We start from the raw sequence: 57,671 nt of genomic DNA, 5'->3' as shown, positions 1-57,671 counted from the left end.
CCGTCGGCCATCGCGCCGCCGAGCGCGCTGACCGCAGCCGTGAACGCCGCCGACCAGGCGGCCGCGGCAGGTCTGGACGCCCTGGCCAAGGGCCCGGGCGAGACGTACGAGCGTCAGTCCGTCACCCCCTGGCTCGCCGGCCTCTACTCCGTCGCCTACGAGCGCAGCTACAAGGGCCTGCCGGTGGTCGGCGGCGACGCCGTCGTCATAGCCGACGGCGAGGGCAAGGTGCGCGGGTCGCAGTCCGCCTCCTCCGGCCCGATCGGCGTGCCGACCACTCCCCTGATCAGCGCCGACAAGGCGGAGAAGACCTCCCGCACCAAGCTGGTCACCGTCAACGGCGTGGAGACGCGCCGCCTGGTGGTCCGCGTCCAGGACGGCGCCGGGCGACTCGCCTGGGAGACCGTGCTCACCGGCCGCACCGAGTCGGCGCCGAGCCGTCTGCACGTCTTCGTCGACGCCCGCAGCGGCGAGGTCATCGACAGCTACGACGACGTCCGGGCCGGCACGATCAACAGCAAGTGGAACGGCCCGCCGCCGGTCACCATCACGACCACCGGCTCCGGCAGCTCGTACTCGCTGCGCGACCCGAGCCGGCCGGGCCTGAGCTGTGCCGACAACGCCACCGGCCAGGTGTTCTCCAAGTCCTCCGACTCCTGGGGCAACGGCAGCCCCACCAGCAAGGAGACCGGCTGCGGCGACGTGATGTTCGCGGCGCAGAAGGAATGGGACATGCTCCGGGACTGGCTGGGGCGCAACGGCCACAACGGGAACGGCGGCAGCTGGCCGGTCAAGGTCGGCCTGAACGACGTCAACGCCTACTGGGACGGCTCCTCGGTCTCGATCGGCCACAACAACGCCAACGAGTGGATCTCCTCGATCGACGTCGTCGGCCACGAGTTCGGCCACGGCATCGACCAGTTCACCCCGGGCGGCGCCAACAACGAGAACGGCCTGGGCGAGGGCACCGGCGACATCTTCGGCGCACTGACCGAGGCGTACGTCAACCAGCCCGCCCCGTACGACAACCCGGACTACACCGTCGGCGAGATGATCAACCTGGTCGGTCGCGGTCCGATCCGCAACATGGCCAACCCCTCGCTGGTCAACGGCGACCCGAACTGCTACTCCTCCTCGATCCCGAGCACCGAGGTCCACGCGGCCGCCGGCCCGCTGAACCACTGGTTCTACCTGCTCGCCGAGGGCTCCAACCCGGGTGGCGGCAAGCCCACCAGCCCGACCTGCAACAGCTCCACGATCACCGGCATCGGCATCAAGGACGCGGGCCGGATCTTCTACGGCGGCATGCTGCTCAAGACCAGCGGCATGACCTACAAGAAGTACCGGACCACCACCCTGACCGCCGCCAAGAACCTCGACTCCACCTGCAACCTGTTCAACCGCACCAAGGCGGCCTGGGACGCGGTCAGCCTCCCGGCGCAGCCCGCCGACCCGACCTGCAACGTGACCGGCCCCGAGTTCTCCCTCGCGGTGAGCCCGACCGCCGGCTCCGTCCAGCCCGGCGCGTCCACCTCGGCGACGGTCAACACCGCGGTGGTCTCGGGCAGCGCCCAGACCGTCGCCCTGACCGCCTCCGGCGCGCCGAGCGGTGCCACCGCGACGGTCAGCCCGTCCTCGGTGCAGAGCGGCTCGTCCGCCACGCTGAACATCACGACCTCCAACACCACGGCCCCCGGCACCTACGTGATCACGGTCACGGGCACCGCGGCGACCACCCACACCGCGCAGTACACGCTGACGGTCGGGAACGGCAACCCCAACCCCAGCGCGCCTGACATCAGCGTCGCCAACGTCCAGGCGCACCTGAGCCAGTTCAACACCATCGCCTCGCAGAACGGCGGCAACCGCCGCACCGGCACCGCCGGGTACAGCCAGTCGCTGGCCTACGTGAAGGCCAAGCTCCAGGCGGCCGGCTACACCGTCAGCGAGCAGACCTGCTCCACCTGCACCTACACCGCCAACAACCTGATCGCCGACTGGCCGGGCGGCCCGGCCGACCAGGTCACCATGTTCGGCGCGCACCTGGACGGCGTCGCCGCCGGCCCGGGCATCAACGACAACGGCTCCGGCTCCGCCGTGCTGCTGGAGACCGCGCTGGTCCTGGCGCAGCAGAACCCGACCATGAACCGGCACGTCCGGTTCGCCTGGTGGACGGGTGAGGAGCAGGGCCTCCAGGGCTCGAAGCACTACGTCAACCAGCTGAGCTCCACCCAGCGCAGCGCGATCAAGGGCTACTACAACTTCGACATGGTCGGCTCGCCCAACGCCGGCTACTTCATCAACAACGTCAACTCCGCCACCTCGGCACCGATGAAGGCGTACTGGGACTCGCTGAACCTCCAGCCGGAGGAGAACGTCGAGGGCCAGGGCCGGTCGGACGACGCCTCGTTCCAGTCGGCGGGCATCCCGACCTCCGGCTACGCGGCCGGCGCCAGCGCCACCAAGACCTCGGCCCAGGCGGCCAAGTGGGGCGGCACCGCGAACCGCGCGTACGACTCCTGCTACCACTCGGCGTGCGACACCACCAGCAACATCAACGCCACCGTGCTGGACCGCAGCGCCGACGGCGTCGCGTACACCCTGTGGAAGACCTCGGTCGGCACCGGCCCCATCCCGACCAACGACTTCTCCATCGGGGTGAACCCGGGCTCCGGCACGGTCAAGCCGGGTGAGTCGACCAACGCGTCGGTCTCCACCCAGACCACCTCCGGCTCGGCCCAGACGGTGAACCTCACCGTCGCCGGCGCCCCGACCGGTGTGACGACCTCGGTCAGCCCCTCCTCGGTGCAGTCCGGCGGCTCGGCCACGCTGAACATCTCGGTCGGCTCCTCCGTCCCGGCCGGGACCTACAACCTGACCGTGACGGGTACCGGCTCGGTCAGCCACTCCACCTCCTACTCGCTGGTGGTCGGCACCGACCCGGGGCCGGGCAACGGCACCTGGGCGGCCGGCACCACCTACCAGGCGGGTGACACCGTGACCTTCAACGGTCTCAGCTACCGGTGCCTCCAGGGCCACACGGCCCAGGTGGGCTGGGAGCCTCCGATCGTCCCGGCCCTCTGGCAGCGGATCTGAGCGGACCGGATCCGTTTCCGGGACGGGACACAGGCGGTGCCGCGGTTCGTCGAGGGGGACGAACCGCGGCACCGCCGCTTTGTGCGCCCCGGCTCCGCGCCGGCCCTCCCGGCGCCCCGTCACCGCTCCGGGGACCTCCCGCTCCGCGAAGCACTCCGGGAAGCGCTCCGGGGACCTCCCCGTCGGGGTGACGCCCGGTGACCGGAGCGTCACCGCACACCGGCGGGCTGACGTAGAGTCGGCGCGGACCCCACGCCGGTCCCCGACCGAGGAGGCACCCGTGACCACCACCGCGCACCCCGGCCCCGACCGCCCCGCAGGCTCCGACGAAGCACCCACCGGGGGCAGCGGGGGCAGCGGGGGTACCGCTCCCGCGCCCGTTCCCGAGCTCCCCGCCGAGGCGGTCGAGGAGTGGCGCACCGAGGAGGCGGAGCTGGTCGACCTGCTGTCCCGCGCCCACCGGCACCTCGGCGGCGTCGCCGCGTTCCGGATCGGGCCCCGGCCCACCGTGCTGGTCACCGACCCGGAGGCCGTCCAGCACGTGCTCGGCCGCCACCCCGCGCGCTACGTCAAGCGCTCCCACCGCGCCCGGGTCCTCACCGGCGAGGGCGTCCTCTCCGCCACCGGTGACGCCTGGCGGAACCAACGCCGAGCGCTCCAGGCCCAGTTCACCGGGACCGGGATGCGCCGCCACGAGCAGCGGATCGCCGCCGCCGCCCACCGGGCCGCCGACCGCTGGGCGGCGTACGCCCGCACCGGCGAGACCCTCGACGTCGGCGACGAGATGCGGCACTTCGCCCTCGACACCATCTGGCGGGCCCTCACCGGCCACCCGCTCGACCCGGCCACCGCCCACGAACTCGACCGCATCGCCGCCGTGGTGGCCGCCCTCCCCCAGCTGCCCTCCGACGGCGACCGGGCCCACGAGGCCGTCGCCGCCGACCTCGCCCGGATCGACGCGGTCGCGCACGCCGCCATCGACACGGCCCGCCACCGGGAGGACGGTCCCGACGGACCCGGCGTGCTGCGCGTCCTGCTCGACGCCGCCGAGCACGACCCCGCGTACACCGACCGGCTGATCCGCGACGAGCTCGTCACGCTGCTGGTCGCCGGCCACGAGACCACCGCCACCACGCTCACCTGGCTCTACCTGCTCCTCGACCGGAACCCCGAGGCGCGCACGTGGGCCCTCGCCGCCGGTCCCGAGGGCTCCCCCGAACGGCGCGAGGCCGTCCAGGCCCTGGTCGCCGAGACGCTCCGGCTCTACCCGTCGGCCTGGATCCTCCCCCGGCACGCCCTCACCGACGACACCCTGGCCGGCCACCGCGTCGAGGCCGGCACCGACCTGCTGGTCTGCCCGTACCTCACGCACCGCGACCCGGCGCTCTGGCCCGACCCCGGCCACTTCGACCCGACCCGGTTCACCGCCGGAGGCGCCCGCCCCGCACACCTGGCCGCCTACTTCCCGTTCGGCCTCGGCGCCCGCGCCTGCCTGGGCACCCAGTTCGCCCTGCGCGAGTCCACCGCGGTGCTCGAACTCCTGCTCCCCGCGCACCGGGTGGAGTTCCTGAGCACCCCCGCCGGGGCCACCTACAGCATCACCGTCCGCCCCGACGGCCCGACCCCGGCAGTCCTCACGGGGCCGTGACCGCCGGGGTACCGGACGGCTCCTAGGCGAGCGGGCCGTAGTAGCCGCCGAGGAGTTGGAAGTAGGCCGGGTCCAGGGCGTTCAGGAACGGCGGTGCCGACCTGATGTCGCTCTTCGTCCGGCCGATGTGGACGATCCGTTCGGCCGGGTCGATCTTCGTCACGGTGCCGGCGGGCAGCAGCACCTGGTGGCCGAAGAGCCACCCGGTGTCGACCACCAGGTAGGCGGCGTCGACCTCGACGGTGTGCCGGTCCACCTTGCCCACGTAGCCGTCGAGGGCGTGGACCGCGAAGCCGGTGAGGTCGAGGGCGGCTTCGTGCCCGGATCCGCCGAGGTAGCGCCACAGACCGTTGCTGTCGCTCATCTGAACTCCTTTTCCTTCCAGCGGTGTTCGGGTCCCTGCGCGGCCGGTCGCGCGGGGGTCAGCGGCGCCGGCCGACCTGGGCCGCGGTGGTGAAGGAGATGAGAGCCGCGGCGACACCGACCTGGAGCAGGTGGCGGATCCAGTCGACGCCACCGGTGTGCCGCACGCCCAGCGCGCCGGCGAGGGCGTTGCCGACGAGGGCGCCGACCAGTCCCAGCAGGATCGTGAGCCAGAGCGGCACGGGCTGCCGGCCCGGCAGGACGAGCTTGGCGAGCAGGCCGACGACCAGCCCGACGACGAGTGCCCAGATCAGGGTCATGAGTAGGCCTCCTGTTCGGCTCCGTACGCCCCGGCCGTCCGGCGGGGGCGTCCACCGTCTGCCCCCGTCCGGCGGTTCCACTCCTCCCGGATCGGCGCGCGGCGCGGACGCGCCGGTGACCCGGCCGGTGCTGCGGCCGGGCCACGACGTCAGGGGGTCGTCGGGTCAGGGAAAGGACACCACCGTCGACGGAACGGTGGAGGTGCCCGAGGTGGCGCCGCCGGTGCCGTTGATCACGTGCTCGAACTGGCCGTTGCCGCCGAGCGAGACCACCGACAGCCCGTGGAACCGCACGCCCGGCCGGACCGGTGCCTCGAATCCGTGGTCCATCCGGATCGTCGGGTCCACGTTGAAGTAGCAGTAGCTGCCGAGGCCCCACCCCTCGTGGACGGCGACGTCGTCGCCCACCTTGTACGCGGCGAAGCCCTTGGTGGCGCCGTTCTGCACGGCCGCCTGGTTCGGGGCGTCGTAGGCGATCTCGTTCTGGTAGAAGATCGTCCGACCGCGCTCGCCGGTCCACTCGACGTCGTACTTCTTGAAGTGCTCGACGAAGAGGCCGGTGGCGAGCACGTCGTCGCCGCGGACCAGCAGGCCGTAGTCGGAGGGGTTGACGGTCCACCCCACGCCCGCGCCGTGGTCGGCGCGCCAGATCCAGGTGTGGTCGATGACGACGTCGTCGCTGTTGACGACGATCCCGGTGGTCGCCGATCCGGGACCCGCCCCGCCGACCCGGACGAAGACGTCCTGGAGGGTGGTCGGGTCCGCCGCGTGGTCGGCGGCGGCGTTGTCCGGGCCGATCTGCACCAGCGTCGCCGAGTTGACGGGTCCGGCGTCGACCAGCAGGCCGGCCAGCCGGACGCCGTCCACGTCGGCGACCCGGATCGCGGTCACCCCGTGGTCGGGCACCACGGTGGCCAGGCCGAGGCCGAGCACCACCGTGCCGGGCCTGGTCACCTCGATCGGCCGGTCGACGTGGTAGACGCCGGGGGTGAAGAGCAGGTCCAGGCCCTGCGCGAGCGCGGTGTTGATGGTGGCGGCGGTGGCCCCGGGCTTGACCAGGTAGAACTGCGTGAGCGGTCGCGAGGTGCCCTGCGGGACGCCGTCCCAGGAGACGCCGCGGGCGTCGGTGCGCCTGGCCGGGACGAAGACCCGGTACTCGTTGCCGTCGAGGTAGAGGAAGGGCTTCTCGCGCGAGACCGGGGTGGTGTCGAGCGTGGTGTAGGGCGGGTTGGGGAAGCCCTGCGCGGGCGCGCCCTGGACGCCGGAGAACACCTGGTTCCACACCCCGTTGGAGAAGCCGCCGATCGCGCTGTCCCGGGTGTACCACTGCTGTTGCGAGTAGTTGCCGATACCGCCGTCGATCCGGCTGTCGGCGATGTAGCCGCCGCTGGCCCATCCGTAGCCGTTCGGGGCGAGGTTGAGACCGCCGCGGACGTGCATCCGGCGGAACGGCGCGGCCTGGGCGACGGCCCAGCGGTCGGTGCCGTTGACCGGGTTGAGCGCCAGGTTCTCGGCGGAGCGCCAGAAGTTCTGGGTCGCGTTGCCGTTGAACCAGCCGGCGTCCACGGTGACGTCGCCGTTGATCGTGGTGTCGTCGGGCTTCAGGCCGAGGCCGGACACCGAGGTGTAGAAGCCCAGTTGGACGTTGAGGTCGCGGTAGCTGCCCGGCTTGAAGAGCAGCGCGTACCGCTCGGGCCCGAACTGGTTGGCCTCCTGCCGACGGAAGATCTCGTCGGCCTTGGCCTGGATGCCCGGTGTGGCGGGGTCGAAGACCAGCACGTTGGGTCCGAGGTCGCCGCCGCCCTGCACCGGCGGCACGCCCGGCCCGTCGGTGGCCGCGATCCGGAACTCCCAGAGCGAGTAGCCGTAACCGGTGCCCCGGGCGAGCCCGTTGACCCGGACGAAGCGCCCGCTCCCGGAGACCGTGAGGGTCTCGGTGCCGCCGGTGCCGTGCTCGGTGGAGTGCAGCGTCCGCCAGGTGGTGCCGTCGTCCGAGGTCTCGATCCGGTAGGAGCGCCCGTACGCCGCCTCCCAGACGAGTTCGACGCGGCACAGCTGCCGGACGGAGCCGAGGTCGACCTGGAGCCACTGCGGGTCCGCGAACGCCGAGGACCAGCGGGTGCCGGGGTCGCCGTCCACCGCGTTGGCCGCGGACAGGCCGCCGTTCTCGACGGAGGAGGCGGTGGCGGGCCGCCCCTTCGCCGCGTCGGCGGCGCCGCAGTCGGCGGCCCGGTCGGCTGCCCGGTCGGCTGCGGCCTGCGCGGACGCCGGCCGGGCGGACCCGGTGTGGGCCGGCTCGGCGAGCGCGGCCGGCCCGGGCAGGGCGAGGGCGCCGGCCGCGAGCAGGGCCAGGCCGATCCGGGCGGCCGGGGCCGGGGCGGGACGTGGACGTGGACGTGGACGTGCCGAGGTGAGCCTCATGGGCTGCTCCTCCGGGTGGGGGTCGGTGGGTGAGGGGGCGCACGCCCGTGCCCGGCCCGGCACAGTGGGGCACCGGGCGATGGGGGAACGGTGGGGCGGCTCGGCGGATCCGCGTGCCGGCCGGCTCGGGTGGGGCGGCCGGGCAGCGCGGACCGCCGCAACGGGCGGTCACCGGGGTACGTACCGGCCACGTGTCGGGCCACACGTCGGGGTGCGGACCGCCGCACGTGCGGCGGTCCGTGGCGGGGCACGCGTCGTGGCACGTACCGGGGTGTCACCGACCCGTTGTCCGGGCCCGGGGAGCACCTCCTGACCGGGAGTCTCAGGGCTCCCGATCCGGAGTGTCAACCCTTCGCACCGACTTTACTCACACCGTGAACTAGCTTGTACCGCAACGAATTCCACTGAACTCCGAGGTCAGGACCGCACCTCCGACGGCGGCTGGGCCGAGCTCCCGGCCCGGCCCGGGAACTCGCCCCCGGACTCCAGGAAGTCGGAGAGCGGCAGGGTCGCCGCGCCGACCGTGACCGCCTCCGGGCCGAGCGTCCCGAGCACGATCGAGGTCTGTTCGCGGGGGAAGCGCAGCGCGTACTCGGTGGCCGCCGCGCGGATCGCGGGCAACAGCCGGGGGCCGAGCAGCAGGCCCGCCCAGCCGCCGATCACGATCCGCTCGGGGTTGAACAGGTTCACCAGGTCCGCGATGGCCGCGCCCAGGTACTCCGCCGCCTCGGCGAGCATCGCACCGGCCGCCGGCTCGTCCGCCTCGGCCGCCGCCAGCAGGGCCGCGAGCCCGGCCTTCTCCCCGGCGCCGGGCGGCGCCGCGCCCCACCGCTCGACCAGCGCCTCGGCCCCGACGTACGCCTCCAGGCAGCCGCGTGCGCCGCAACGGCACCGGCGTCCGCCGACGTGGACCTTGGTGTGGCCCCACTCTCCCGCGCTGCTGGTGGCTCCCCGGAAGCGGGCGCCGTCGGCGATCACGCAGGCCCCGACGCCCGAGCCGAACAGGGCGATCACCGCGTGCCGGAGGCCGCGCCCGGCCCCGAACCACATCTCGGCCTGGCCGAGCGTCTTGGCGCCGTTGTCGACGAAGAGCGGCAGGTCGGTGCCGGCCCGCAGCAGCCGCCCGAGCGGGACGGCGTCCCAGCCCACGGTCTGCCCGTGCACGACGATCCCGAGGCCGTCCGAGGCCGGCTCCCCCTGCTCGACGATGCCGGGGACGCCGATGCCCACACCGAGCACGCCGGCCGGGTCGGTGCCGGTGCGTTCCAGGACCTCGGCCAGGCCGGCGAGGATCAGCTCGACCACGTGGTCGACGTCGTGGCCGCGGCCGGCGAGCGGCCGGTCGCTGGCGGCCAGCTCGGTCCGGGCCAGGTCGAACAGGGCGACCCGGACCTGGGTCTCCCCGACGTCCACGCCGACCAGGTGGGCGCGGCCCGCGGCCACCCGGAGCAGGATCCGGGGACGCCCGCCGTCCGACTCGACCGAGCCGCACTCCTCGATCAGCCCGTCGGCGAGCAGCTCGCCGGTGACGTTGCTGATCGAACCGGCGCTGAGCCCGGTGATCACCCCCAGCTCCTGGCGGCTGAGCGGCCCGTCGAAGTACAGCCGCCGCAGCAGCGTCGACCGGCTGCCCCTGCGCAGGTCACGCACCGTCTTCTTGCCTCGTGCGGTCATGGGGTCTCCCTCCTGATCCGAATCTATCGCTGTCCGAACCCTTGACGGAAGCTTTTCTCACACGTTAAATCACGGCCTGAAGTAAGCCGTGGAGCACGGAACTTCACCACCCGAGACAAGACCCCCCGCACCGCGCCGCACAGCGGCACCCGCCGTCGACCCGTACCGCCCACACCCGAGAGGGGCAATCCGCCATGCCCATCAGCCGCGCCGCCGCGACGGCCGCCCTGGCCGCCACCCTGGTCCTCACCGCCACCGCCTGCGGCGGAGGGTCCGCGTCCGGCGGCGGGGGCGACGGCAGCCCCGGCACGCTCACCTACTGGGCCTCCAACCAGGGCACCAGCCTGGAGAACGACCGCCAGGTCCTGGAGCCGGAGCTGAGAAGGTTCGAGCAGCAGACCGGCATCAAGGTGAAGCTGGAGGTCATCCCCTGGTCCGACCTGCTCAACCGGATCCTCGCCGCGGCCACCTCCGGCCAGGGCCCCGACGTCCTCAACATCGGCAACACCTGGTCCGCCTCGCTCCAGGCCACCGGCGCCCTGCGCCCGTTCGACGGGGCCGCCTTCGACCGGATCGGCGGCAAGGACCGCTTCCTGCCCGCCGCCCTCGGCTCGGCCGGCGCGGCCGGGAAGGACCCGGCCGCCGTACCGCTCTACTCGATGGCCTACGGCCTCTACTACAACAAGAAGCTGTTCGCCGAGGCCGGCATCGAGCGGCCCCCGGCCACCTGGGACGAACTGGTCGCCGACGGGCGGAAGCTCACCACCGGAGGCCACTACGGCCTCGCCCTCGAAGGCGGCAACGTCTCCGAGAACGTCCACCACGCCTTCACCCTCGCCAAGCAGCACGGCACCGACTTCTTCTCCCCCACCGGCGAACCCGCCTTCGACAGCGCGGGCGCCGTCGCCGCCGTCAAGCAGTACGTCGACCTGCTCGGCACCGAGAAGATCGTCGCGCCCGGCAACGCCGAGTACGCCAACAACCAGTCCGTCACCGACTTCGCCACCGGCAAGGCCGCCATGCTGATGTGGCAGGCCGCCGGCGCCAACCTCGCCTCGCACGGCATGAACCCCGAGGACTACGGCGTCGCCCCCGTCCCCGCGCCGGCCGGCGCCACCGGCGACCGCGCGACCACCTCGATGGTCGCCGGGATCAACCTCGCCGTCTTCAAGAACACCCGGAACACCGACGGGGCCCTCTCGTTCGTGAAGTTCATGACCGGCGCCGAGGAGCAGACCCGGCTCAACAAGGCCTACGGCTCGATCCCCCCGGTCAAGGACGCCCAGGCCGACCCCGCCTTCGCCACCCCCGAACTCAAGGCCCTCACCGCCGTCCTCTCCGGCAGCGCGCTGCCGCTCCCGCAGGTCGCCGACGAGAGCCAGTTCGAGACCCTGGTGGGCACCGCCGTCAAGAACCTGCTCGCCGCGGCCGCCGCCGGCAGGCCCGCCACCGACGGCTCCGTGAAGGCCGAACTCACCAAGGCCCAGCAGCAGATGCCGGCCAAGTGACGTGACCCGGACCCCCGCCGCCCGCACCCCTGCCGCCCCTGTCCCGGCCGCCCCCGCACCGGCCGCAGCCCGCCCGGGTGCCCCCGCCCCGCGCACCCCCACCCGGCTCGGCCGCCTCCGCCCGCCCCGCACCGCACTCCCCTATCTGCTGCTGCTCCCCGCCCTCGTCCTCGAACTCGTCGTCCACCTGCTCCCGATGGTCGTCGGCGCCACCATGAGCCTCAAGCGGCTCACCCAGTTCTTCATCCGCGACTGGTCCGCCGCCCCCTGGGCCGGGCTCGCCAACTACCGTACGGCGGTGGACTTCCACGCGCCCGTCGGCCGCGCCCTGCTGCACTCGTTCTGGGTCACCTGCGCGTTCACCGTCCTCACCGTCGGCCTCTCCTGGCTGATCGGCACGGCGGCGGCCGTCCTGACCCAGGGCTCCTTCCGCGGCCGGGGCCTGCTGCGCGCCGTGTTCCTGCTCCCGTACGCACTGCCGGTCTACGCCGCCGTCATCACCTGGTCGTTCATGTTCCAGCGGGACACCGGCCTGATCAACCACGTCCTCCACGACCAGCTCCACCTCGTCGACGACAAGCCGTTCTGGCTGATCGGCGACAACAGCTTCACCGCGCTGGTCACCGTGTCGGTCTGGCGCAGCTGGCCGTTCGCCTTCCTCACTCTCACCGCGGGGCTGCAGAACATCCCCCGCGAGCTCTACGAGGCCGCCGCGCTGGACGGCGCCGGGATCTGGCAGCAGATCCGCCGGATCACCCTGCCCTCGCTGCGCCCGGTCAACCTGGTACTGGTGCTGGTCCTGTTCCTCTGGACCTTCAACGACTTCAACACGCCGTACGTGCTCTTCGGCCGCTCGGCCCCGGAGGCCGCCGACCTCGTGTCCGTCCACATCTACCAGTCGTCCTTCGTCACCTGGAACTTCGGCGCGGGCTCGGCGATGTCCGTCCTGCTGCTGCTGTTCCTGCTGCTGGTGACCTCCGGCTACCTCCTGCTCACCTCGCGCCGGAAGGACGCAGCATGATCAACCCGCCCGCCTCCTTCCGCCGGACCCGGTGGATCGTCCTCGGCGCGCTCGCCGTCTTCGCCCTCGTCCCCGTCCTGGTGATGCTGAGCAGCTCGCTCAAACCGCTCCGGGACGTCCAGGGGCCGTTCCGCTGGATCCCGAGCACCGTCACCTTCCGCCCCTACCTCGACATCTGGCGGACCGTCCCGCTCGGCCGGTACCTGGTCAACTCGCTGATCGTGGCCGGCGGGGCGACGGTCTGCTCGGTCCTGGTCGCGATCCTCGCGGCGTACGCGGTCAGCCGCTACCGCTTCCGGGGACGGCGGATGTTCACCGTGACCGTGCTCTCCACCCAGATGTTCCCCGGCATCCTGTTCCTGCTGCCGCTCTTCCTGATCTTCGTCAACGTCGGCAACGCGACCGGCATCCCGCTGTACGGCAGCCGCGGCGGCCTGATCCTCACCTACCTGACCTTCTCGCTGCCGTTCTCGATCTGGATGCTGGTCGGCTACTTCGACTCGATCCCCCGCGACCTCGACGAGGCGGCGCTGGTCGACGGCTGCGGACCGCTCCAGGCCCTGGTCCGGATCATCGTCCCGGCCGCGGTGCCGGGCATCGTCGCCGTCGCGGTGTACGCCTTCATGACGGCCTGGGGAGAGGTGCTCTTCGCCTCCGTGCTCACCGACGACGCGACCCGCACCCTCGCCGTCGGCCTCCAGGGCTACGCCACCCTCAACGACGTCTACTGGAACCAGGTGATGGCGGCCTCGCTGGTGGTGAGCGTGCCCGTGGTGGCCGGCTTCCTGCTGCTCCAGCGCTACCTGGTCGCCGGCCTCACCGCCGGAGCCGTCAAGTGACACCCTCCCCCGTCCCGCAGACCCCCGAAGGGCACCCCGTGACCGACCTCAGTGCGCTGAGTTCCCTCCCCGACGACTTCCTCTGGGGCGCGGCCACCGCCGCCTACCAGATCGAGGGCGCCACGGACGCCGACGGCCGCGCCCCCTCCATCTGGGACACCTACTCCCACACCCCCGGCAGGGTCGCGGGCGGCGACACCGGCGACACCGCGTGCGACCACTACCGGCGGTGGCCCGAGGACGTCGCGGTGATGCGGCGACTCGGCCTCGACGCCTACCGGTTCTCGATCGCCTGGCCCCGCGTGGTGCCGCAGGCCGACGACCGCGTCAACCCGGCCGGCCTCGACTTCTACGACCGCCTGGTCGACGCCCTGCTCGCCGCCGGCATCAGGCCCTTCCCGACCCTCTACCACTGGGACCTCCCGCAGGCCCAGCAGGACCGCGGCGGCTGGCCCGTCCGCGAGACGGCCGAACGCTTCGCCGAGTACACCGCCGTCGTCGCCGCCCGCCTCGGCGACCGGGTCACCGACTGGGCGACCCTCAACGAGCCGCTCTGCTCCGCCTGGATCGGCCACCTCGACGGCGCCATGGCCCCCGGACTGACCGACCTCACGGCCGCCGTCCGCGCCTCCTACCACCTGCACCTCGGCCACGGACTGGCCGTCCAGGTGCTGCGCGAGACCGTCCGCGACGCCCGGATCGGCATCGTCAACAACCTGAGCCCGATCGAGCCCGCCACCGGCTCCGAGGCCGACCACGCCGCCGCCGTCCGCGCCGACGGCCACGTCAACCGCTGGTGGCTGGACCCCGTCCTCGGCCGCGGCTACCCCAAGGACATGCGCGAGGTCTACGGCGTCGACCTCCCCGAGCGCGACGGCGACGCGGAACTGGTCGCCGCCCCGCTCGACTGGCTCGGCCTCAACTACTACTTCCGCCAGATCGTCGCCGACGACCCCACCGGCCCCGCCCCGTACGTCCGCCAGCTCCCCGGCCCCAACCCCGAACGGACCGCCATGCCCTGGGAGGTGCACGCCCCCGGCCTGGAACAGCTGCTGCTCCGCCTCACCCACGAGTACGGCGCGGAGCGGATCTACGTCACCGAGAACGGCGCCGCCTACCCCGACGTCGTCGCCCCCGACGGCAGCGTCCACGACCCCGAGCGCACCGCCTACCTCGAACGGCACCTCGCCGCCTGTGCCCGCGCCACCGCCCAGGGCGCCCCGCTGGCCGGGTACTTCGCCTGGTCGCTGCTGGACAACTTCGAGTGGGCGTACGGCTACGACAAGCGCTTCGGGCTCGTCCACGTCGACTACCCGAGCCAGCGCCGCACCGTCAAGAGCAGCGGTCTGCGCTACGCCGACCTGATCGCCGCCCACCGACGGCGCTGACGCCGGCCGGGTGCGTTACGGGCGTGCGGGCGTGCGGGCCCGCACGCCGCGGCACCGGCCGGCGGCGGGCTCCCCGGCGACCGAAAACCGGTGGTCCGGGCGGACGGGCCGGGGCTACGCTCCGGGGCACCCGGACGCCCCGCGCCGGACCGCCCCTCCGCGCCGGACCGCCCCTCAGAACTCGGACCGCCCAGATGACCGACGCCCTGCTCTCCGGACTCCTCGCCGGCTACGGCATCGCCATGCCCGTCGGCGCGATCTCCGTCATGATCGTCACCCTCGCCTCGCGCGTCTCGCTCGGCCGGGGCATGGCCGCCGCCCTGGGCGTGGCCACCGCCGACGGCCTCTACGCACTGGCGGCGATGCTCGGCGGGGCGGCCGTCGCCCGGCTCGTCACCCCGGCCGCCGGGTACCTGGAGCTCCTCGCCGCCGGGGTGCTCGCCGTACTCGCCGTGCGCGGTCTGCGCGGCGCGCTCCGCGCGTACCGGCACGAGCGGGGCGGCGGGCCCGAGGACCCGTCGGCCGGGCCCCCGTCCGCCTCGTCGAGTCCACCGGGCTCACCGTGGCGCACCTACACGGCCCTGGTCGGCCTGACCCTGCTCAATCCGCTGACCGTGGTCTACTTCGGCGCCCTGGTCGTCGGCGGGCGGACCGGCCCCGGCTCCCTCGGACCCGGCCTGGTGTTCGTCCTCGCCGCGTTCGCCGCCTCCGCGAGCTGGCAGGCACTGCTCGCGTCCGGCGGCGTCCTCCTGCGCCGCGTCCTCACCGGCTCACGCGGCCGGCTCGTCACCGGCCTGGCGGGCAACGCCGTCGTCCTCGGCCTCGCCGTCCGGCTCGTCTGGTCCCGCTAGGCCGGCTCGATCGGATCCCGTCGGAACGGCACACGGGGTCGGGCGCCCGGCCGGGCCTGCCGGCGGACCGTCCTCGTACGGGGTCGTACCCCGGCGGCGGACGGATCGGCCGGGGCGAAGCTGCCGGTGGTTCTGCCTCTCCCCTCCGGTCCGGCTGCCATAGCCTGGCGCCCGGCGCACGGACGCATCCGACGCTCCGTCAGATGTGCGCCGGAGCAAGCCTGTCAGCCCTCGCCCGGAAGGACCCGAAGCCCTCCCATGACCAGCACCCTCCTACGAGCCGCCGCCCTGGCGGCCACCGCCGCGATAGGGTTCGGCACCCTCGCCACGGGCGCCGCCCAGGCCGCGCCGACGGCCCCGGCCGCCCCACCCGCCGTGGCCGCCGCGCTCTCACCGCCCACCCGCATCCCGATGAACAGCGTGCTCAACCGCAACCAGGGCTGGTACTCGCCGAACGGCCGCATCATGCTGGCCATGCAGGGCGACGGCAACGTGGTCCTCTACCGCGACACCACCCCCATCTGGGTGGCCCGCGGCGCCATGCCCAACGGCAACATCCTCGCCATGCAGGGCGACGGCAACCTCGTGGTCTACGCGGCCGACAACACCCCGCTCTGGTGGAGCGGGACCGGTGGCAACCCCGGGGCCGAGCTGACGGTCTACAACGAGGGCGCCATCGCGGTCGAGCGCAACGGCAGGGTCCTCTGGACCTCCGCGCCGCCCGCCCCCGACCCCTTCCCCTGTCCGCCGTGGGGCCCGCCCTACCCCGGCCAGTACATCCCGCCGTGGTGCCCGGTCTGGCCCTTCCCCAGCTAGGCCCCGCCACGACCGGCCGGCGACCGGCCGGAGCCGCCGTCCCGGCGGCCTCTCCCTCCGCTACAGCCCCCGGGCGGTGACCACCGACACCGCCTGCGTGCTCGCCGCGCTCGCGCTCGCCGTCGTCACCCTCGGCCGGGGCGACTACCCGCTCGGCCCCGTCGAGGTGATCCGCGCCCTCACCGGCGGGGGCGACCCGGCGGCGGACTTCGTCGTCAACGAGCTGCGGCTGCCGCGCGCGGTCACGGCCCTGCTCGCCGGCGCCGCGCTCGCGCTCTCCGGCCCCGTCCTCCAGGTCCGGCAGTCCCGACATCCTCGGCCTCACCCAGGGGCCGCGACCGGCGCACTACCGGCCGTCGCGGTCGGCGCCGGTCGGCGCCGACCGCCCGGACGGCCGCCTCCCGCCACGCCGGGGGGCGGTCCACGCCTCGGCGGGGCTCCCGTCAGACCTGGGCGAGGTTCTTCTCGAACGCGGCCAGGTAGTTGGGCAGGTGGTGGTCCTTGATCCCGTCCGTCTCGGGGGCGAACAGGTCGGCGCGCACGCCCTTGGCACGGTCCTTCAGCCCGGCGACGAGCGGCATGCGCTCGTGGAGCCTCCCGTCGGCGTCGAAGTGGCGCAGCGCCTCGACGTGCGTGAAGACCGGCTCCGGCGGGAGCTGCGGGACGATGTCGTTGTTGTTGACGAAGCGGTAACAGCGGTTCCTGAAGGCCGTGTTGTGGGCGCCCGCGAGCAGCCGCTCGCAGGTGCGGGGCTGGCCGAAGGTGTAGACGCCGTCGGGCAGCAGCTGCGGCGCCTCGAAGTACCAGCGGGCGCCGGCCAGCATGGCGAGCGCGCCACCGAGGCTGTGGCCGGTGAACCAGACCGTCTGATCGTCCGTGCGCAGGTCGCGGACGGTGTCGCGGATCTGCGGGTAGACGGACTGCAAGGCCTGGTGGAAGCCGTAGTGCACGAAGCCCTTGTTCGCCGGGCCGGGGACGGGCGGGGTGCTGACGTCGCTGAGCCAGTCACGGATCTTCAGCACCTCGGTGCCCCGGAATCCGGCGACGATCATGCGGTCGCCGGCCATGACGTAGGCCTGGGTGTCCTCGATCGGGAACGGCATCCGGTGCGTCGACTCGAAGTGCCGTACCTCGTCGAAGCCCCAGGACCGGGCCGTCTCCTCGATGCCGGCCCGGTCCAGCGAGGCCAGTCCGGCGGCCTGCGCCATCCAGTAGGCGTGCGGGAGGGAGTAGCCGGTCGTCGAGTGGTCCAGGGCGGGGATGGCCATCGGTGTCCTCCGGGGAGCGGGCCTCAGTGGGTCTCAGCGGGTCGCCCAGCAACCTAGCGCCGCACACGGACGAACACGAACCGTCCGGGTCCGGAACCACCCGTACGGCCGCGCCCTCGTCAACCGGCCGTCCCTCCTGGCCAGGCGCCCCGGGCGGCCAGGCCGAGGACCAGCGCGGCGATGTTCCAGGCGTCGTCCTCGCCGCTGTGGTGGCGTCCTTCGAGCGGCAGCCCGGCGATCTCCAGGGCCTGGGCCATCCCGGGGCGCTTGCGCAGCCCGTGTGCCTCGGTGAACACCGCCTTGGCGTTGGTGTGCCGGTGCCCGAAGGGGTACGCGGTGCCGGTGGCCTTGCACTGCCGGGTGAACTGTTTCCGGTCGTAGTCGCCCCAGCTCGCCCACGGCAGGGCCCCGGCCCGGTGGTCGGCGGCGAGCAGTCGGCAGGCCGAGGCGAAGTCGAGGCCGGTGTCGACCTCGGCCTGGGTCAGCCCGGTGAGTTCCGTGCAGAACTCGCTGACGGCGGACCGTGCGGGCTTCACCAGGATGCGGTGCCGCCCGACCCGTTCCCCCGTCCCGAGGTCGACCACGGTCAGCCCGATCTCGATGATCTCGTTCACCGCCCCGGGCGGCGGCTGTCCCTCCCAGCAGGTCGCTTCGACGTCCACGACGTTCAGCAGTCCCCCGACACTCTTCATGCCCCGAGGGTAGGGAGACGACGGCCACCCGTCACCCGGATTTCCTGCCGCCGCGCCCCCGGCCGGGGTGGCACACCGGGGGCGCGGCCGCCCGGGGTGGTCAGTGGCGGTGGTGGTTGTCGGGTTGGGCGGGGTCGCCGGGGTGTTCGAGGCCGGGGACGAGGGTGAGGCGGGTGGCACGGGCGTGGTCGAGCCAGCGGACGAAGGCCGCGCGACGGACGGCCGCGAGGACGGTGGCGGCGGGATCGGGGCGGTCGGGGCGGTCGGGCCGGCCGGGCTGGTCGGGCCGGGCGGGCCGGTCGGTGGGCGGGTCGGGCGGCGTGGTCCGGCGGGCGGCGGTCCAGCCTCCGGCGGTGACCCACGTGTCCGGGGCCGCCGTACGGAGGGCCTCCGCCAGGGCGAGCGGCAGGGTGGCGGGGTCGGCCCCGCACGTGCCGCCGTCGGGGAAGGCGAGGTGCCAGACGGTGGGGGTTGCCGCCGGTCGGGTCATGGCGAAGTAGTGGGCGACCTCCTCCGCGGTCGGGGCGACGGCGGCGGTGACGGCCTCGTGGACGGCCCGCACCGCCGCGCTGCCCTCGTAGGCGGCGGCGGTGACGGAGCCGAGTTCGACGGCCGCCTGCTGGTCCAGGCGGTCATGGGCGGCCTCGGGGAGGACGGACAGGCCGCGTTCGGCGGCGACCGCCTCGCAGAGCGCCTCCGTCAGCAGCACCTGCGCGACCCAGCGGGCCAGTTGACGGTCCTCCCCGCTGCCGGGCCGCGGCAGGGCGGAGGCGCGCGGGCCGGTGCGGAGCGCCGCGAGGCGGCGGTCGAGGCCGGTGCGCGGGAGGGGCCGGCCGTCGAGGAGTCCGAGCACCGGGGCGTCGGCGGGCGCGGGCGGGATCGCGGTCACGGCCCGACCACCACCGCGACGGTCGGGGCGTACTGGCAGCGGCCGAACCACATCACCTTGGCGAGCGCCCAGTAGGCGCCGGGGTCGGCGTCCTCGGGCGCGGTGAGGGTGAACTCCTCGACCGCCGAGGCCCCGGCCGCGAGGGTGAAGCCGCGGACCGGCGCGCCGACCGCCTCCCAGGTGCCCCAGGGCGAGACGAGCTGGAGTTCGCCGCGGATCTCGCCCCGGGTGCGGTTGACGAGGCGGACGCCGAGGGCGGCGCCGACGCCGGGGGTCAGCCGGACCGACGCGGTGGCCGCCTCGACGGTCAGGCCGGTGTCACGCCCCTCCACGGACCGGGTGCCCTGGGCAGCGGTCCAGTCCTCGGGGGTGTCGCCGGGCACCGGAAGGATCTCCGGCAGGTCGCCGACGGCGACGGTGACCACGTCCTCGACGTCCTGGCCGTCGTGCGTGAGCCGGACGGCGGCGAAGTACAGGCCGGGGGCGGTACCGGCGGGCGGGGTGAGGGTGACGGGGAAGCGGAGGTGTCCGCCGGCCTCCAGGCGGTAGGGGCGGGCGCCGAGGCTCGCCGCCCACCCGTCGGGCGCGAGGATCCGCGCCGCGCCCTCGACGGCGGCGTCCCGCAGGTGGGAGGAGAGGGCCACCGAGAGCGTGACCGGCTCGCCCGCCGTCCGCAGCAGGCCGGGCGAGGCGCCGACCGAGAGCGGGAGGTAACCGAGCGGCGCCGGGCCCCGGTTGTGCAGCCAGTAGCGGGCGTGCACGGGCTGGGCCGCCTCGGCGACCGGGCCGAGGACCGGGCCACCGGCCGGCTCCGCCACCGCGGGGCGGGCCAGCACGGTGGCGATCCGGGATCCCGCGAGGTCCGGATCGACCGGGCCGGTCGGCCGCTCCAGCAGGTCGGCGGCGTGCAGGTCGGTCAGCCCGAGGGCGCCGCCGAGGGTGACGGCCGCGCCGAGGCCGGTGGACTCGACCAGCCGGACGGCGAGTCGGCCGTCCCAGGGGGCGGTCGAGCCGTGCGCGATCGGGTTGCCGGCCGGCTTGAGCGCGCCGAGCAGGGTCCGGCGGGCCGGCTCGACCCGCAGCCAGGAGAGGGTGCCGGGCAGCGGGCCGTCCTGGGCGGGGGCGAGCCGGGCGTACAGCGGATGAGTGAACTCCTGCCCCTGGGCGGGGAGTTCCTGTGCCCGCCAGTCACCCGGTCCGCCGGTCAGCGCGTAGTGGAACTCGTGGGTCCAGTGCTGGAGCTGGAAGGAGGCGCCGTCGGGCAGGGTGCGCCGGGGCGGGTCGATCCAGACGCCCGAGGGCCACCCGGTGCAGGAGCGCATCAGCGAGAGGTGCAGCGCACCGGTGGCATCGACGGCGAAGCCGGGCAGACCGAAGCTCAGCAACGCCGCGGTGTGGTCCACGAGTTGTTCGGTGTCGGGGAGAGGCCCCGGGCAGGAGGCGGCGATCCGGGCGTCGGCGAGGTCGGCGGCGAGCGGGGCCGGGTCGGTGACGACCAGGGCCGGCAGGGCCCTCAGGTCACGCAGGTCCGCGCCGGGCTGCCAGACCTCGGCGAGCGGGGTGCGGGCGGGCACCCAGACGGCGCCGCGCTCCTTCAGGACGGCCGCGTACTCCGCACCCGCCCGGTCGAACAACTCCCGGGTGGCGTCGTTGGTTTCCGGTCCGCCGAGGAGGATCCGGAAGTCCGGCAGGTTGGAGTCCACGTCGAGCCAGCCGTACCGGGCCCAGTCGGCTCCGGAGGTGGTGGCGGTGACTCCGACCCGGGCGAGCGCGACCACCAGCTCCCGCGCGTCGGCGGCCGACGCGAGATCGGGGACGATCACCTCCGCGACGCCGAGCGCGCGTTCGCCCAGCACCGCGCCGGAGACCGGGTCGGCGAGCGTCACCCGGGCCGTGGCGCCGAGACCGAACCAGGTGTTGGCCGGGTTGTCCAGGGTCCAGGGCGCCTCGGCGGAGTCGACGTCGGGCAGGGCGAAGCCGCGTCCGACGACCGCGCCGGCGACCTCGCTGACCGGCAGGGCGCCGGGCAGGTCGACGGGGAAGCGGAGCCGCAACAGCCGGTCGGCGCCCGTGTAGTCGACGACCCTGGTCCGGCAGTCCACCCGGTCGAGGCCGCGCCACAGCGTGACGGTCTGCTCGTACCGGAGGCCCCGGGTCCCGGCACCGGCACCGGCACCGTCATGGGGCGCGGTATCGGTGACGGTGCCGCGGACGACCAGTCGCTCGCCGAGCGGTCCGGTCTCGCGACGGACCTCGGCCGGCCGATCGCCGGAACCGGCCACCGGCCCCCTGGGGACGAGGTGCCAGGGGCCCTCGCCGAAGTCGGGGTGCTGCGGGTACTCCTCGTAGACCCGCAGCTCGTTGCCGATCCGGCCGTCCTGGATCAACTCCCTTCCGTGCAGGAGGTCCTGGACGGAGGAGAGGCCGCCGCCGCGCGCCGGGTCGGCGGTCACCCGGTAGCGGCCGTTGGCGATGGTGAGGCCCTCGGCGACGGACCAGGCCGGGTCGCCGCCGCCGGCCGCCGAAGGGACCAGCCGCCAGGTGCGCCAACCGAGCGCCGGCACGTCCTCGGCCAGGAAGCGCAGGGTGCCGCGGTCGACGGCTCCGGGCACCTCGGCCCCGGTGTCGTCCAGCACGCGGACGCCCGGGCGGCCCTCCCCGTCGACGGTTCCCGGGGGCAGCCGGACGGCCACCAGGTCGGTCCGGTCGAAGGAGAGCGTGTTGGTGACCACCACGGCGTCGCCCTCCCCCGTCGTGGCGATCCGGGCCGCCAGCGCGTCGAGCGCCCGGTCGCGGACGTCCGCCGCCAGGTCGTACGCCTCCCGCCAGCCGCCGAGCAGGTCCAGGTAGACCTGGTCGGACTCGGAGCCGGTGATCGCGTCGTGGTGCGCGCCGTAGGCGAGTTGGCGCCAGACCTTGTCCAGCGCGGCCGACGGGTACCGCCCGAGCCCCTGCACGACGGCGAGGGTGGCGAGCTTCTCGGCGTCGACGGCGGCCACCTCGGCCGCCCGCTGGGCCTGCTTGGTGTCGATGTAGGAGACGTCCTTGCCGGTGTAGACCGGGTTCATGTCGCGGGTCTGCGGGCTGGGCCGGCGACCGGTCTCCGCCAGCTCGGCGCGGACGGCGTCCAGGAAGTCACGCGGGGTCCCGCAGACGAAGCGCGGCCACAGGTACCTGCCCGCCCAGGAGCGGTGGATCTCGGTGACCCACTTGTTGGGCGGGGTGTAGTCGGTGCCGACCGGCAGCAGCAGGTTCCTGGTCGCGCCCACCGGCTTGAGCTTCCGGTACAGCTCGTAGACGGCCTGCTCGGCGGTGGCGAGGTCGGCGGAGGAGTCCATCCACCAGCCGGCCGAGTAGTGGTGCGGCATGTAGTGGGTGAGCACGCCGTCGCCCGAGGGGGCGATCCACTCGAACTCGCTGGGGAACTGCATGACCCGCGCGTCGTCCTTGGCCTCGCGGAAGTTCTTCTGGATCGGGCCCCACTGGTGGAACGGACCGCGCGCCCAGGCGCTCCCGGTGAGCCCGGCGGCGGCGAGGTGGCCGGGGAACTGCGGGTCGTGGCCGAACACGTCGAGCTGCCAGGCCGTCCGAGGGTCGCCGCCGAGGATGTCGCGCTGGTAGCCGATGCCGTGGACGATGTTGCGGATCGTCGTCTCGGCGCCGGTGAGGTTGGTGTTCGGCTCGTTGTAGGTGCCGCCGACGAGTTCGACCTGGCCGCGGTCGAACAGCAGGCGCAGGCTCGCGCGGCGCTCCGGGTGCTGGTCGAAGTACGGCTTCAGGTAGTCGACTTCGGCGAGCACGAACGTGTAGACCGGGTCGCGCAGCGCGAGGTCCAGGTGGGCGTCGACGAGGGCGAAGCCGTTGCGCTCCCAGAGCGGCCGGGTGGTGGCGTCGGCGGAGAGGAGCTCCCAGGGCGAGGTGTAGGCGGCCTGGGTGTTCCACCACACCGGGTCGTAGTGGAAGTGCGGGACCATGAACATGGTCCAGCCGGGCTCGGCGACCTCGACGACGCCCTCGGCGCGGGCGCCACCGGTCCCGGCGCCGGCGTCGGTCCCGGCGGCGCCGGGGGTCGCGCCGAAGGCCGTGACCTCGACGGCGAGTCGGGCGCCGACCGCGGCACCGGTGATCTCCAGGGGGACTTCGACCAGCCCCGTGCCGGACGCCTCGCCGCGCACGCCCGGGCCGGTGACGGCGATCCGGGCGGGCGGGCCGTCGAGGGTGACCCGCAGCAGCTGCCGCGGGGCCTCCTCGGGTCCGACGAACAGGTCCGTGCTCTCGACGGCGGTGATGGTGACCGGCACGGGGGCGGGTCCTTTCCTCGGTGGGGCGGAGATCCGGGCGTGTCCGACGCCCTACGCGCCCCAGGCCTCGAACTCGTAGATGCGGGCGGCGGGATCGGTGCCCTGGGTCGGCCTGGTGACCACCAGCCGGACGTACCGCGCGGTGGTGCTCACCGGGTGGGTGGTGGTGCCCGCGGTGTTGCCGGTGACGGTGGTGACGGTGGTCCACGGGTCGGTGTCGGCCGAGCGGGCCTGGACCGTGAAGTCGCGGGTGTTGAAGCTCGCGCTCTCGCCGCCGGCCTGGGCGTGCCTGACCACGAACTTCGACAGCGCCTTGGCCGAACCGAGGTCCACCTCAAGCCACTTGCTGCTCCCGGTGGTGCACCACTTGTCGCCGTTGCCGCCGTTGACGGTGCCGTTGACGGCCTTGGCCGGGCCCTCGCCGGTGTTGCACTGGCCGGAGGCGGCGACCGGGCGGTTGAGCGCGAGGTTGCCGCCGGCCGGTGGGGTGCCGGTCCACGGGACGGTGGTGGTGGCGGCGGTGGAGCGGCCGTACTCGGTGGAGACGGCCTCGACCTCGATCACGGTGTTCGCCTCGGTGCCGGCCCGGTCCAGCCGGTTGACGTAGTAGGCGTCGGAGGGGGTGGCGCCGAGGTAGCCGCGGGTGCCGTCGGCGTTGCGCCGGTACAGCTCGTAGTGGTGCACGGCGCCGCTCGTCGAGGGTGTCCAGGAGAGCCGGAGGGACTGGCTGGCGCCGGCCACCACGTCGCTCGCGCCGAGCACGGTCAGCCCGCCGGGTGCGCCGGGTGCGTCCACCGCGCCGTCGTACAAGGCGAGTTGGCCGATCCTCACGTCGTAGGAGGGGTTCGAGCCGGCCGCCTGGAGGCCGATCTGGGCGATGGTGCGGCCCGCGTAGGCGGAGAGGTCGAGGTTCTTGCGCTCCCATCCGGTACCGGAGTTGCTCCCGAGGTCGAGGGTGGTGAAGGTCGTCGGCGCGTCGGTGAAGGAGATCGCGGCCTTGAGGCCGGTGGCTCCGGCGGCCGGGGTCCTGACCACGACCGAGAGCTTGCTGTCGGCGGCGACCGGGAGCCTGGTCTGGTAGAGCCGGACGGTGTTGACGGCGTTCAGGTTGCCGGTCAGCCGCAGCGAGGAGCCGCCCTCGTAGGCGTCGGTGAAGTCGACCGACGGGGTGAGCCTGGCGCCGGTCGAGGAGACCAGCCACTGGTAGGTGGGCGGGACGTCCTGGAGCGAGAGGTTGTTCCAGCCGCCGGTGGCGACCCGGGTGCCGGCCGCGTTGTGGAAGTCGCCCTCGCCGGAGGAGAAGTTGGTGACGAAGGGCTTCGCGGTGATCGGGGTGGACTCGGCGACGTAGCTCGCGAGGCCCTTCCAGCCGGACGAGGTCGAGGTGTTGGAGGGGTCGTTGTTGGCGCCGACCCAGTAGCGGGCGTCCTTGGCGAGGAAGTCGGCGCGGTCGGCGGCGGACTTCCAGGTCCACTCGGGCCGGTAGAGGCCGAGCGAGGTGGTGTGCGGGCCGTTGGCCGGGAAGAGGCTGTTCCAGTCCACACCCGTGTTGTAGCCGTTGGCCTCGGTGTCGATGCCGGAGTAGAGCTCGTACTCGCTGCGGCCGAGGCCGCGGGCCAGGGTCCGGGAGGAACCGAGCCCTCCGGACGACCAGTTGAAGTTGAGGAACATCGAGTCGGAGGTGCGCCGGGCGCCCTCCTGGAGGAAGGCGTCGTTGGCGGAGGTCAGCGCGTTCTGCCAGTTGACGGGCCCCGACTCGGTCATGGCGTCGTACCACATGAAGTCGGTGGCGGTCTGCGCCCTGGTGTACTGCATGAGGTTGCGGATCTCACCGGCGAGGGCCGAATCGCCGCCGCCGGTCTCCTGGTTGATGAACCATCCGTCGAATCCGTAGTACTGGGCGGCCTGGGCCAGCTTGTCGGCGACGGGGTAGCGGGAGCCGGACTTCTGGACGAAGTCGCGGACCCACTGGAGCTGTCCGCCGTACGCGGCGGGCGGGAAGAAGACGGTGCCGTAGACCTTGACGCCGTTGCGGTGGGCGGCGTCGATGACGGTCGGGTTGGGTGCCAGGATCAGACCTTCGCCGGCCGAACCGCCCCAGAAGACCAGCTTGTCGACGTATTGCCAGTAGCCGAACGCGTAGTAGTGGGGGTCGGCGGACCCCTGGGAGGGGTTGTTGGAGGTGGGGCCGAAGGAGACCAGGGAGGCGATCTTCCCCTCGCCGGCCCGGGCGTTGGGGTTGGCCCTGAGCGCCGGGTCACCGGTGCGCGGCTGGAGGGGGACCCGGGAGCGGTTGAACCGGGCGTCCGGATCGGTGGCCGGGTCCCAGTTCAGCAGGGTGTTCGGGTACCAGGAGGAGGCGTAGGGCTGGGTGCCGGCGGCGGCGTTCGCCGCGGCGGGGGCCGCCGGGGAGGGGGCGGCGGGGGTCGGGGCAGCCTGGGACGCGGTGGGTGCGGTGCCCAGGACGGCGGCCCCGAGAGCGGCGCTCAGCAGCAGGGATGTCCGTCGTGACATGCGGTGGCTCCGATCGCGCGGAGGAGGGTGGGGCGGACCGCCCGGAAGGGGGCGGGCCCGGGGGTGCATGCGTGCGTGGTGATGCCAGTGGTTCCTGTGGCCGGAGGACGCGCGGCCCTGGGGCGGCGTGAAGGACGCGCGGTTCCAGGTGCGTACGGACCGGCGGAGTGACCGTGGGCGGTTCGGCGGACGCCCGCCCACGGTGGCGCGCCGAGCGGGGGTCGCTCGGCGCAGCGAGGCTAAACCGGTTCAGAGCCGCTGTCAACGGTGCCCGCGAAGGCCACCCCGGAGGGTGAACCTGCCCCCCGCGCCGGGCCGGTCGCGGCCGACGAACCCGCCCCGGGCGGCGAGGTGGACTCGCGGACGGTCAGCCGGGGGGTCGGCATCTGCAGGTCCCGGCCGGGCCCGGCGTCGTCGATCACCGCGAGCAGGCTGCGCGCGACCTGCTCGCCGAGCGCGAAGGTGTCCCGGCTGAGCGCGGTCAGCGGCGGGTGCACGATCCGGGCGAGCACCGAGTCGTCGAACGAGACGATCGACAGCTCGCCGGGCACCGCGACGCCCATCTCGCCGGCCACCCCGAGGCCGGCCACCGCCATGACGTCGCTGTCGTAGACGATCGCGGTGGGGCGTCTGGGCCGGGAGAGCAGGGCGCGGGTGGCGGCGGCCCCCTCGGCGTCGCTGAAGTCGGTCGGCACCGAGAGCGCCTCCTCCAGGCCGAGCCGCCGGGAGGCGTCGCGCAGTGCGCGGATCCGCCGCTGGGTGTGCTGGAAGTGCGGCAGCCCGGCCAGGTGGGCGATCCGCCGGTGTCCGAGGGCGGCCAGGTAGTCGACGATGGAGAGCATCGCCTCGCGGTCGTCGGCCCAGATCCGCAGGGGGCCGGCGCCCTTGCCGGGGCCGCCCAGCACGACGGCGGGCAGGCCGAGTTCCTCCAGGACCGCGAGCCGCGGGTCGCGCAGCTGGAGGTCGACCACGATGAAGCCGTCGACGCGGTGCTCGGAGGTCCAGCGCCGGTAGACCTCGATCTCGGCCGCGGTGTCCTCGACCACCATCAGGTGGAGGGCGACGGAGCGGGCGGAGAGCACGGCCTGGAGGCCGGAGAGCAGCTGGCTGAAGAACGGCTCGACGCCGATGGTCCGGGCCGGGCGGGCGATCACCAGCCCCACCGCGTCGGACCTGGCCCCGCCGAGGGCGCGGGCGGCGCTGTGCGGCCGCCAGTTCATCTCCTCGGCGACCCGGAGGATCCGGGCCCTGGTCGCCTCGCTCACCCCGGGGCGCCCGTTGAGCGCGAAGGACACCGCGCCCTTGGAGACACCGGCTTGGCGCGCGATGTCGGCGATCGTCGGTCTGCCCACGGGTTCCGACTCCTCTCTTGACATCCAAGTTTAGGCGGGAGCATAGTCCCTGGCATAGCTAGACCGGTTTAGTAAGACAGGTTCCACAATCCGGCGCAATCCCCGAACCACCCCCAGCACGATCCCCGAAGACGCATCCCCCACCCATTCCCCAGGACCGGGAGACCCTCATGCGAAGAATCTGGGCGGCAGTGACGACGGCGGCGGTGGCCGCCACCGTGCTCACCGGCTGCGGACTGAGCTCCGACGACAGGAGCGACGACACGGCGGCGAAGGTCGCCGCCGCCACCGGCGAGGTCAAGGGCAAGGTCTCGCTCCAGACCTGGGCATTGAAGCCGAAGTTCACCGCCTACGTGCAGGGCGTGATCGACGGCTTCCGGCAGAAGTACCCGGGGGTCGAGGTCGAGTGGCTGGACCAGCCGGGCGACGGTTACTCCGCCAAGGTGCTCAGCCAGGCCGCCGCCGGGACCCTTCCCGACGTGGTCAACCTCCCGCCGGACTTCGCCCTCCCGCTGGCCCGGCAGAGCCTGCTGCTCGACGTGGCCAAGGCCGATCCGAAACTCGCCGAGGAGTACGTGGCCGGCGGTGTCGACGCCTACCGGTTCGCCGGCCAGGACGGCACCTTCGGCTACCCGTGGTACCTCAACACCGATGTGAACTACTGGAATTCGGAACTGCTGAGCAGGAACGGGCTGGACCCGAAGAACCTCCCCGGCACCCTCGACGAACTGATCGCCCAGGCCCGGACCATGAAGGAGAAGTCCGGCGGCTCGACCTACCTGATGAGCCGCAAGCCGGGCCTCGGCGACCTCGTCAACGCGGGCGTCAAGGTGATGGCCGACGACGGCAGGTCGTTCACCTTCAACACCCCCGAGGCCGCCGCGCTACTGGACAAGTACCGCGCCGCGTACAAGGACGGGCTGCTGCCGAACGACGTCCTCACCAACACCTACGCCGGCAACTCCAAGCTCTTCAACGCCGGCACGGCGGCCTGGACCACCGGCGGCGGCAACTTCATCAGCAGCCTCGCCACCGACAACCCGACCCTCGCGCCGAAGATGCTCTCCTCCCCTGCGATGGGCACCCCGCCGCTCTACGTGCAGGGCCTGTCCATCCCGAAGAGCACCAAGAACCCGGCCGCCGCGGTGGCCCTGGCCCGCTGGGTCACCAGTGCGGAGAACCAGGCCAGGTTCGCCCAGCTGACCAGCATCTTCCCGTCCACCAAGGCCTCGGCCGGCGACCCGTTCTTCAGCAGGAGCGACGGCACCAACGCGGGCGACGCCAAGGTCGTCGCGTTCACCTCCCTCGCCAAGGCGAAGATCCTCCAGCCCGTCCAGGTCGACGACGCGATGAGCACCGTCATCAACCAGCAGATCGCCCTGGCGATCAGCGGGGACACGAGCTCCAAGCAGGCCCTGGACACCGCCGTGGAGCGGTGCAACCAGCTGCTCAAGGGCTGATCCCGCACCGGACCGACCAGTACCGGCGGCGCGGCGGCACCCCCGGGCCGCCGCCCGCCGGGAATGACCCGCACCGCTCGCCCCAGGAAGGCATCGGCATGACCCACCGGCGTTGGTTCACCCCCTGGCTGCTCGCCGGGCCCGCGATCATCTGGCTGGCCGTCTTCAACCTCTGGCCGGCGATCAACACGGTGATCCTCTCGTTCACCAATGCCAAGCCCCTGGGCGGCGGGCATTTCACCGGCCTCGACAACTACGAACGCGCGTTCAGCGACGACCAGTTGGCGGACGCCCTGCTCAACAGCACCGTCTACCTGCTGATCTGCCTGCCGCTGCTGACCGTGCTGCCCCTGCTGCTCGCCCTGCTGGTCCAGCGCAAGCTCCCCGGCATCACCGTCTTCCGCACCGCCTTCTACACCCCGGTCGTCGCCTCCGCCGTCGTGGTGGCCCTGATCTGGGGCTGGGTGCTGGACGACCGCGGCCTCGTCAACGGCGTGCTGCGGCAGACCGGGCTGGCCGACTCCCCGGTCCCCTTCCTCACCGACCGCTGGCTGCTGCTCTTCAGCGCGATCGCCCTGACCACCTGGAAGGGCCTCGGCTACTACATGGTGATCTACCTGTCCGCCCTGGCCAACGTCGGCCGCGAGCTGCACGAGGCCGCCGCCGTCGACGGCGCGGGCAGCGTCCGCCGGTTCTGGCACGTCACCCTGCCGGGCGTGCGGCCCACCATGATGCTGGTCTCGGTGCTCATCTCGGTCTCCGCGCTGCGCGTCTTCTCCGAGCTGTACGTGCTCTCCAACGGCACCGGCGGCCCCGGCGGCCGGGACATGTCGGTGGTCATGCTGATCCAGATGTACAGCCGCGGCTTCACCGGCCACCTCGGCTACGCGTCAGCGCTCAGCCTGCTGCTCTTCGTCATCACCCTCGGCCCGATGCTGCTCCTGACGCGCCTGAACCGGAAGGCGGCCTGAACCGTGACCCACACCGCCGCCCCCGTCCCGCCGCCCCGGCCCGCCGCCCCCGCTTCCGCCGCCGCCCCCGCCACCGCCGCCCCGCCCGGCGGGCGACCCGGACCGCGCACCGGCCGCGCGCCGCGGCCCCGCAGCCTCCACAACCCCGGCCCGGTCCGGACGGCCGGGCGCTACCTGCTCCTGCTGGCCGTCCTCCTGCTCGTCATCGGCCCCTTCCTCTGGCAGCTCTCGACCTCCCTCAAGGGCCCCGACGAGGACGTCTACACCTCGACGCCGAGCTTCTTCCCCGAGGACCTCACCTTCGCCAACTACGGCAAGGTCGCCGACACCATCCCGGTCTGGACCTACGCCGCCAACTCGCTGGTCGTCGCCGCGATCGCGATCTTCGGCAACGTGGTCGGCTGCACCCTGGCCGGCTACGCGCTGGCCAAACTGCGCTTCCGCGGCGCCGGACTGCTCTTCGGCCTCCTCCTGGCCACGCTGATCCTGCCCGGCGAGGCGACCATCGTCTCCCAGTACGTCACCGTGCGGGGGCTGGGCCTGGCCGACTCGCTGACCGGCGTGGCGCTGCCCGGCGCGATCGCGATGCTGAACGTGCTGCTGATGCGCACGGCGTTCGCCGCCGTACCGCCCGAACTGGACCAGGCCGCGCTGGTGGACGGCGCCAACGTCCGGCAGCGCCTGTGGCACGTCGGCCTGCCGAACGTCCGCGGCATGCTCAGCGTGATCGTGATCTTCACCTTCATCGGCGCCTGGGACGACTTCCTCTGGCCTCTGATCGTGCTCAACGACCCGCAGAAGTACACCCTGACCGTCGGCCTCCAGTACCTGAACGGCACGTTCAGCGCCAATCCCCGGCTGATCGCCGCCGGCACCATGATCGCGTTCCTGCCGATCGTCGTGGTGTTCGCCGTCTGCCAGCGGTTCTTCTTCAAGGGCGTGGAGGAGGGAGCCGTCAAGGGATAGCCCGCCGCCCGCCCGACCCGTCGCCGATCCGTCGCCGCCCCGACCACCCGTCGCCGCCCCGACCGCCCCGCGACGGCCGCACCCACCGAGGAAGCGCACCGAGCATGACCGCCGCCCAGCCCCCCTCCCCGGCCACCGCCCCCCACCCGCGCCCCGCCGCCTCCCGGCCGCGCGCCGCACCCCCGCGCTTCGGCGTCAACTACACCCCCACCGCCGGCTGGTTCCACCACTGGCTCGACTTCGACCTCGACGCCGTCCGCGCCGACCTCGACTCGATCGCCGCGCTCGGCCTCGACCACGTCCGGGTCTTCCCGCTCTGGCCGCTCTTCCAGCCCAACCGCACGCTGATCCGCCCGCGCGCCGTCGAGCAGCTCGTCGACCTGGCCGACGCGGCCGGTGAACGCGGACTCGACGTCGCGGTGGACGGCCTCCAGGGTCACCTCTCCAGCTTCGACTTCCAGCCCTCGTGGACCCAGACCTGGCACCGGCGGAACATCTTCACCGACCCGGACGTCCTCGACGGCCAGGCCGAGTACCTGCGCACCCTGGCCGCCGCCCTCGCCGACCGGCCCCACTTCCTCGGCATGACCGTCGGCAACGAGGTCAACCAGTTCTCCGGCGAGCCGCACCCCGACCCGGACCGGGCCACCCCCGGGCAGGTCGAGGCCTGGCTGCACCGGATGGTCGGCGCCTGCGAGCAGGGCGCGCCCGGCCGGCTCCACCTGCACGCCTCCTACGACGCCGCCTGGTACCTGGACGAGCACCCGTTCACGCCCTGGCACTCCGCCCGGATCGGCGCCGCCACCGCCGTGCACTCCTGGGTGTTCAACGGCACCGCGCAGCGCTACGGCGCCCGCTCCACCGCCGCCGACCAGCACGCGGCCTACCTGGTCGAGCTGTCGAAGGCCTGGGCGCCGGACCCGCACCGGCCGGTCTGGCTCCAGGAGGTCGGCGCCCCCGCCCCGCACATCGCCGCCGAGGACGCCGCCCGGTTCACCGGCGCCACCGTCGAGGCCGTCCTGGACTGCCCCGACCTGTGGGGCGTCACCTGGTGGTGCTCGCACGACGTGGACCGCGCGCTGGCCGACTTCCCCGAGCTGGAGTACAGCCTGGGAATCCTCACCACCGACCGGCGGGTCAAGCCGGCCGGCGCCCGGCTGGCCGCCGCCGTCACCGCCGTCCGCGAGGGCTGGCGGGCACCGGCCCCGCGCACCACCGCGGTGGTGGTCGCCACCGGCGACGAGGTCACCGCACCCAAGCGCTCGGTCTGCGGCCCGGGCGGCAGCGTCTTCGAGGCGTTCATGCGCCTGGCCGAGGACGGCGCCCGCCCGACCGCGGTGCTCGCCGAACACGCCGGGGATCCCGCCCACCTGTCCGCCCGGGGCATCACCGAGGTCGTCCACCCGGACGACGTACGCTGACGGCCCCTCCCACGTTCGTTCCCCCTCAGTCGCACAACGGAGTCCGCTGACATGCACGATGACCGCAGCCTGGTCGAAGCCCGCCTCAAGCGCGTCCTGGACGAGCGCATCCGCCCGGCGGTCCACCCCGAGTCCGTCCCGCTCTCGGTCACGATCTGGACGGCGCCCGGTGAGCCCGTCCCGGTCGCCGAGGGCCTGGCCGCGCCGCGCTCGCCGATCGCCGTCGGCGACGCCTGGGGTGCGCCGTGGGGCACCAGCTGGATCACCGTGACCGGCACCGTGCCCGAGGCGTGGGCCGGGCGCACGGTCGAGGCCCTGATCGACCTCGGTTTCGACGCCAACATGCCGGGCTTCCAGTGCGAGGGCCTGGTCTACCGGCCGGACGGCACGCCCGTGAAGGGCCTCAACCCGCAGAACCAGTGGGTGCGGATCGCCTCCCCGGCCGCCGGCGGCGAGCCGGTGCTGCTGCACGTCGAGGCGGCGTCCAACCCGGTCATCCTGGACTACCACCCCTTCCTGCCGACCGAGTTGGGCGACAAGGAGACCGCCGGGAGCACGCCGCAGTACCGGCTGGAGCGGATGGACCTGGCCGTCTTCGACGAGACGGTCTGGCAGCTGGTGATGGACCTGGAGGTGCTCGGCGAGCTGATGGCGGAACTGCCGGCCGACGGCGCCCGCCGCTGGGAGCTGCTGCGGGCGGTCGAGCGGGCACTCGACGCGATCGACCTCCAGGACGTCAACGGCACCGCGGCCGGGGCCCGTTCGCACCTCACCGAAGTGCTGGCCGCGCCCGCCGTGCCGTCCGCGCACCGGATCAGCGCGATCGGCCACGCCCACATCGACTCCGCCTGGCTCTGGCCGCTGCGCGAGACGGTCCGCAAGGTCGCCCGCACCACCGCCAACATGACCGCGCTGCTGGAGGACGAACCGGACTTCCTCTACACCATGTCCCAGGCGCAGCAGTTCGCCTGGATCAAGGAGCACCGCCCCGAGGTGTACGCCCGGGTGAAGAAGGCGGTCGCGGACGGCCGGTTCGTGCCGGCCGGCGGCATGTGGGTGGAGTCGGACACCAACATGCCGTCCTCGGAGGCGATGGCCCGTCAGTTCGTGCACGGCAAGCGGTTCTTCCTGGAGGAGTTCGGGGTCGAGAACCAGGAGGCCTGGCTGCCGGACACCTTCGGCTTCACCGGCGGCCTGCCGCAGATCATCCGCAACGCGGGCTCCAAGTGGCTGCTCACGCAGAAGATCTCGTGGAGCCAGGTCAACAAGTTCCCGCACCACACCTTCCTCTGGGAGGGCATCGACGGCACGAGGATCTTCACCCACTTCCCGCCCGTGGACACCTACAACTGCTCGATGAAGGGCAGCGAGATCGCCCACGCGGCAAGGAACTTCAAGGACAAGGGCGTCGCCCGGCACTCGCTCGCGCCGACCGGCTGGGGCGACGGCGGCGGCGGCACCACCCGCGAGATGATCGCCAAGGCGGCCCGGCTGCGCGACCTGGAGGGCTCGGCCACGGTGCGCTGGGAGCGGCCGGCCGAGTTCTTCGAGAAGGCCGAGGCCGAGTACCCGAAGCCGCCGGTCTGGGTGGGCGAGCTCTACCTGGAGCTGCACCGGGCCACGCTCACCAGCCAGGCGCGGACCAAGCAGGGCAACCGGCGCAGCGAGAACCTGTTGCGCGAGGCCGAACTCTGGTGCGCCACGGCCGCGCTGCGCACCGGCCACCCGTACCCGTACGAGCAGCTGGACCGGATCTGGAAGACGGTGCTGCTGCACCAGTTCCACGACATCCTGCCCGGCTCGTCGATCGCCTGGGTGCACCGCGAGGCCGAGGCCACGTACGCGCGTCTGGCGGCGGAGCTGGAGGAGCTGATCGGCGCGGCCCAGCAGGCCCTGGCCGGGGACGCGGCGGGCGGGCGCGAGCTGGTCTTCAACGGTGCCCCGCACGTCCGTTCGGCGGTGCCGGCGGGCGGGGCGTCCCCGGTGCCGGCGACCGGCGCGGGCGGCGGCTGCACGGTGACGGCGCGCGACGGCGGCGGCTTCGTCCTGGACAACGGCCTGCTGTCGGTGGCCGTGGACGGCGACGGGCTGGTGGTCTCGGCGGTCGACGCGGCGAGCGGCCGGGAGACGGTCGCCCCCGGGGCCCGGGCCAACCTGCTCCAGCTGCACCCCGACTTCCCCAACATGTGGGACGCCTGGGACGTGGACCAGTTCTACCGCAACACCGTGACCGACCTGACCGCGGCGGACGAGGTCGCGGTGTCCGTCTCCTCCCCCGACGAGGCGGCCGTCCGGGTGGCCCGCTCGTTCGGCTCCTCCACGGTGGTCCAGACGCTGAGCCTGCGGGCCGGGTCGCGGCGCCTGGACATCGACACCGAGGTCGACTGGCACGAGACCGAGAAGTTCCTCAAGGCGTCGTTCCCGCTGGACGTGCACACCGAGCGGTACGCGGCCGAGACCCAGTTCGGCCACCAGTTCCGCCCGACCCACACCAACACCAGCTGGGAGGCGGCCAAGTTCGAGGCCTGCAACCACCGCTTCGTCCACCTGGAGGAGCCGGGCTGGGGCGTCGCGCTGGTCACCCCCTCGACGTACGGCCACGACGTCACCCGGGCGGTCCGCGCGACGGACGGCGGGACGACCACCACGGTCCGCTTCTCCCTGCTGCGCGCGCCGCGCTTCCCCGACCCGCAGACCGACCAGGGCGTGCACCGGTTCCGGCACGCGCTGGTGCCGGGCGCGGCGATCGGCGACGCGGTCCGCGAGGGGTACGCCGTCGGCCTGCCGGAGCGCCGGGTGACCGGTTCGGCGGAGGCGGTCCGGCCGCTGGTGGAGCTGGACGAGGCGGCGCTGGTGGTCAGCGCCGTCAAGCTCGCCGACGACGGCAGCGGCGACCTCGTGGTCCGGGTCTACGAGGCCGGCGGCGGGCGGGCCCGGGGCCGGCTCCGCACGTCCTTCCGGCCGGCCGCCGCGGTGCCCTGCGACCTGCTGGAGCGCCCGTGGGACGGCACGCGCGGCGAGGTCGCGGTGGACGGCGACGGCGTCACGCTGAGCCTGCGGCCGTTCGAGCTGGTCACCCTGAGGCTGACGCCCTCGGCCTGATCCTGTTTGCTGTCCCTGTCGACGGTCCGTCCCGTCGCCGTCGCGATCGATCGCCCCCGCCCGGCCCCCGGGCGGGGGCCCGTACCCCGCCCCGGAGCCACCCGCCATGACCGCCCCCACGCCGCCCTCCTCCGCCCGGCCCTCCGCCGCGCCGGCCCCCGACGCGCAGGCGGGCGCCGGCTCCGCCGCCGGGCCGCTGTTCGCCGCACTCGACATCGGCGGGACCAAGATCGCCGGGGCGCTCGTCGACTCCGCGGGGGCCCTCGCGCACCGGGTCCGGTTCCCCACCCCGGCCCGGGACCCCGGCGCCGCCGTCCTCGCCGTCGTGCACCGGGTGCTGGACCGGCTGGCGGCCGCCCCCGGGTGGGCCGCCGTCGGCGCCGTCGGCATCGGCAGCGCCGGCCCGGTGGACCTCGGGCACGGCACCGTCAGCCCGGTCAACATCCCCGGCTGGCGCGACTTCCCGCTCACCGCCGAGGTCGCCGCGCACCCCTCCGTCGGCCCCCGCACCGTCGTACTGGCCGGGGACGGGGTGGCGATGGCCGCCGCCGAGCACTGGCGCGGCGCGGCACGCGGCGCCGACAACGCGCTCTGCCTGGTCGTCTCCACCGGCGTCGGCGCCGGGCTGGTGCTGGACGGCGCCGTCCGACCCGGCCCCAGCGGCAACGCCGGCCACCTCGGCCACATCACCGTCGACCTCGACGGCGACCCGTGCCCGTGCGGCTCGCGCGGCTGCCTGGAGGGCCTCGCCAGCGGCACCGCGATCGCCCGCCGCGCCCTCGCCGGGGGCTGGCGCCCGACCGGGGACGACCGCTCCGCCCGCGCCGTGGCCGCCGACGCGCTGGCCGGCCACCCGGTCGCGGTGGCCGCCTACGACCGGGCCGCCCAGGCACTGGCCGCCGGGATCGCCGCCACCGCCTCGCTGGTCGACCTGCACCGGGTGGTGATCGGCGGCGGGGTCGCCGCCGCCGGCCCGGCCCTGTTCGACCCGCTCGCCCGCCACCTGGACCGGTACGCCGCGCTGCCGTACGTCCGCGGGCTCGACGTCCGCCGCGCCGAACTCGGCACCGACGCGGGCCTGATCGGCGCCGCCGCGCTCTGCCGCTGACCCTCCCCCGGAGCACCCGCATGCCCACCCCGTCGTCCGCCCCGCCCGCGCACACACCCCCGTCCGCGCTGCCCCCGTTCGCCCTGCTGGCCAATCCCGTGCGCGACTACGCGTGGGGCTCCACCACCGCCATCCCCGCGCTCACCGGCACCCCGCCGACCGGCGCGCCGCAGGCGGAACTCTGGATGGGCGCACACCCGTCCGCGCCGTCGGTGCTCGACGACGGGCACGGACCGCGCCCCTTGGACCGGCTGATCGCCGAGGCCCCCGCGCAGTTGCTGGGGCCGGAGACCGTCCGGCGGTTCGGCCCACGGCTCCCCTTCCTGCTCAAGGTGCTGGCCGCCGACCGGGCGCTCTCCCTCCAGGTCCACCCGACCCGCACCCAGGCCGAGGCGGGCTGGGCCGCCGAGGAGGCCCGTGACGTCCCGCTCGACGCCCCGGACCGGGTCTACCGGGACCGCGGCCACAAGCCCGAACTCATCTGTGCTCTGGGTGACTTCGAGGCGCTCTGCGGGTTCCGCCCGGCCGCAGCGACGGCCGCGCTGTTCGACCGGCTGGCCGTGCCGCTGATCGCCCCGTGGGCCGCGGCGCTCCGCCGGCGCCCCGCCGCGGAGGTGCTGCCCGCGCTGCTGCGGCACGTCCTGGAGGTGGCCCGCCCCGGGGCCGGCGACCTCGCCGCCGTCATCGCCGCCCTGCACCGGACCGCCGCGGACGGCGGCCCGTTCGCCGAAGCCTGCGCCGGGTACGCCCGCGCCGCCGCGGACCACCCCGGCGACCCCGGGCTGGTCGCCGCCCTGCTGCTCAACCACGTCCGGCTCCGGGCCGGTCAGGCGCTCGCCCTGGACGCGGGCGTGCCGCACGCCTACCTGCGCGGGGTGGGCGTGGAGCTGATGGCCAACTCGGACAACGTGCTGCGCTGCGGCCTCACCGCCAAGCACGTCGACGTCGACGGCCTGCTCGCGGTGACCGCGTTCCGCACCGGCGAGCCGGCCGTACTGACCGCCCGCACCCCCGACGACGGGGGCACCCCGGACGGTGCACGCGCTCCGGGCGGCGGCGGGATCGAGGAGCAGTTCCCCTCGCCCGCTGCCGAGTTCCGTCTCTCACGGCTACGACCCACGGCCGTACCCGTCCGGGTCGACCTGGCGGACGCGCCGCAGATCCTCCTCTGCACCGCGGGCCGTGCCCGCCTCCGCGCCCCCGGCGGCGCCGGCCTCGACCTCCCCCCGGGCCGCTCCGCCTACCTCCGCCCCGGCGCCGGTCCCGTCCGTCTCACCGGCCCGGGCGCGGAGCTCTTCCGCGCCACCGTCGGCGGCTGAGGAGCGGTACGCGCCGGACACCGCCTCCACCCCTTGCACAGGAAGAAGCCCCAGTCGACTTCCTGTGCCCGGCGTCGGCTCACGCGGTGGTTCGGCGCGTGCGGTGGATCGGCGCACGCGATGGTTCGGTGCGCGCGGTGTCCCGGCCTCGCGCGGCGGCTCAGCGCCCGCGGTGGCGGTACGACCCCACCGGGACGCTCCGGGTCAGCGCACCGAGACCCGGCAGGCGCCGGCGGGGCCGGTGGTGGGCCGGCACGGGCGCGGCCACCGGACCGCGCGGCGACTTCACCGCCACGCGGGGCGGCTGCGCCGGGCCCTCGCCCGTCGATCCGTCTGCGATCGGCCCCTCGGCCGTCGGGTCCACCGGCTGGAACGCCGAGAGGAAGCTCCGCTCGGACGGGCTGAGCGTACGGGACCGGCCGGACGCCTCGTCCCGGGCCACCACCACCGTCCGCGCCCGCATATACGTCCGCGGGTCGCGGCACACATTCACCACGACATGCGCGGAACTGCGCCCCAGACGTTCAACGCTCAACCGCACCAGCAATGGTTCCGGCTGATGGTGCAGCTGCTCCAGGTAATCGATCTCGTGCCGGGCGATCAGGAATCCGGACGGAAATAGCGAATCCCGGACGGCGACCGCGTGGTGACAGAACAGGTCGTAAATTCCCTCCTGAACGTAGGAGACCAGCCGGGCGTTGTTGATGTGCCCGTTCTCGTCGACGTCGCTCCACCGGGTGGGACAGGCCAGGACGTGCGCGTTGGCGTGCGCCGCGTGCGTGTGCGGCGCGCTCACCGCTGCTTCGGCCCGGCGTCGCCCCGACCGGCGGCGGCAGCCCCGGCGGGCAGCAGCGCCCGCTGCAACCTCGCGTAGTAGACGGCGTGTTCGGACGCCATCCGGGCGGCGGTCCAGCCCTCCTCGGCGGCCTCCGCGGCGGCCTGGACGACCAGGCTGTCGAGCACCCCGTCGACGGCGCGGCAGAGCTCCGCCACCGCCGCGAAACGCTCGGGGACGTCGGCCCCGGAGGCCGCGTCACGGGCCGGGAACGCGGCGAGCGAGTCCACGGCGAGCCGCAGTTCGTCGACGGTTTCCGACCGGTTTTCCGAAAGGCAATTGCGCACAGTTTTCTCCCGAAACGGATACGGCATTGTCTGATGTTCGAACCCAGTGAGTGGTTCGAGTCCCCCCGGCGCCATGGACGCTATCCCAGCCCGGGCACCTCGCGGATGGTTTACGGAACCAGAGCGGAAACTGACCACCATTGGAGTAGTTTGCCGCTGCATAAAATCAGCCGCATCCACCGAATGCCAGCCCGGTCCCATAGTCCCACCGGTCGCTCCCCCGGGCCTTCCGCTCACGCCGCGCTCCCCCAACTGGTCCACCAGCGCGCCTTGTAGAGCCAGGCGCCGGGCAACCTCCGGACGGCGTCCGGACGGTGCAGCGAGAGCACCGAGGTGCACCAGGAACAGGGGCCCGCGTGGTCCGGGGCCGCGATGAGCAACCGCCCCGAACCCGGCTCGTCGCCGACGCTCTTGACCTCCCTCCCCGCCTGCTCGCCGCCCAGGCCGACCTTCGAGAAGCGGTCCGTCGCGGGGTCGAACCGCCAGAGGTGCCCGGCGGTGCTCACCCAGAAGCGCCCGGGCGTGGCGAGCACCGGCGCCAGGTCGTGACCTCCCGGCTCCGGCAACGGCACCGCCCGGACCGCGGTCAGGGTCGGCGCCGCCGCGGTGCCGCCCACCCGGAGCGCGGTCAGCGTGTCGTCGCCGACCGCCCAGAGCAGTCCGGTCCGCCGGTCCCAGTGCACGCCGTGCGCGCCCGGGAGCCGGAATTCGGCGTGCACCGAGCTCCGCGGCCCCTGCGAGGCCGTGTAGAGCCGGATCCACCCGCCGGTGGAGGCCGCCACCGCGACGTTCCCGTCCGGCAGCAGCTCCGCGCTGTGCGGGTTGGCGAGCGGACCGGTGTCGACCGCCCAGGCGGCGGCGCCGGTCGCGGTGTCGACCGCGGCCGCCAGCCCGCCCGAGGCGGTCGTGAGCAGGTAGCGGCGACCGTGCCGCACCCGGCTCTTCGCCTCGTCCGGCATCGACCAACTGCGTTCCGGCCGGAGGTCGTCGAGGTCCGGCGCGGTGTCCGCCGACCACGACCAGACCACCGGCAGGCGGTCCGGCCCCCGGTAGGCCATCAGCTCCTCGGCGCTCTGCAGCACCAGCACCCGCCGGGACGCCTGGTCCACCACGACGACCGCCCATCCGGGCCCCGCCGTCGCCTGCCCGGTCGGCACCGTCGCCGCGACCGCCGCGAGCACCGCCACACCCACCGCCACGCGCCACGTCCGCACCCACTTCACCTCCACCGTCCGCCCTCGCCCTCGCCCCACCGTCCGGTGTCCTTCCCCGACCCGCCAGCGGGCAGGCTCCGACCGGCCTATCCGCTCCCCCCGGGCCACCTCCCCGCCAGGGGCCCGCTACCGCCCTCCGGCGTAGCCCGCACCGGAGCACCGGTCTGCGCCCCGCCCGACACTCCGGGCCGGGACCCCGCCCGACACTCCGGCCGCCCTCGTCGGTGCGCCGCGCCTTCGGTGCGGAGGAGACGGGGCCGGGCGGCACCCCGGGTGAGGGCGACGCGTCCGGCCTCGCCGACCGTCCGCGCCCGCCCGGCCCGCGGACGCCGCCGAGGCCCCCGGGGACCGGTGCCCCCCCGTCCGCCGGCCCCCGCCTACCGGCCGGCGACCAGGTCGCCGAGGCGGGCCAGCGGGGAGGTCGTGGGACGACCGGCGGCCTCCTGACGGTCGGCGGCGTGGTAGACCGCGTAGAGGGCGTGCACGCCGAGCCAGCGCAAGGGCTCGGGCTCCCAGCGGCGGACGGTGTGGCCGACCCAGGGCAGCCGGGTCAGCTCGGTGTCGCGGCCGAGGACGAGGTCGCACAGGGTCCGCCCGGCCAGGTTGGTGGTGGTCACCCCGCTGCCGACGTACCCGCCGGCCCACCCGAGCCCGGTGCGGCGGTCCAGGTCGACGGTGGCGCACCAGTCCCGGGGCACGCCGAGCACACCCGCCCAGGCGTGGTCGATCCGGGCGGACCGGGCTGCGGGGAAGAAGGCGTCCAGGACCTCCCGCAGCTGCCGGACGGTCGCCTCCTGCGTGGTGCCGTCGGTGTCGGTCCGCGAGCCGAAGCGGTAGGGCACGCCGCGCCCGCCGAGGGCGATCCGGTCGTCGGCGGTGCGCTGCGCGTACATGTAGGCGTGGGCGAAGTCCCCGAGCACCTCGCGGCCCTCCCAGCCGGTCCCGGCCCAGAACGACGGCGGCAGCGGCTCGGTGGCGATCATCGCCGAGTTCATCGGCAGCCAGGTGCGCCGCTCCCCGGCCAGCCCGGCGGTGAACCCCTCGGTGGCGCGCAGCACGTACCGGGCGGTGACGGTGCCGTGCGGTGTGACGGCGGCCGGCCGGTCGCCACCCCGGATCTCGGTGACCGGCGTCCCCTCGTACACCGCCACGCCCAGGCGCTCCACGGCCGCCGCCAGCCCCGCAGCCAGCTTGGCGGGCTGCACGCGCGCGCCGTGCGGGCTCCACACCCCGCCGAGCGCGCCCTCGACCCGCAGTCGCTCCCGGGTCTCCGACGCGCTCAACTCCTCGACACGGCCCGGTCCGTAGGCGGCCTCCGCGTCCACGAACGCCCGCAGCCGGGCCAGCTGGGCCGGTGTCCGGGCCACCTCCAGCACCCCGCCCCGGACGAGGTCGGCGTCGACGCCCTCCGCCGCCAGGGTCCGCGCGACCTCGCCGACGGCCGCGTCCATCACCCGCTGCATCGCCGCGGCCCGCTCCCGCCCGTACCGCCGGGCGAACGCGCCGCGCCCGGCGAACCCGTTGTAGAGCCACCCGCCGTTGCGCCCCGACGCGCCGTACCCGCAGAACCGCGCCTCCAGTACGGCGATCCGCAGCCCGGGGTCGGCCTTCCTCAGGTAGTACGCCGTCCACAGCCCCGTGTACCCGCCGCCCACCACGCACACGTCGACGTCGAGGTCCCCGGGCAGCGCGGGCCGCGCCTCGGGCACCCCCGACTGCCGCCACCAGAACGACACCCCGCCGTTCACACCCGCAACGCCAGACGCCACGACCCCGACCTCCACTCACGCCGTTCCCGGATCCCCGGACGCTACGCGCGCCCCGGGCTCCCGGACCACCGCCACCGTGCAAGGAATCCGGCCGTCCGCCCCTGCACCCTGTCAGGGGCGGACGGCCGGACCGGCAGGTGCCGGCGGGCCCGCTCAGCCCGGGGTGGAGCCGGTGACCGGGTCGGAGAGGGGGATGCTCCCGCCCGCGAGGCCCGCCTTGACGAACTGCCAGGTGAGGCCGTTGATGACGCCCTGGCCGAGGGGGGCGAACGTGGCGAAGGCGGGCTGGCTGAGGTCGATGTGGGTGGCGTCGCAGGACGGACACTGGTCCTTGACGGGGACGGTCACGGTCCTGCCCTGGTAGGTGACCTTGACCGAGATGCCCTTGCAGACCGGGTCGTTGTTGGGGTTAGCCGTGGTCCACCAGGTGTGCGAGACGGCGACCAGCATCTGGGTGGCCGCGTCGATCCGGCTCCCGCAGGCGCCGTAGCCGGCGTCGTTGTAGTAGGTGGCCTTGCCCTTCACGGGCTTGTTGATCGGTATCGCGGCGCTCGCGGTGCCGGCACTCAGCGCGACGAGCGCGGCGGCGGCCAGCGGGACGCCTGCCAGGATCCGGAGGTTCGGGACAACTCGCATGTGCACCCTCCCGGTTCGGTTCGGTGGGAGGACGGTAGGCAGGCCCGGCACGACCGGTACAGACATCTGACGTGTTGTCATGAACACAAGTCAGGGAGCTTTACCAACGCGGCCGAAGGGGGGACGATACGTGACCGCACGGTCCCCCGGCTCGTTGACCCGGCACCGTCCACGCGTCCTCGGAGGCCCCCGTGCGCACCGCTCTCCCCACCGCCCTCCCCGCCGTCCTGGCCGTGCTGCTCGGCGCCGCCGCGCTCCTCGGGACGGCCGCCGGCCAGGCCGCCACCGCGCCGGTGCGAGTGCCGGTGCCGGTGAACGCGCCCGCGAACGCGCCTGCCCCTGCGCCTGCGCCTGCGCACCGGGAGGTCAACCAGGGCTACAGCATCCCCGTCGGCGCCGTCACCGACCTCGGCGCACTGCCCGTGCTCGGCAGCCTCGGGCTCGACTTCGCCCGCCTGCTCGGCGCCTGACGGGCCGGCTCCCCCGCACCGGCGGGAACCCGGTGCACAGCGGGAGGGGGGCTTGACAAGATCACTGTCATGCACACCTTCTCCGCACCCGACGGCACCCTCCTCGCCTACCGCGTCGAGGGCGGCGGCGACGGCGACCCCGTCGTCTGCCTGCCCGGCGGGCCCATGCAGGACTCCCGCTACCTCGGCGACCTCGGCGGGCTGGCCGCCCGCACCGGCCGCCGCCTGGCCGTCCTCGACCTGCGGGGCACCGGCGACTCCGCCGTACCCGCCGACACCGCCACCTACCGCTGCGACCGCCTGGTCGACGACGTCGAGGCGCTCCGCGTCCACCTCGGGCTCGACCGGCTCGACCTGCTCGGCCACTCGGCCGGCGTCAACCTCGCCGTCCGGTACGCGGAGCGCCACCCCGAGCGGGTGGCGCGGCTCGCGCTGATCACGCCCTCCGTGATGGCCCTCGGCGTGACGATCGACGGGGAGACCCGGCGCGAGACCGCCCGGCTCCGCCGGGGCGAGCCGTGGTTCGCCGAGGCGTACGCGGCGCTGGAGGCGATCACCTCCGGGCGCGGCGGACCGGCCGACTGGCCGGCCATCACCCCGTTCACGTACGGGTGTTGGGACGACCAGGCCCGGGCCCGGGCGGCGGCCGAGGGCGATCGACGCAACAGCGAGGCGGCCGGCGTCTTCGGCTCCGAGGGCGCCTTCGACCCGCCGGCCACCCTGGCCGGGCTCGCCGCCTGCGCGGCGCGCGTCCTGGTGCTCGCCGGCGAAGTGGACGTCAACGCTCCCCCGAAGGCGGCGGCCGAGGTGGCCGCGCTCTTCCCGGACGCCGGGTTCGCCGTGCAGCCGAAGGCCGGGCACTACCCGTGGCTCGACGACGCCGAACTGTTCACGGCCGAGGTCGCGGGCTTCCTGACGTGACACGGGGCGACGCGGGGCCCGTCCGGAGCTGCTCCGGGCGGGCCTTTCGCATGCGTGCGGGCCTCCTCCGGGGTTTCTTCCGCTGCGAAAGTTAGTAATCCCGATACTCCCCCGACAGGCGGGAACACTCCGCCGTCGCACCCCCGACATCACCCCGACACCGGCCGCAACACCGCGCCACAGCGCCGCAACACCCCTGTCCACCAGGCAGAACGGACGATTGACAGGGAGGCCGCGCCTTCAGCACCATGAGCGCCGAGCCACTCGAAACGCCCGGAAGGAGGGCCGATGAGCACCGTTGACCGTGCCGAGCACGGCCCCGCCCGCCGGGGCCCGTGTCGCCGCCGCTGTTGTCGCGGAGCGCTCGCCCGCTGACACCCGTCCGGGCCGCGCCGACCGCGTCCCCGGACCGGCGCACCCGCACCCGCACCCGGGGTGGCGCGCCGCCCCGCTGTGCCCGTCCGGCCGCGGCCGGCCCGCACACCGCCGCACCCACGTCACCCGCTTCCCGTTCCGCCTGCCCGCGACCGGCCCTGCCGCCGTCACGCCCCGGCGCACCGCGGCACGCCGTCGAAGCGGCCTCCCACTCCCCTCCACCCCGCCTCCCCACGAGAGCTGAGGAACCGTCATGAGCGTTGCCCAGAACCAGATCACCGAGCTCGACCTCACCCCGGCCGCCGGCCGGATCGGCGCGATCGTGAACGACGTCCGCCTCGGCGGCGACCTGCCCACCGAGACCGTCGCCGCCATCGAGGCCGCGCTCCACACGCACAAGGTCCTGTTCTTCCGCGGCCAGCAGCACCTGGACGACGCCGAGCACGAGGCGTTCGCCCGCCTGCTGGGCCACCCGGTCGGCCACCCGACCGTCCCCAGCGCGGACGGCCGCTACATCTTCGAGCTGGACGCCACCAAGGGCGTGCGCGCCAACAACTGGCACACCGACGTCACCTTCGTCCCGTCCTACCCGAAGGCGTCGATCCTGCGCTCGCTGGAGCTCCCGCCGGCCGGCGGATCGACCGTGTGGGCCAACACGGTCGCCGCGTACGAGGACCTGCCGGAGCCGCTGAAGGTGCTGGCCGAGTCGCTGCGCGCCGTCCACACCAACGACTACGACTACGCGGCCAGCCTGGCCCTCCGCCCGGAGCTGGCGGACAACGCCGAGATCGCCAACCTGTTCCGTCAGGTGTTCGTCTCGACCGCGTTCAAGACCGAGCACCCGCTGGTCCGGGTGCACCCGGTGACCGGCGAGAAGACCCTGCTCCTGGGCGCGTTCGCGCAGCGGATCCAGGGCGTCTCGGGCGCCGACAGCCGGGCCCTGATCACGCTCTTCCAGCGGTACGTGGAGCGCCTGGAGAACACCGTCCGCTGGGACTGGCAGGTCGGCGACGTCGTCATCTGGGACAACCGGGCCACCCAGCACTACGCGGTCAACGACTACGGCGACGAGCCGCGCCTGGTCCGCCGGATCACCCTGGACGGCGACCTGCCGGTCGGCGTCGACGGGGTGCCGAGCCGGCTGCTGGAGCCCGCCGACCCGCCGAAGGTGGCCGGTCTGGTGCCGGCCGAGGAACTGGAGGCCGCAGCCCGCGGCTGACCCCGCCGGCCCCGCCCCGGCCCTGCGAACCCGACGCGGGGCCGGGGGGCGCGGCACCGCGCCACCCGGGCAGACCGCCGGATTCGCCGGACCGCCCACCGCCCCGGCACCCATCGCCCCCGACGCCCCGAAGGACCGCCGATGTTCACCGCATCCCCGCCCCCGGCCGAGAAGCCCCGCACCGGGGACGAGCGGCGGGACGTCAACGCCGCGGCCGTGCTGCGGGCGGTGCTGGACCACGGTCCGGTCGCCCGCAGCCGGGTCGCCGCGCTCACCGGACTCAGTCCGGCCGCGGTGTCCCGGCAGGTGGTCGACCTCTCCCGGTTCGGGCTGCTCCGCGAGCGGCCCGAACTGGCGGGCGGCGGCGCCGGGACGGTGGGCCGCCCGCAGCTCCCGGTGGACGTCGACACCGGCCGGCTCGCCGTCGCCGGCCTGCACATCGGTGTTCCGTACACCACCTTCGCCTTCCTCGACCTGCGCGGAAACGTGCTGTACCGCCAGGAGTTGAGCAACCGGGGCCGCACCGGCCACGCGGTGCTCCGACCGCTGCTGGAGCGGCTGCCCCGGCTGCTGGCCGCCGTGCCGGACGGCCGGACGCCGGTCGGCCTGGGCGCGGTGACCGGCGGCGCGGTGGACCGGGAACGCGGAGTGATGGTCCGTCACGAACCCCTCGGCTGGCGGGACCTGCCGCTCGGCGAGCTGCTGGCGAAGGCCTCCGGCCTGCCCGTCCAGGTGGACAACCACGCCCGGGCGCTGGCCCAGGCGGAAATCCTCTTCGGGCACCCCGCGGCCCGCCGCTCCATGGTGCACCTGTTCGTCGGCCACGTGGTGGACGCCGCGCTCGCGGTGGCCGGCACCGTGCACGTCGGACCGCAGTCCCCGACCGGGGACGTCGCCCACCTCCCCGTGGCGGACAGCGACGAGCTCTGCCACTGCGGCCGCACCGGCTGTCTGGCGGTCGCCGCCTCGGACACCACGCTCTTCGAGGCGGCGGCCGCCGAAGGCATCACCCGCACACCGGACCGCACCGAGTTCACCGCCGCCGTACTGGCGGGCGACCCGCGCGCCGACAAGCTGGTCCGGCGCCGGGCCGCGACCGTCGGACGCGCCCTGGCACTGCTCGCCGACGTGGTCAATCCGGACCTGCTGGTCCTGACCGAGACCTTCGCCCTGCTGGACAAGGCCTACCTGGACGTGGTGCGGGAGGAGTTCGCGCTCCGCTCGCACCTTCGCCGGGACGCCGACCTGCTGATCGCCCAGCAGCGCGGGGCCGACGTGCTGGCCGTGGCGGCGGGCGCGGCGGCGCTCGCCGGCCTCTACGCCCGGCCGCTGCACGCCATGGCGGCGGCGGCCGAGGCCCCGCCGGCCGTCCCGGTCCGGCTCGGCTGACCGCCGGCGGGCCCGCACCGTCCCCCGACCGTCGCCCGCCGACCACACCCCGTCGCCCACCGCCCCGCCCGCCGACCGTCGCCCGCCGACCCTTCTTCACCGCAAAGGACTTCCGCCCATGCCCGTCTTCCCCGCTCCGTCCGCCTCCGGGCTCTCCCGCCGGACCCTGCTCCGTGGCGGCCTGGCCGGCGCCGGCCTGCTGACGCTCGCCGCCTGCCGTTCGGCGGCCGACACCGCCACCGCCCCCGCGGGCGACGCGGCGAGCCCTCGCCGGGGCGGCGTCCTCACGGTCGGCGCCGGTGTCGACTTCACCCCGGCCCTGCTCTTCGCCCAGAGCGCCAACACCCTCGTCCAGCGTCTGGTCTTCAACACCCTGACCAGGTACGACGACCGGCTCCAGCCGCAGCCCGAGCTGGCCACCTCCTGGCAGGTCTCCCCGGACGGCACCTCCGTCACGCTGAAGCTGCGCGACGACGTGCTCTTCCACAGCGGCCGCAGGTTCACCGCCGACGACGTGGTCTTCGCGGTCAAGAACCTCCAGAACCCGGTCCGTTCGGCCCAGCTGCGCTCCACCGCCGCCGCCGTCACCGACTTCCGCAAGAACGGCGACTTCGAGCTCACCCTCACCCTCGCGCACCCGGTGAGCAACATCTTCGACCTCTTCGAGTTCATGATCATCCCGGACTCGGCCAGCGTCGAGGAGGCCTTCGCCGGGACGAAGCTGATCGGCACCGGCCCGTACACCTTCACCGACCGCAAGCCGGGCAGCTCGATCACCTTCGCCCGCAACGAGAAGTACTGGAACCCGGGCCGTCCCTACCTCGACGGCGTCGAGATCAGGATCGTCCCGCAGGCCGAGTCGCTGCTCTCCTCCCTCAAGACCGGCCAGACGCACCTCTCCTACAGCATCCGCGGCAAGGACGTCGCCACCCTCAAGACCGACCCGCAGTTCCGGATCACCTCGTACGACACCGGCGCCGGCGCCTACTACATCGGCGCCAACGTGACCGGTGAGCACGTCTCCGACAAGCGGGTCCGCCAGGCCATCGCCTGGGCCGTCGACCGCGACCGGCTGGTCCAGCAGGCGCTCGGCGGCTACGGCACCGTGTCCTCCACCCCCTGGCCCAAGTCCTCCCCCGCGTACAGCGAGGCCTCCGCCGGCCGCTACCGCCACGACCCGGAAAAGGCACGCCAGTTGCTCAAGGAGGCCGGCCTGACGGGCATCACCCTGCCCTTCGCGCACTCCAACGACCCCGGCAACACGGCCATCGCGCAGATCCTGCAGTACGACCTCAAGCAGGTCGGCATCGAGACCGTGCTGCAGCCCACCGACTCGCCGACCATGCAGAAGCAGCTCATCTCGCAGACCATGCCCGCCCTCTGGACGCTGAGCCACGGCTTCGCCCAGCTCCACCCCGCCACCCTGGCGGTCAGCGCCTACCCGTTCAACGAGGCCAAGAACAGCTCGCACTTCTCCTCCCCCGCCTACACCGAGATCGTGCAGAAGGCGTGGAAGCGGCCCGACAGCGACAGCCCCGAGGCCAAGGCGCTCTACCAGCAGATCACCGACGTCCTGCTGGACGAGCAGTTCGTGATCGACCTCGCCATCGCCGGCCTGACCGAGGTCGCCGGCAGCAAGGTGCGCGGCGCCACCCTCAACAAGTTCGGCTACCTCAACCTCGACGACGCCTACCTGACGGCCTGACGGACGGCCCGACCGATGCGAACCTTCCTCCTCAAGCGGCTGCCCTCCGGGCTGCTCGTCCTGCTCCTCGCCTCCTTCCTCGTCTTCCTCATCCTCCGCCTCATCCCCGGCGACCCGGCCACCACCCTGGCCGGACCGGACGCCGGACCCCAGGCCGTCGCCGCCATCCGCGCCCAACTCGGCCTGGACGAACCGCTCGTCGGCCAGTACCTGACCTGGATCGGCAACCTGCTGAGCGGCGATCTCGGGCCCAGCTACGCGATCGGCGGCCAGGTCTCCGACCTGATCGGCAACGGCATCGCCGCCACCGTCCAACTCACCCTCGGCGCCCTCCTCCTGGTCGTCCTGCTGGCCCTGCCGCTGGGTGTCCTGGGCGCCACCGCCCGCCGCCGGCCGGTCGCCGCCGCCGTCCACGCCTTCACCACCGCCGTCCTGGCCGTCCCGCCGTTCGTCACCGGCGTGCTGCTGGTGCTGCTGTTCGCGGTCACCCTCGGCCTGCTGCCCGCCGGCGGCCACGAGTCGTTCCTCGACGCCCCCGACCTCGCCCTCCAGTACCTGCTGATGCCGGCCGTCTGCCTCGCGCTGCCGAGCGCCGCCGTCCTCGCCCGCTACCTCAAGGACGGCATCGAACGGGCCCTCGCCGAGGACTACGTCCGCACCGCCACCGCCGTCGGCGTCTCCCGGCGCCGCATCGTCTGGCTGCACGCCCTGCCCAACGCGCTGCCCTCCGCCGTCACCGTGCTCGGCCTCCAGGTCGGCCACCTCGTCGCCGGCGCGGTGCTGGTGGAGCGGATCTTCGCCTGGCCCGGACTCGGCCAGCTGATCGAGCAGGGCGTCATCCGCCGCGACTACCCCGTCGTGCAGGACCTCCTGCTGCTGATCGTCGCCGTCTACGTCGCCGTCCAGCTGCTCACCGACCTGGCGTACGCCTGGCTGGACCCCCGGATCCGGTGGGAGTAACCGATGACCGCCCTGACCGCCCCCGCCCCGTCACCGACCGCCCCGGCCCCGCCGCCGGCGCGGCGCCGCAACCGCTACCTCGCCGGGGTGCTCACCGGACGCGGCCTGACCGGCCTCGCCCTGGTCGGCGTGGTCGCCCTCGCCGGCCTGCTCGCCCCGCTGCTCACCGACCTCGACCCGAACGCGCAGAGCGCCCTCGCCCTCGCCGGGCCGAGCGCCGAGCACCCGTTCGGCACCGACGACCTGGGACGGGACCTCTTCAGCCGGGTCCTGCACGGCATCACCACCGACCTGGCGCTGACCTTCGGCGCCGTCCCGGTCGGCGCGCTGCTGGGCTGCTCGCTCGCCCTGCTCGCCGCCTCCCACCGGTGGGCGGACGTCGCCGTCCAGCGCTCCTTCGACCTGGTGCTCGCCTTCCCCGGCATCATCCTGGCGCTCGCCGTCACCGCCGTGCTCGGGCCGGGCCGCTGGCCGGTGTTCATCGTCATCGCGCTCGCCGAGATCCCCGGCTTCGGGCGGCAGCTGCGCTCCGGCATCCTGGTCCAGCGGGAGCGCGAGTACGCGCTCGCCGCGCGGGTCGGCGGCGCCACCCGGCGGCGGGTGCTGCTGCGGCACGTCGTGCCCAACGCGGTCGACCCGCTGATCGTGCAGACCGCCGTCGCCCTCTCCATCGGCGTCTTCATCGAGGGTGCGATGAGCTTCCTCGGGCTCGGCGTCCGCCCGCCGGAGCCGACCCTCGGCTCCATCCTCAGCCAGTCCGTCGGCTACCTCTCCACCCATCCAACCTTCGCGGCGGCCCCGCTGGCCGCCACCACCGCGCTGGTGCTCGGCTTCACGCTGATCGCCGAGGCCCTGAACCGGGGGATCCGCCGATGAGCAGCCCTGTCCGGGACACCCGCGTCGTGCCCGGCGCCACCGACGCCCACCCGGGCGACGCGGGGCCCACCGACGCCACCGGGAGCACCGGAGCCGCCGGTTCCCCCGGTTCCGCCGCCCGCACCGTCCTCCGGGTCCGCGACCTGACGGTCACCTTCGGCCCCGGCCCCGGCGCCGGAACCGCCGGCGCGGTGACCGCCGTCGACGGGGTCGGCTTCGAGCTGGCCGCCGGGGACACCCTCGGCCTGGTCGGCGAGTCCGGCTCCGGCAAGTCCACCACCGCGCTGGCGCTGCTGCGGATGCTGCCGGCCGGCGGCCGGATCACCGGCGGCTCGGTCGAGCTGGCCGGGCAGGACCTCGCCGCCCTGCCCGAACCGGCCCTGCGCGCGCTGCGCGGCCGGCGGATCGCGATGATCTTCCAGGACCCGATGTCCTCGCTCAACCCGGTACTCACCGTCGGCCGCCAGCTCGACGAGGCACTGCGCGCCCACGGCACCGCAGACCGGGCCGAACGATCCACCCGGGCAGTCGAGTTGCTGGACCTGGTCGGCATCCCCGGTGCCGCCGACCGGCTGCGCGACCACCCGCACCAGTTCTCCGGCGGCCAGCGCCAGCGCATCATGATCGCCCTCGCGCTCGCCAACGACGCCGAGGTCCTGGTCGCCGACGAGCCCACCACCGCACTCGACCCGACCGTCCAGCAGCAGATCCTCCGCCTGCTCACCCGGATCAACCGGGAGACCGGCACCGCGCTGGTGGTGATCAGCCACGACCTCGGGGTCATCGCCCAGACCTGCCGCCGGCTGCTGGTGATGCGGCACGGCCGGGTGGTGGAGTCCGGGGAGACGTCCGACGTCCTGGGCGCACCGCAACACCCGTACACCAAGCAGTTGCTGGCCGCCGTCCCGAGGCTCGACGCGCCCTCCGGGGCCGCCGCCAACAGCACCCCCGGCGCCGAGCCGCTCCTCGCCGTCAGCGGCCTGCGCAAGACGTACGGCTCCCGCAGGCGCGCCGTCACCGCCCTGGACGGCGTGGACCTGGTGCTGCACCCCGGCGAGACCCTCGGCCTGGTCGGCGAGTCCGGCTCCGGCAAGTCCACGCTGGCCCGCGCCCTGGTCCAGGTGCACGCGCCGAGCGGGGGCGAGATCCGGTTCCGGGGCCAGGAGTTCGGGCGCGGCGGCGAGCGGGCCGCCAGGCGTGAACTCCAGATGGTGTTCCAGGACCCGTACGCGTCGCTCAACCCGCGGATGACCGCCGGGCAGATCGTCGCCGAACCGCTGATCGCCCACGGCTACGGCGACCGGGCCGCGCGCGAGAAGCGGGTGACCGAACTGCTGGAGCAGGTCGGCCTCGACCCGGCCACCGCCGACCGCCACCCGCGCGCCTTCTCCGGAGGACAGCGTCAACGCATCGGCATCGCGCGGGCGTTGGCCCCCGAACCCAGCGTGCTGATCTGCGACGAGCCGGTCTCCGCGCTGGACGTCTCGGTCCAGGCCCAGGTGATCGAGCTGCTCGCCCGGCTCCAGCGCGAACTCGGCCTCGCCATCCTCTTCATCGCCCACGACCTCGCCGTGGTCCGCCAGGTGAGCCACCGGATCGCCGTGATGCACCGGGGCCGGATCGTCGAGACCGGACCGGCCGACCGCGTCGTCACCGCGCCGCAGCACCCCTACACCACCGAACTCCTCTCCGCCGTACCGCAGCTGGCGGCGCCGGCCCCCCTCACCGCCCGGAGCACCGCATGAGCAGCACGTCCGACCACCGACCCGCGGACACCACAGACACGACGGACACCGCGGACGCCACGGGCCCCGACGCCGCCGACCCCCACCACCGGGACCCGTACGCGGGCTTCCCCGGCACCGTCGGCCGCACCTTCCGCGAGTCCACCGCCGCCTGGCCCGACCGGGTCCGCCCCCGCGAGGGCGCGCCCAACATCGTCGTCGTCCTCGTCGACGACATGGGCTACAGCGACATCGGCCCGTTCGGCGCCGAGATCCCCACCCCCACCCTGGACGCCCTGGCCGAGCGCAGCGTCAAGCTGGCCAACTACCACACCATGCCGCTCTGCTCGCCCGCCCGCGCCGCCCTGCTCACGGGCCTCAACCCGCACCGGGTCGGCTACTCCTTCGTCGCCAACGCCGACCCCGGCTTCCCCGGCTACGGCATGGAGGTGGCCGGCGACATCCCCACCCTCGCCGAACTGCTGCACGACGCCGGCTACGCCACCTACGCCGTCGGCAAGTGGCACCTCACCCGGGACTCCGCCTCCAACGCCGCCGACAACCGCGCCAACTGGCCGCTGCAAAAGGGCTTCGACCAGTACTACGGCGTCCTCGAAGGGCTCACCAGCCTCTTCCACCCGCACCAACTCGTCCGTGACAACAGCCCGTTGGACATCGACGAGCTGCCGGACGGCTACTACTACACCGACGACATCACCGACCGGGCCATCTCCATGGTCACCTCGCTGCGCGCCCACGACGCCGACAAGCCGTTCTTCCTCTACCTCGCCCACAACGCCGTGCACGGCCCGCTCCAGGCCAAGCCCGAGGACCTCGCCCGGCACCGGGGCCGCTACGACGGGGGCTGGGACGAGCTGCGCACCGCCCGGTTCGCCCGCCAGCTCGCCGCCGGCCACTTCCCGCCCGGCACCGAACTGCCCGACCGCAACTCCGAGGCCGGGTACGAGGTCGGCCCGTGGAACGAACTCACCGAGGTCCAGCAGACGTTGTACGCCCGCTACATGGAGGTGTACGCGGCGATGGTCGACAACGTCGACCAGAACCTCGGGCGACTCCTCGGCACCCTGGCCGAACTCGGCGAACTCGACAACACCATCGTGGTGTTCACCTCCGACAACGGCGGCACCGGCGAGGGCGGCGCCGAGGGCACCCGCAGCTACTTCAGCCGCTTCGTCCACCACCCGAACCTGCCGGCGGACTGGAACCCCGACGTCCGGCGCGAGATCGACCTGATCGGCGGCCCGCAGTCGCTGGTCCACTACCCGCGCGGCTGGGGCATGGCCTCCAACACGCCGTTCCGCCTCTACAAGGGCCAGACCCACGCGGGCGGCGTCCGCGTCCCGTTCGTCCTCTCCTGGCCCGCCGGCCTGCCCCGCGCCGACGGCGACAGCGGCGTCCGACCGCAGTACCAGTACGTCACCGACATCCTCCCCACCCTGCTCGAACTCGCCGGCGTGGAACGCCCGTCGGACCGCACCGGCCGTCCCGTCCAGTCCCTCGACGGCATCAGCTTCGCCCCCGTCCTGCGGGAGGCGGCCGCCGATTCCACCCACCACGAGCAGTACTGCGAGATGACCGGCAACCGCAGCTACTACCGCGACGGCTGGAAGCTCGTCACCCTGCACCGCCCCGGCACCCCCTACGACGACGGCGAGTGGGCGCTCCACGACCTGCGCACCGACCCGACCGAGATCCACGACGTCGCCGACCGCCACCCGGACGTGGTCAAGGAACTCGCCGCCGCCTGGGAGACCGCCGCCCGGCGCAACGGCGTCTTCCCGCTCGCCGACGGCAGCGGCGCCCTCGCCCTGCGGCACCCCGACGACGCCCGCCTCCGCCGCCCGGTCCGACTGCTCGCCGGCACCCCCGAACTGGAGCGCTACCGCTCCTCCCGGCTGATCTCCTTCCGCTCCTTCGCGATCGAGGTCGAGCTGGACCGCCACGGCCCCGACGACCAGGGCGTGCTCGTCTCCCACGGCGACCAGGGCGGCGGCTACAGCCTCTACGTCGAGGACGGCCGGCTGCGCCTCGCCTACAACCAGTACGGCGACCTCACCGAGGCCGACGCCGGCCCGCTCGCCCCCGGCGCCCGGCTGGTCACCGTCGAGGCCACCGCCGTCGCCGACCTCAGGTGGGAGTTCCGCGTCCTCGTCGACGGGGTGGAGACCGGCCGGCTCGGCCCGGTCCACCAGCTCATCGGCATGGCCCCGTTCCAGGGCATCAGCGTCGGCGTCGACCGCAAGTCCCCCGTCTCCTGGCCGCTGTACGAGCGCCACCGCTCGTTCCGGTACAGCGGGGGCCTGCGCGCCGTCACCTACCTGCCCGGCGAGCCCGCCCCGTACGACCCGGAGACCGTCGCCGGGGCACTGCGGGAGGCGGCCGCCGCCTTCGAGTAGCCCCGCGTTACCCTCGTCCGGCCAGCAACTTCTTGAGGGGGACCAGTGATCGGCGAACTCCTGCCCGCGTCCGTCGTCGTCGAGACGGCCTACGACGACCCGGCCGAGGCCCGGCTCGAACCGGCCGAGGCCGAGGTCGTCGCCCGCGCCGTCGACTCCCGCCGCCGCGAGTTCACCACCGTCCGTCACTGCGCCCGCCTGGCCCTCGGCCGGCTCGGCGTCCCGTACCGCCCGCTGGTCCCCGGCCTGCGCGGCGCGCCGAGCTGGCCCGACGGCGTCATCGGCTCCCTCACCCACTGCGCCGGCTTCCGCGCCGCCGCGGTGGCCAGGGCCGGTGACGTCGTCTCCGTCGGCATCGACGCCGAACCCGCCCTGCCGCTGCCCGAGGGCGTCCTCGACGCCATCGCCCTGCCCGCCGAGCAGCGCCGCAACACGGCCCTCACCGCCGCCCACCCCGACGTCCCCTGGGACCGCATCCTGTTCAGCGCCAAGGAGTCGGTCTACAAGACCTGGTTCCCCCTCACCCACCGCTTCCTCGACTTCTCCGAGGCCGAGCTCACCCTCCGCCCCGACGGCACCTTCGACGCCACCCTCCTCGTCCCCTCCCCGCTCCCCACCCTCGCGGGCCGCTGGCGCGTCGACCGGGGCCTCCTCGCCACCGCCATCACCGTCCTGCCGGAGGCGTAGGCGGGGCCCCGCCCCGGCGCCTCTGGCAGGATGGCGCGGACCGTCCCGTCCCGAACAGAGGTACCCGTGAGCAGCGAGTGGACCGTCCATGGCAGCCGCACCGTCTACTCCAGCCCCTGGGTGGAACTCGACCTGGTGGACGTCGAGCCGGAGGGGATGCCCCGCTACGAGCACCACCTGGTGAAGTGGGCGCCGGTCGCGGCAGCCGTCGTCCTGAACGAGCGCGACGAGGTCCTGATGATCTGGCGCCACCGGTTCACCACGGACGCCTGGGGCTGGGAGGTCCCCTGCGGCATCGTCGAGCCCGGCGAGAGCCCCGAGGCCGCCGCCGTCCGGGAGGCCGAGGAGGAGACCGGGTGGCGGCCGGCCTCGGTGGAGCCCCTCGGCTACACCCATCCCGTCGGCGGGATGAGCAACGCCCGGCACCACGTCTTCCTCGCCCGCGGCGCCGTCCGCACCGGGCCGCCCGTCGACACCCACGAGGCGGACCGGATCGAGTGGATCCCGCTCGACCGCGTCCAGGGGATGATCGACCGTCGCGAGATCGTCGCCGGCGTCGCCCTCGTCGGCCTCCTCCAACTCCTCGCCCGCCCCACCCCCCGCTGACCCCGGGCCGGCCGGCTCCGGCCGACTCCGGCCGACTCCGCCGGAGCAACCCGGCGCACCCCGGCCGCCGAGCGAACCGGGGCCCGGGTGGGGCCTCGGGCTCATGCTCCCGGGACACGGGCGGGGCGACTGTGGAGGTAGTCGCCCGCACCCCCAGGGCGGGCCCGTCCGATGCCGAGGCGTTACGATGAGTACACAGCCCACTACCGATGCGCCCGCGGTCGCCGTCACCGTGCACCCTGCCCAACGGGGCGGTGAGCTCGGCAAACCGCTGGCCCACGGGATCCTGACCAGCGCGGAGACCGTGCTGGTGCCGGATCCTCCCGAGGCACTCGCCAGCCCCTGGAAGAGATATCTCGTGCGAATATCCCGGTCACCCGGAGACGGGAAGGACTCCCAGGTCGTCCTGTCCGGCGGGCTGAGCCTGTCGGCGGTCAACGGGGACGGGATCACCGCGGCGGCGGCCGTGCTCAGCCTGATCAGCCCTTCGCGGTTCGGCGTCCACGTCGAACGGGTCTCGCCGGCCCGGCTCGCCGAGGGCCTCGTCCGCCACCAGGGCGACCAGTGGGCGGTCTACGCCGAGCTCGGCTTCGGCGTGGTGCGCCCGGAAGGTCTCGCCCCGCCGGAGAAGTGGTGGCTCGACGCCCTCACGGCCGACGGCGACGTCTCCTCCGGCGCCCGGGAGTACGGGGAGAGGACATGCTGCAGCAGCCGCACGTGCTCGCCCTGCCCCTGACCGGACCGTGGGCGCGATGACCACGCCGCAGGGCCGGACGGGGGACGCCCGGGGCGTGCGCTCCGTCCGGCTGCAGGACGCCGCGCTGGCGCTCGTCGCCCTCTTCCCGGAACTGTTCTACTTCGGCACCCTGATCGTCCCCTCCACGACGTGGGAGCAGCGGCTGTGGATGCTGCTGCTCGCCGCCGCCGAGGGGGCGGCGCTGCTCCTGCGCCGCCACCGCCCGGTGGTCACGTTCGGCGCCGTGTGGGTGATCGCCACCGGCGCCAACCTGCTCTCGATCGCCCACGTCTTCGACTACACGCCGTGTTTCGGCCTGCTGATCGCCCTCTACACCGTCTCCGAGCAGTGCCGGCGGTCCGTCGCCCTGCCGGCGCTCGCCCTCGCCTTCGTGCCGCTGTCGCTGGCGATCTACTCCACCGTGGCCTTCTACGGCGGGTCGTCCACGCTCCCGGTGCTGGTCGCGAACATCGCCTTCTACCTGCCGATCACCCTCGCGGTCTGGTGGCTCGCCCGGTGGAGCCGGGCGGCGAGGAGGGCTGCGGAGCGTCAACAGCAGGAGGTCGCCGAGGTCCGCCGGCGGGTCACCCAGGAACGGGTGCGGATCGCCCGGGAGCTGCACGACATCGTCGCCAACGCCGTCGCGGTGATGGTGATGCGGGCCGAGACGGCCCGGGTCACGGCGTTCGAGGACCCGGCGCGCGGTGAGGCCTTCGAGCACATCGAGGACCTCGGGAGGTCCACGATGGCCGAGCTCCGGCACATGCTGCGGCTGCTCCGCACCTCGGAGACCCCGGCCGAGGAGGGCAACACCCACGGCCTGGGGGACCTGGACCGGCTCCTGGCGGACATCCGCAGGGCCGGCGTCCAGATCTCCCTGGAGACGCGCGGTACGCCGCTGCGGATCGACGACAGCGTCGGCCAGACCGCCTACCGCCTCGTCCAGGAGGCGGCCACCAACATCACCAAGCACGCCGGACCGGGCACCCGGGCGGTCGTGCGGATCACCTGGGACGAGTCGCTGATCATCGAGGTCGTCGACGACGGCGCCGGGCAGCCCCCGGGCGCGCAGCGGGAGCTGTCGACCGGGCACGGGCTGCTCGGGCTGCGCGAGCGGGTCGCCCTCTTCGGCGGCCTGCTGAGTGCGGCCCCGTACGGTCCGGGCTTCCGGGTGGCCGCGGCCCTCCCGGTCTCCACCGCCCGCGCCACCGGGGCGGCGGCCGTCGGCGAGAGCCGACCGGCCTGAGCACGCCGGTTCTCGACACCCCGAGCGCGAAACCTCACGCACCGGACGACAGCAGCGCCCCGGTGGAGGCGCGCCCGGCCCTTCCTCACACGCGTACGAGCGGTTCGAACCGCCGACATCTGCTTTGTCGGAGCAGCGCTCGGTGGAATCAGAAGTCATCTCATTTGGAGAGTCGGCGGTGGCAGATGAGGGCGGCTGCGATGCTGGCGAAGGCTGCAAAGTGGTCGGCCTTGCGTTCGTAGCGGCGGTGGAGTCGGCGGAAGCCGCCGAGCCAGGCGACGGTGCGCTCGA

Annotated in this window: 44 protein-coding genes and 1 pseudogene (1 of these 45 running past the window's edge); 29 read left to right on the top strand and 16 right to left on the bottom strand. The window is 74.0% G+C overall.

Annotated elements, in window-relative coordinates; genetic code table 11:
• Window positions 1-3,096, top strand: the 3' portion of a protein-coding gene (locus PUR56_RS21485; RefSeq protein WP_329950100.1) for a M28 family peptidase. It extends 96 nt beyond the left edge of the window; only the last 3,096 of its 3,192 coding nucleotides appear in the window; its start codon lies off the left edge, out of view; its stop codon occupies window positions 3,094-3,096.
• 280 nt (window positions 3,097-3,376) lie between these two features.
• Entirely contained in the window at window positions 3,377-4,744 is a 1,368-nt protein-coding gene (locus PUR56_RS21480; protein ID WP_329950099.1) for a cytochrome P450, read from the top strand.
• 22 nt (window positions 4,745-4,766) lie between these two features.
• On the opposite strand, the gene PUR56_RS21475 is transcribed toward PUR56_RS21480, so the two are convergent.
• The 4 genes from PUR56_RS21475 to PUR56_RS21460 all read right to left on the bottom strand — a co-directional run bounded on the left by PUR56_RS21475 (window position 4,767) and on the right by PUR56_RS21460 (window position 9,522).
• Window positions 4,767-5,108 (bottom strand): PRC-barrel domain containing protein, encoded by a 342-nt coding sequence (locus tag PUR56_RS21475; protein WP_329950098.1) that lies wholly within the window; start codon window positions 5,106-5,108, stop codon window positions 4,767-4,769.
• 58 nt (window positions 5,109-5,166) lie between these two features.
• Window positions 5,167-5,427 carry a GlsB/YeaQ/YmgE family stress response membrane protein gene (locus PUR56_RS21470; protein WP_329880964.1) on the bottom strand — a complete coding sequence of 87 codons (261 nt, stop codon included), beginning with the start codon at window positions 5,425-5,427 and terminating at the stop codon, window positions 5,167-5,169.
• 165 nt (window positions 5,428-5,592) lie between these two features.
• Window positions 5,593-7,848 carry a discoidin domain-containing protein gene (locus PUR56_RS21465; protein WP_329950097.1) on the bottom strand — a complete coding sequence of 752 codons (2,256 nt, stop codon included), beginning with the start codon at window positions 7,846-7,848 and terminating at the stop codon, window positions 5,593-5,595.
• A gap of 417 nt (window positions 7,849-8,265) precedes the next feature.
• Window positions 8,266-9,522: an ROK family transcriptional regulator gene (locus PUR56_RS21460; protein WP_329950096.1), complete on the bottom strand. Its 1,257-nt coding sequence runs from the start codon at window positions 9,520-9,522 to the stop codon at window positions 8,266-8,268.
• Window positions 9,523-9,716: 194 nt separating this feature from the next.
• Here PUR56_RS21460 and PUR56_RS21455 point away from each other — a divergent pair, with 194 nt between their 5' ends.
• The 7 genes from PUR56_RS21455 (at window position 9,717) to PUR56_RS21425 (ending at window position 16,450) form a co-directional block, all read left to right on the top strand.
• Window positions 9,717-11,030, top strand: a complete 1,314-nt coding sequence (locus PUR56_RS21455; protein ID WP_329950095.1) for an ABC transporter substrate-binding protein — start codon at window positions 9,717-9,719, stop codon at window positions 11,028-11,030.
• 1 nt (window position 11,031) lies between these two features.
• Window positions 11,032-12,051 (top strand): carbohydrate ABC transporter permease, encoded by a 1,020-nt coding sequence (locus PUR56_RS21450; RefSeq protein WP_329950094.1) that lies wholly within the window; start codon window positions 11,032-11,034, stop codon window positions 12,049-12,051.
• On the top strand, window positions 12,048-12,890 hold the full coding sequence (locus tag PUR56_RS21445; RefSeq protein WP_329880958.1) for a carbohydrate ABC transporter permease: 843 nt from the start codon (window positions 12,048-12,050) through the stop codon (window positions 12,888-12,890). The genes PUR56_RS21450 and PUR56_RS21445 overlap by 4 nt, the downstream gene beginning before the upstream one ends.
• 38 nt (window positions 12,891-12,928) lie before the next feature.
• The gene (locus tag PUR56_RS21440) at window positions 12,929-14,278 is read left to right on the top strand and encodes a GH1 family beta-glucosidase (RefSeq protein WP_329950093.1); all 1,350 of its coding nucleotides are present in this window, start codon (window positions 12,929-12,931) and stop codon (window positions 14,276-14,278) included.
• A gap of 194 nt (window positions 14,279-14,472) precedes the next feature.
• Window positions 14,473-15,129 carry a LysE family transporter gene (locus PUR56_RS21435; protein ID WP_329950092.1) on the top strand — a complete coding sequence of 219 codons (657 nt, stop codon included), beginning with the start codon at window positions 14,473-14,475 and terminating at the stop codon, window positions 15,127-15,129.
• Between the two features lie 258 nt (window positions 15,130-15,387).
• Window positions 15,388-15,945: a hypothetical protein gene (locus tag PUR56_RS21430; protein ID WP_329950091.1), complete on the top strand. Its 558-nt coding sequence runs from the start codon at window positions 15,388-15,390 to the stop codon at window positions 15,943-15,945.
• Window positions 15,946-16,021: 76 nt separating this feature from the next.
• A complete protein-coding gene (locus PUR56_RS21425) occupies window positions 16,022-16,450 on the top strand; it encodes an iron chelate uptake ABC transporter family permease subunit (protein WP_329950090.1) in 429 nt (142 codons plus the stop codon).
• Here the strand turns inward: PUR56_RS21425 and PUR56_RS21420 are convergent.
• The 6 genes from PUR56_RS21420 to PUR56_RS21395 form a co-directional block, all read right to left on the bottom strand.
• Window positions 16,389-17,213: a lipase family protein gene (locus tag PUR56_RS21420; protein ID WP_329950089.1), complete on the bottom strand. Its 825-nt coding sequence runs from the start codon at window positions 17,211-17,213 to the stop codon at window positions 16,389-16,391. The two genes, PUR56_RS21425 and PUR56_RS21420, sit on opposite strands and share 62 nt — an antisense overlap.
• Before the next feature lie 119 nt (window positions 17,214-17,332).
• Window positions 17,333-17,905, bottom strand: a complete 573-nt coding sequence (locus tag PUR56_RS21415) for a 3'-5' exonuclease (protein WP_329950088.1) — start codon at window positions 17,903-17,905, stop codon at window positions 17,333-17,335.
• 100 nt (window positions 17,906-18,005) lie between these two features.
• On the bottom strand, window positions 18,006-18,794 hold the full coding sequence (locus PUR56_RS21410) for a DUF7158 domain-containing protein (RefSeq protein WP_329950087.1): 789 nt from the start codon (window positions 18,792-18,794) through the stop codon (window positions 18,006-18,008).
• Entirely contained in the window at window positions 18,791-23,095 is a 4,305-nt protein-coding gene (locus PUR56_RS21405; RefSeq protein WP_329950086.1) for an NEW3 domain-containing protein, read from the bottom strand. The genes PUR56_RS21410 and PUR56_RS21405 overlap by 4 nt, the downstream gene beginning before the upstream one ends.
• A 51-nt stretch (window positions 23,096-23,146) precedes the next feature.
• The gene (locus tag PUR56_RS21400; protein ID WP_329950085.1) at window positions 23,147-25,609 is read right to left on the bottom strand and encodes an endo-beta-N-acetylglucosaminidase; all 2,463 of its coding nucleotides are present in this window, start codon (window positions 25,607-25,609) and stop codon (window positions 23,147-23,149) included.
• Window positions 25,610-25,848: 239 nt separating this feature from the next.
• Window positions 25,849-26,961, bottom strand: a complete 1,113-nt coding sequence (locus PUR56_RS21395; protein ID WP_329880943.1) for a LacI family DNA-binding transcriptional regulator — start codon at window positions 26,959-26,961, stop codon at window positions 25,849-25,851.
• Window positions 26,962-27,131: 170 nt separating this feature from the next.
• Here PUR56_RS21395 and PUR56_RS21390 point away from each other — a divergent pair, with 170 nt between their 5' ends.
• The 7 genes from PUR56_RS21390 to manA all read left to right on the top strand — a co-directional run bounded on the left by PUR56_RS21390 (window position 27,132) and on the right by manA (window position 37,308).
• A complete protein-coding gene (locus tag PUR56_RS21390) occupies window positions 27,132-28,421 on the top strand; it encodes an ABC transporter substrate-binding protein (RefSeq protein ID WP_329950084.1) in 1,290 nt (429 codons plus the stop codon).
• A gap of 98 nt (window positions 28,422-28,519) precedes the next feature.
• Window positions 28,520-29,392 carry a carbohydrate ABC transporter permease gene (locus tag PUR56_RS21385; RefSeq protein ID WP_329950083.1) on the top strand — a complete coding sequence of 291 codons (873 nt, stop codon included), beginning with the start codon at window positions 28,520-28,522 and terminating at the stop codon, window positions 29,390-29,392.
• Between the two features lie 3 nt (window positions 29,393-29,395).
• A complete protein-coding gene (locus PUR56_RS21380; RefSeq protein WP_329950082.1) occupies window positions 29,396-30,358 on the top strand; it encodes a carbohydrate ABC transporter permease in 963 nt (320 codons plus the stop codon).
• Window positions 30,359-30,462: 104 nt separating this feature from the next.
• On the top strand, window positions 30,463-31,779 hold the full coding sequence (locus PUR56_RS21375; RefSeq protein ID WP_329950081.1) for a glycoside hydrolase 5 family protein: 1,317 nt from the start codon (window positions 30,463-30,465) through the stop codon (window positions 31,777-31,779).
• 51 nt (window positions 31,780-31,830) lie between these two features.
• Complete coding sequence (locus tag PUR56_RS21370; RefSeq protein WP_329950080.1) at window positions 31,831-34,881, top strand: alpha-mannosidase; 3,051 nt, start codon at window positions 31,831-31,833, stop codon at window positions 34,879-34,881.
• Window positions 34,882-34,987: 106 nt separating this feature from the next.
• Entirely contained in the window at window positions 34,988-35,989 is a 1,002-nt protein-coding gene (locus PUR56_RS21365) for an ROK family protein (RefSeq protein ID WP_329950079.1), read from the top strand.
• Between the two features lie 20 nt (window positions 35,990-36,009).
• Complete coding sequence (gene manA / locus PUR56_RS21360) at window positions 36,010-37,308, top strand: mannose-6-phosphate isomerase, class I (protein WP_329950078.1); 1,299 nt, start codon at window positions 36,010-36,012, stop codon at window positions 37,306-37,308.
• Between the two features lie 160 nt (window positions 37,309-37,468).
• On the opposite strand, the gene PUR56_RS21355 is transcribed toward manA, so the two are convergent.
• The 5 genes from PUR56_RS21355 to PUR56_RS21335 all read right to left on the bottom strand — a co-directional run bounded on the left by PUR56_RS21355 (window position 37,469) and on the right by PUR56_RS21335 (window position 42,049).
• Complete coding sequence (locus PUR56_RS21355; protein ID WP_329880928.1) at window positions 37,469-38,104, bottom strand: acyl-CoA thioesterase; 636 nt, start codon at window positions 38,102-38,104, stop codon at window positions 37,469-37,471.
• Window positions 38,101-38,430, bottom strand: coding sequence for a hypothetical protein (locus tag PUR56_RS21350; RefSeq protein ID WP_329950077.1), 330 nt, complete (start codon window positions 38,428-38,430; stop codon window positions 38,101-38,103). Before PUR56_RS21350 ends, PUR56_RS21355 begins: the two co-directional genes overlap by 4 nt.
• Window positions 38,431-38,663: 233 nt before the next feature.
• Window positions 38,664-39,644, bottom strand: coding sequence for a DUF6528 family protein (locus PUR56_RS21345; protein ID WP_329950076.1), 981 nt, complete (start codon window positions 39,642-39,644; stop codon window positions 38,664-38,666).
• 377 nt (window positions 39,645-40,021) lie between these two features.
• Entirely contained in the window at window positions 40,022-41,413 is a 1,392-nt protein-coding gene (locus tag PUR56_RS21340; protein ID WP_329950075.1) for an NAD(P)/FAD-dependent oxidoreductase, read from the bottom strand.
• Window positions 41,414-41,566: 153 nt separating this feature from the next.
• Window positions 41,567-42,049 (bottom strand): cysteine/serine endopeptidase inhibitor, encoded by a 483-nt coding sequence (locus tag PUR56_RS21335; RefSeq protein ID WP_329950074.1) that lies wholly within the window; start codon window positions 42,047-42,049, stop codon window positions 41,567-41,569.
• A 191-nt stretch (window positions 42,050-42,240) separates the two neighbouring features.
• Here PUR56_RS21335 and PUR56_RS21330 point away from each other — a divergent pair, with 191 nt between their 5' ends.
• From PUR56_RS21330 to PUR56_RS21270, 13 genes are all read left to right on the top strand, one after another.
• Window positions 42,241-42,519 (top strand): hypothetical protein, encoded by a 279-nt coding sequence (locus PUR56_RS21330; protein ID WP_329950073.1) that lies wholly within the window; start codon window positions 42,241-42,243, stop codon window positions 42,517-42,519.
• A gap of 69 nt (window positions 42,520-42,588) precedes the next feature.
• Entirely contained in the window at window positions 42,589-43,440 is an 852-nt protein-coding gene (locus PUR56_RS21325; RefSeq protein WP_329950072.1) for an alpha/beta fold hydrolase, read from the top strand.
• A gap of 628 nt (window positions 43,441-44,068) precedes the next feature.
• Complete coding sequence (locus tag PUR56_RS21320; protein WP_329950071.1) at window positions 44,069-45,034, top strand: TauD/TfdA dioxygenase family protein; 966 nt, start codon at window positions 44,069-44,071, stop codon at window positions 45,032-45,034.
• 141 nt (window positions 45,035-45,175) lie between these two features.
• The gene (locus PUR56_RS21315) at window positions 45,176-46,423 is read left to right on the top strand and encodes an ROK family transcriptional regulator (RefSeq protein ID WP_329950070.1); all 1,248 of its coding nucleotides are present in this window, start codon (window positions 45,176-45,178) and stop codon (window positions 46,421-46,423) included.
• 118 nt (window positions 46,424-46,541) lie between these two features.
• Complete coding sequence (locus PUR56_RS21310; RefSeq protein WP_329950069.1) at window positions 46,542-48,128, top strand: ABC transporter substrate-binding protein; 1,587 nt, start codon at window positions 46,542-46,544, stop codon at window positions 48,126-48,128.
• Window positions 48,129-48,143: 15 nt separating this feature from the next.
• Window positions 48,144-49,088, top strand: a complete 945-nt coding sequence (locus PUR56_RS21305; protein ID WP_329880916.1) for an ABC transporter permease — start codon at window positions 48,144-48,146, stop codon at window positions 49,086-49,088.
• Window positions 49,089-49,091: 3 nt separating this feature from the next.
• Window positions 49,092-49,964 (top strand): ABC transporter permease, encoded by an 873-nt coding sequence (locus tag PUR56_RS21300; protein ID WP_329950068.1) that lies wholly within the window; start codon window positions 49,092-49,094, stop codon window positions 49,962-49,964.
• A complete protein-coding gene (locus PUR56_RS21295) occupies window positions 49,961-51,709 on the top strand; it encodes an ABC transporter ATP-binding protein (protein ID WP_329950067.1) in 1,749 nt (582 codons plus the stop codon). Before PUR56_RS21300 ends, PUR56_RS21295 begins: the two co-directional genes overlap by 4 nt.
• Window positions 51,706-54,105 carry an arylsulfatase gene (locus tag PUR56_RS21290; protein WP_329950066.1) on the top strand — a complete coding sequence of 800 codons (2,400 nt, stop codon included), beginning with the start codon at window positions 51,706-51,708 and terminating at the stop codon, window positions 54,103-54,105. The genes PUR56_RS21295 and PUR56_RS21290 overlap by 4 nt, the downstream gene beginning before the upstream one ends.
• 45 nt (window positions 54,106-54,150) lie before the next feature.
• On the top strand, window positions 54,151-54,792 hold the full coding sequence (locus tag PUR56_RS21285) for a 4'-phosphopantetheinyl transferase family protein (protein WP_329880909.1): 642 nt from the start codon (window positions 54,151-54,153) through the stop codon (window positions 54,790-54,792).
• A gap of 66 nt (window positions 54,793-54,858) precedes the next feature.
• Window positions 54,859-55,398: an NUDIX hydrolase gene (locus PUR56_RS21280; RefSeq protein ID WP_329950065.1), complete on the top strand. Its 540-nt coding sequence runs from the start codon at window positions 54,859-54,861 to the stop codon at window positions 55,396-55,398.
• Between the two features lie 187 nt (window positions 55,399-55,585).
• Entirely contained in the window at window positions 55,586-56,134 is a 549-nt protein-coding gene (locus tag PUR56_RS21275) for a hypothetical protein (RefSeq protein ID WP_329950064.1), read from the top strand.
• A gap of 16 nt (window positions 56,135-56,150) precedes the next feature.
• On the top strand, window positions 56,151-57,380 hold the full coding sequence (locus PUR56_RS21270; protein ID WP_329950063.1) for a sensor histidine kinase: 1,230 nt from the start codon (window positions 56,151-56,153) through the stop codon (window positions 57,378-57,380).
• A gap of 160 nt (window positions 57,381-57,540) precedes the next feature.
• Here the strand turns inward: PUR56_RS21270 and PUR56_RS21265 are convergent.
• Window positions 57,541-57,671: pseudogene (locus PUR56_RS21265) on the bottom strand (IS5/IS1182 family transposase); the annotation flags it as partial.

This window comes from Streptomyces sp. BE303 (assembly GCF_036290945.1).
Classification (GTDB): domain Bacteria; phylum Actinomycetota; class Actinomycetes; order Streptomycetales; family Streptomycetaceae; genus Kitasatospora.
The sequence above is the reverse complement of the archived record's forward strand: the minus strand, read 5'-3'. Positions and strand labels throughout refer to the sequence as shown.

What these genes read in the sequence shown, in the direction of transcription:
- PUR56_RS21475 (WP_329950098.1), bottom strand. Translation starts at nt 5,108, where the DNA reads ATGAGCGACAGCAACGGTCTGTGGCGCTACCTCGGCGGATCCGGGCAC.
- PUR56_RS21470 (WP_329880964.1), bottom strand. Translation starts at nt 5,427, where the DNA reads ATGACCCTGATCTGGGCACTCGTCGTCGGGCTGGTCGTCGGCCTGCTC.
- PUR56_RS21465 (WP_329950097.1), bottom strand. Translation starts at nt 7,848, where the DNA reads ATGAGGCTCACCTCGGCACGTCCACGTCCACGTCCACGTCCCGCCCCG.
- PUR56_RS21460 (WP_329950096.1), bottom strand. Translation starts at nt 9,522, where the DNA reads ATGACCGCACGAGGCAAGAAGACGGTGCGTGACCTGCGCAGGGGCAGC.
- PUR56_RS21455 (WP_329950095.1), top strand. Translation starts at nt 9,717, where the DNA reads ATGCCCATCAGCCGCGCCGCCGCGACGGCCGCCCTGGCCGCCACCCTG.
- PUR56_RS21445 (WP_329880958.1), top strand. Translation starts at nt 12,048, where the DNA reads ATGATCAACCCGCCCGCCTCCTTCCGCCGGACCCGGTGGATCGTCCTC.
- PUR56_RS21435 (WP_329950092.1), top strand. Translation starts at nt 14,473, where the DNA reads ATGACCGACGCCCTGCTCTCCGGACTCCTCGCCGGCTACGGCATCGCC.
- PUR56_RS21430 (WP_329950091.1), top strand. Translation starts at nt 15,388, where the DNA reads ATGACCAGCACCCTCCTACGAGCCGCCGCCCTGGCGGCCACCGCCGCG.
- PUR56_RS21420 (WP_329950089.1), bottom strand. Translation starts at nt 17,213, where the DNA reads ATGGCCATCCCCGCCCTGGACCACTCGACGACCGGCTACTCCCTCCCG.
- PUR56_RS21415 (WP_329950088.1), bottom strand. Translation starts at nt 17,905, where the DNA reads ATGAAGAGTGTCGGGGGACTGCTGAACGTCGTGGACGTCGAAGCGACC.
- PUR56_RS21400 (WP_329950085.1), bottom strand. Translation starts at nt 25,609, where the DNA reads ATGTCACGACGGACATCCCTGCTGCTGAGCGCCGCTCTCGGGGCCGCC.
- PUR56_RS21390 (WP_329950084.1), top strand. Translation starts at nt 27,132, where the DNA reads ATGCGAAGAATCTGGGCGGCAGTGACGACGGCGGCGGTGGCCGCCACC.
- PUR56_RS21385 (WP_329950083.1), top strand. Translation starts at nt 28,520, where the DNA reads ATGACCCACCGGCGTTGGTTCACCCCCTGGCTGCTCGCCGGGCCCGCG.
- PUR56_RS21375 (WP_329950081.1), top strand. Translation starts at nt 30,463, where the DNA reads ATGACCGCCGCCCAGCCCCCCTCCCCGGCCACCGCCCCCCACCCGCGC.
- PUR56_RS21370 (WP_329950080.1), top strand. Translation starts at nt 31,831, where the DNA reads ATGCACGATGACCGCAGCCTGGTCGAAGCCCGCCTCAAGCGCGTCCTG.
- PUR56_RS21365 (WP_329950079.1), top strand. Translation starts at nt 34,988, where the DNA reads ATGACCGCCCCCACGCCGCCCTCCTCCGCCCGGCCCTCCGCCGCGCCG.
- manA (WP_329950078.1), top strand. Translation starts at nt 36,010, where the DNA reads ATGCCCACCCCGTCGTCCGCCCCGCCCGCGCACACACCCCCGTCCGCG.
- PUR56_RS21335 (WP_329950074.1), bottom strand. Translation starts at nt 42,049, where the DNA reads ATGCGAGTTGTCCCGAACCTCCGGATCCTGGCAGGCGTCCCGCTGGCC.
- PUR56_RS21325 (WP_329950072.1), top strand. Translation starts at nt 42,589, where the DNA reads ATGCACACCTTCTCCGCACCCGACGGCACCCTCCTCGCCTACCGCGTC.
- PUR56_RS21320 (WP_329950071.1), top strand. Translation starts at nt 44,069, where the DNA reads ATGAGCGTTGCCCAGAACCAGATCACCGAGCTCGACCTCACCCCGGCC.
- PUR56_RS21315 (WP_329950070.1), top strand. Translation starts at nt 45,176, where the DNA reads ATGTTCACCGCATCCCCGCCCCCGGCCGAGAAGCCCCGCACCGGGGAC.
- PUR56_RS21310 (WP_329950069.1), top strand. Translation starts at nt 46,542, where the DNA reads ATGCCCGTCTTCCCCGCTCCGTCCGCCTCCGGGCTCTCCCGCCGGACC.
- PUR56_RS21305 (WP_329880916.1), top strand. Translation starts at nt 48,144, where the DNA reads ATGCGAACCTTCCTCCTCAAGCGGCTGCCCTCCGGGCTGCTCGTCCTG.
- PUR56_RS21300 (WP_329950068.1), top strand. Translation starts at nt 49,092, where the DNA reads ATGACCGCCCTGACCGCCCCCGCCCCGTCACCGACCGCCCCGGCCCCG.
- PUR56_RS21295 (WP_329950067.1), top strand. Translation starts at nt 49,961, where the DNA reads ATGAGCAGCCCTGTCCGGGACACCCGCGTCGTGCCCGGCGCCACCGAC.
- PUR56_RS21290 (WP_329950066.1), top strand. Translation starts at nt 51,706, where the DNA reads ATGAGCAGCACGTCCGACCACCGACCCGCGGACACCACAGACACGACG.
- PUR56_RS21275 (WP_329950064.1), top strand. Translation starts at nt 55,586, where the DNA reads ATGAGTACACAGCCCACTACCGATGCGCCCGCGGTCGCCGTCACCGTG.
- PUR56_RS21270 (WP_329950063.1), top strand. Translation starts at nt 56,151, where the DNA reads ATGACCACGCCGCAGGGCCGGACGGGGGACGCCCGGGGCGTGCGCTCC.